Raw genomic sequence first — 57,671 nt, 5'->3', positions numbered from 1 at the left:
GTCAGCAAGAACGTGAACATACGAATAGGTGTCGAACACCAGGCTGGGTTGCTGTAAAGCTTTAAGCCTATAGCTGCTTTCTTTTAAAGTAACGGCTGAAGCAGAGTCGAAGTCTGAAACCATATTTACTCGATTGCTAGCGTTGAACTTGAAATAAAAACTAAAAGCGCCACCACCAGCCGGATAAATAACTGCCTTCCACCCATTTTCTGCACTTGTAAGCTGATTTTGATAATTTGTTAAAACCTCATTTAACCGTTCATCAGCAGACTTCTCGAAAGCAGGGGCATCATCCTTTCGACAAGATGATAGTATTACAGAGACCAACAATATGTAACCAAAAACATTTTTCATTTCGATATGATTAATAAATTAAGCGAAAAACAGAAGTTAACTAATAAATAAGTGCTTCGATTGCGGATCTGCTGCGTGCCTGTAAACTATAAAAATCTATACTCCAAACTTGCTTGAAATAGTTAACAACCATAGCTTCTTTGTCTCTTAAGCTTTTTTTAGCTTCTACATCGGTAGTACCAAGAGCACTTGTTCCTGCAGGAATCTTGTTTACTATTCTATCAAATCCAGCTTTTCCTTCAACTAACATGATAGCTATCATCTCTACAAAATCTTCATCAGGTCCCGACATTGAATAAGCGGTAACGAATCCATTTGAATTAGCTTCCGCATCATTTGTGTTAATCCAGTCGGACGTATATAACTTCTGGCCAATGCGTTTGAACTCAGGTGGATATAAAGTGTTTTGATGTAGTATGTGTCCAAACTCATGTTGAATAGTTTGGAACATCTGCTTTATCAAAAACGAGTCTGACCTTACATACCCAGGCATTCCTTTTGTTCTGAAATAATTTAGCTGGTACAATACCACTTTTCTACCTCCTTCTGCCGTTCCCAAAGTAGCTGAACCATCAGTATTATAGCTTGCACTTCCGACCAGGGAAAAAAACTTGGGTGTGTATTGCTTGAAAAATGGAATGCCGGCTTCTGCTATATATGTCTCGATCCAAACTTTTCGTATAGCATCCATTACCGGGATAACCTTCTCTTCTTTAGGCGGAACAAGTGTTTTATTCAATTCCAACTCGAACTGATCCCATTTGTACTTAACATCAATATTGTAGGGGATAGTTAAGTTATCGTAAATCCACTTGTCAAGAGGCCCCTTGACCCATACGTCTCCGCCAAGCCCTGGGATGTTTTCGGCGTCAGCGGAATTCAACGTTTCTTTCTTGCACGAAGTGGATAGTGAGATTGTACATACAACCAGTAAAAAATATATAAGCTTCATACTTCTCTTTTAAAATTGATTAACGTGGATTTTGAGCAACTCCGGACAATAGTGCAGATTGGGGTATTTGCAGTAACCTGCGTGGATCATTTGCTGCCAACGTATGTGTTTCACCTGTTTTTGTGGTATGTACGACCGGAATATTGTGCCGTAAAATATCAAACCATCGCATTCCTTCCTGGACGAATTCTGCCCTTTTGTAATTAAGAACCAACTTTAGCAATCCATCCCTAATGCTATTCGTGCCTGAATATGTAGCAAGCTTATCCTCCGTTAAAGTACGGTTTGCAGGTAAGGCACCAGGTGTGACACTAACCAACCTCGTAGACAAATACATGTTCAGATCAGCAATTGCTGGCGTGAATTGCCCTGTATATGCACTCGCCTCAGCTTTGTTGAACAAAACTTCTTCAACTGTAAATGCGGGGATCATCACATATCCACGACCAAAATTGGACGTTGGAGATTCATATGCAAAATGCTGGCTTAATTTAGTTACCGCAATATTTCCTGTGCCAACTGTACCAGTTCTAAAGCCCCACGTTCCACCTGAAACTGGAACCGAAGTAGGTAGAACTTGTGCTTGCACACTTGCATCCATTCCGTATCTATATCTTGCATATTCGTAACCATTTGCATACCACGATGTAGTACCAATTAAGAGGAGATTTGCCGGCTCAGAAGACTTCAAATAAACTTGCGGAACATCGTTCAAGCCAAGGTTTGCGTAAGTGGTGTTCCACGGCCGCAAGGAGGCAAGGTAATTGGGAACCGCAGTATTCGCATATTGGATAACTTTGCTATATTCCTTTTTGAATAAATAGAATCGGGTAGCAAAAGCATTCGCTGCGGCACGATTGAAGTGATATCGGGGAACAGTATAGCTTTTGTCATCTATAAGGGGCAATCCTTCTAAAAGATCTTTTTCGATCATCTCATATACATAAGCTACAGTCTTTCGCTCATACTGCTTAATTACCACTGTTTCGGGTTCTAGAACATAGGGGATACCTGGATCTGTAGCAGCGGTCGACGGATCGTAAACCTTTGAAAAAAAGGTTACCAGCATAAAATGAGCATAGGCTCTTGCCAATAAAGCTTCTCCTTTTTGAGCTTTATAATTCTCAGGGTCGGGGGCTTGGTTACAGGCCTGTAAAGCTTGGTTTGCAGCAGCTATCGCTTCATAACATCCAAACCAGTAGAACTCCGGAGTGTCCTGGGCATTGTCTCGTACATCCCTAAAAAAGTAAGAGTCTTCATTCACGTTTTTAATAACTCCGGCTCCTTTATCGTTAGCATTATCCGACATCGCTTCGGCAAAGGCCATATAATTAGCAGATGGATACGCCGTGCCGAGTAGTTGAGAGACCTTCTCGGGCGATGTTAACTTAGCCCGGTTATCAGGCTCTTTCTCAAGGTACTTTTTACAACTGGTTGCAGTTAACATAAAAGCAAATGCAACATATAAAGCGACTTTATTCATTTTTAGATTTTTAAAGACCAACTCTTAATGAAAGTGTGAATTGTTTTTGAATTGGCTGAGCCACACCACCTGAATTAAAGAACTCAGGATCCTGCCCTTTAAGCTTAGGATCAGCATAGATTAACCAGGGGTTTACGGCTGCTGCTGTAAGTGCTGCGTTTTTGAGAAAACCTCCACTTCGAAGCAGGGAAGCAGGAAGAGTATAGGTGAGCGATACTGTTTTCAACCTTACAAAACCTCCGTCAGCTACTCTTGCACTCGAATAATTGTAGTTGTTATACGGATAATCACCCCCGGTAAGTGAATTTTGATAGGCGTCCATTATAGATGGCACATTAGTACGGGCCTCGTCACCCGGCATTACCCAACGATCAAGAAACTCTTTCGGCGTTGCATCAAGCTCAGAATAAGTTGGTCTGAATGCGGTATAAAGCCGGATTTTATTACCTGCCTGGTAGGTTACAAATATGTTTAAAGAGAAGGCCTTATAATTAAAGGTATTTGAGAAACCCCCGGTTATCGTAGGGTCAACAGAGCCTTCATACTTTAAATAGTTAGTAGAGTCATCCTGAAGATATACCGCATGTGCCACTTTGCCTCTCTCGTCTATGAACTCCGGAACGCCGGTTGCATGGTTTAAACCCGCATATTGTATAGAGAATAAGCCGCTTACAGGATATCCCTCCTGGTTCCCGCCTTCGGCTTTGACAAGGTCAAAAATGATTGGTCGGTTTTCAACGTTAGTAATTTTTGTTTTGTTGTAACCGAAAGTAAGATTTGTCCTCCACCCCCAGTTTTTCTCTCGGATGATCTGACCTCCAATCAACAATTCCGCACCCCTTGAATGCATATCAGCATAGTTGGCGGCTTTATAGGACTCTCCACCGATGCCTGAGGTTTTAATAATGCTGATCAGATCAAAGCTTTTTCTCTCATAAGCATCTATACTTAAGTTTACCCGTCCCCCGAATAAGCCGGCATCTACTCCCAGGTTTGTGGTATAATTTTTTTCCCAGGTCAATTCTGAATTTTCCAGGTTAGCCAGGGTAATCACAGACTCTACTTCCGTAGGTGGCCGATTTGTATTAATGTTACGAAGCACGATATTTGAATTCGTCGCAGGGCCTAGGCTTGCTGTCAAGCCATAACTTGCCCGCAACTTCAGGTAATCAACTGCCCTTACATTTTGCATAAATCCTTCTTCATCAATGTTCCATGAACCTCCAAAGCTCCAGGTTGGAAGCCATCGGGCAGAAGGTGATGAACCGAGACGATTGGAACCATCATAGCGGACTGTTCCGTAGAAATTATATCGGCGATCATAAGTGTACTGTCCGTTAAGATAGAAAGCAGCAAAACGATCGAAATCCTTGCTCATCCCATAGTAAGGAAAATTTGCTTCAATAGTCTGTTTGAGTGCACGGTAATCAGCAAAAACAACACCCCCGTTATCATATTGATACCCGTAACCACGACTGTTAAAATTTTGCCGGTCGGCATATTTAAGCTGCTGACCCACAAGGATATTTACGTTATGCCTTGCTGCAAATGTATTTACGTAGTTCAAGCTGTTCCTCACATCAAAATTAACCAGTTGGTCTTCGGTCCGGTTATAAAAACCACCATATGGCAATACTACCGCTGGTTCTGCATCTGGATTATCCGGATCAGTATATAAGAATTGGTTATTAGCCCTTATAGTCGCCGTGCCTGCAGCGCGGTAAGCATTCGCCATGTTAGCATTTTCTGTTACCTGGTGTTCCCGCGACGATTTGACATACCTCAATGCTCCAATGAAATCATAGCGCAACGTCTTTGAAAATTTATAGCCTAACTCCCCCTGTAATTTCAGGTCAATAACATTCAGGTCAATGGTGTTGTATTTTAATTCGTCCAAAATATTAAAGGGTGCAAAATTGCGCCTGAAGTATTCCGGCTTACCATTCTCATCATAAGCTGTCATTGCACGACTGGAATTTAACGCAAAGCTGAACGGATTAATATCGAAATCTCTTTCAAACTGCCCGGAAACCGGGTTACTTACCCGCTGAACTGTGCCGGGAGCATGTTGTTGCCTTACGGAACCCTGAGTTAAAAATCCTGCTGATAACCTATCAGAAAAGTTGTAGTTGTTTCTAAAATTCAGCGTATAGCGCTTCACATCGTCAGCGATTGTCCAACCATTATCATTATAGAAGCTCGTGGAAAAAAATGATTGCGACCGTTCACCTCCAGACGATATACTCAACGAATGTTCCTGCGTAAGGGAATTTCTAAACAGGAGATCAAACCAGTCAGTGTTTACTAAAGCATATCTTTTCAGAAATTCATTTTTAGCTTCGGTAGTATTCTGGAGCAGAAAATTACCATTGGCATCCTGCTGGTTCAGCATGTCATACATTTTACCGTAAACCCCATAGTTCCCGCGGCTTAATATATTTGACGTCAAGAAGCCCTTGCGTTCAAGTTCTGCTAAAACAGACATCTGTTCAACAGAGTTCATAATGTTATAGCTATTATATGTCGGCTTGAGTTGACTGCTGAAATTGCCGGTATAGTTGATAACTGGTTTACCTGAACGCCCCTTTTTAGTGGTGATAACGACCACGCCATTCATTGCTCTTGCGCCGTACAGTGCTGTTGCTGCTGCGTCCTTCAGAATATCAAAGGTTTCGATATCGTTTGAGTTAATACCAGCTACAGACGATCCCAACAGCGTTGTAGGATCACCACTTGACAGCTGGTCGTTAGAGATATTGATAATATCTTCCTGAACTACTCCATCAATTACCCACAACGGTTTATTTTCCCCATTAATAGAAGTAGCACCCCTAATCCGGATTTTTGGTGCACTTCCAAATGTGCTGGATACGTTCTGGACGGAAACGCCGGCTGCCCGACCTTCAAGCATCCGGCTTACGTCTATTACTCCAGGTAATCTTACATCGTCTGCTTTAATCGTGGCAGCTGCACCGGTAAAATTCTTTTTACTAATCGTCTGAAATCCAGTAACTACTACTCCTTCCAGGCTACCCGCAGCTGAACGCAAAACGATTTGCACAGCGGCTTGTCCCGGTGTAAGTCGAATTTCCTGAGATGCATAACCTACATAAGTTAGTACAAGAGTGCCCGTTGAAGGAACTGCACTTAATCGAAAGTCCCCGGAAGCGTCCGTTGTAGTTCCGTTTTTCGTTCCTTTTACCGAAACAGATACACCAGCAATGGGATTGCCGGTGGTGTCTGCCACCTTACCCGTTACCGTAGTGCCCTGGGCGTGTAACTGAAAGGTAAACAGCATAAACAGGGCTGAAAGGAAACCGCTGTAGATTAACCTTAGCCACATGGGGTGCTTTACATTGGGATTCCCCAACGTTTTTTTAGTCATAGTTGATTTTTTTCTGTAAACGTGGATTGATGTAAACCTGAGTAGACAATTCTAAACGCAAATATGCTGTTTAAGCAGCAGCTTATTATTAGATTCTCGGTGGAAAAAACCCTGTTTGAAGGGGTGGAATTTGCTGAATATGTATGAGCGGCAAATATGACGTATGAACAGCAACAACATGATAAATAATGTTAATGCTTTCTTAACGCCACATTCAGCGCTGAGTTCAACAGCGCTATTCTCAAACATGTCACACCTTTCTGGAAGTTCGTCTCGTCACAAACCGCATTGCATAAAAAAACCCCGCTTTTCAGCAGGGTTCCTTTTATCTGATCAAATTAATTAATCTTCTACTTTCAACTTACCTTTTTGTTTAGCCATAACTTCTTCCGCTACGTTGTTCGGAGCAGGATTGTAATGACTGAACTCCATGGTTGAAGTTGCGCGACCTGATGACAATGAACGGAGCTGGGTTACATAACCAAACATCTCGCTTAAAGGCACTTTAGCCTTGATCACCTGTAAACCGGCACGGCTATCCATACCCTCAAGCATACCACGACGGCGATTAAGGTCACCCGTTACATCACCCATGTACTGGTCAGGAGTGGTAACCTCAACTTTCATGATTGGCTCAAGCAAAACAGGTTTTGCTTTTCTACCCGCCTCGCGGAAACCACCTTTTGCACAAAGTTCAAAACTCATCGCATCGGAGTCAACCGCGTGGAAGCTACCATCATAAACCCGCACTTTCATGCTTTCTACTGGGTAAGCAGCAAGTACACCAGTGTTCATAGAATTTTCAAAGCCTTTCTGAATGGCCGGAACAAATTCCCTTGGAATTGATCCACCAAAAAGGTCATTTACGAACTGGAAAGTGCCTTTGCCTTCTTTCAGGAATTCCTCATCCGCTGGTCCGATCTCGAACTGGATGTCGGCAAATTTACCACGACCACCGGTTTGCTTTTTCAGCGTTTCCCTGTGTTCAATTGTTTTGGTAAATGCCTCTTTATAAGCAACCTGGGGAGCACCCTGGTTAATTTCAACTTTAAACTCACGACGCATACGGTCAACGATGATCTCCAGGTGCAACTCACCCATTCCACTCAGGATGGTTTGGCCGGTCTCTTCATCAGTTTTAACCCTTAAAGTCGGATCTTCTTCAACCAGTTTAGCGATTGCCATACCCATCTTATCAACGTCGGCCTGTGTTTTAGGCTCGATTGCAACCGAGATTACCGGTTCAGGGAATGTCATGCTTTCCAGGGTAATCGGGTGCTTTTCGTCGCAAAGGGTATCACCGGTTTTAATGTCCTTAAAACCAACTGCTGCCCCAATATCACCTGCTTCGATATAATCAACCGGGTTTTGCTTGTTCGCATGCATCTGCATAATACGGCTGATACGCTCATTACGTCCGGTACGTACGTTCAGCACGTAAGAACCCGAGTCGAGACGACCACTATATGCCCGGAAGAACGCCAGACGACCTACAAATGGGTCAGTCATGATCTTAAATGCAAGTGCGCTAAATGGTTCTTTTGGATCAGCGTGACGAATAACTTCTTCACCCGTATCCGGATTTGTTCCTTTGATTGCCTCAATGTCCAGTGGACCTGGCAGGTAACGAACGATCGCATCCAATGCAGTTTGCACACCTTTATTCTTAAAAGATGAACCACACATCATCGGAATGATAGAAAGATCGATGGTTGCTTTGCGGATCGCTTCATGAACTTCGTCTTCGGTGATGGTTGAAGGATCGTCAAAGAACTTCTCGAGCAGCGCATCATCATATTCTGCAACTGCTTCAATCAATTCCTGGCGGTATTGGTCAACTTCCTCCTGCATATCTGCGGGAATGGCAACTTCTTTGAAAGTCATTCCGCGGCTTTCCTCGTCCCAGATAATACCTTTCATGGTAATCAGGTCAACAACACCTTTAAAGTTGTCTTCTGCACCTATTGGTAACTGAAGCGGAACTGCTTTTGCACCCAGCATTTCACGCACCTGCTTAACTACATTCAGGAAGTCAGCACCACTGCGATCCATTTTGTTTACAAAACCAATACGTGGAACTTTATAGCGGTTAGCCTGGCGCCAAACGGTTTCACTTTGTGGCTCTACTCCACTTACTGCACAAAACAGGGCAAGTAAGCCATCAAGTACACGTAATGAACGTTCTACCTCTACGGTAAAGTCAACGTGACCCGGAGTATCGATGATGTTAAATTTGTAAAGCTTTGTATCCGGAGTTTTTACACCCTGAACGGTTGGGAAGTTCCAGAAACAAGTAGTTGCAGCTGAAGTAATGGTAATACCCCTCTCCTGCTCCTGTGCCATCCAGTCCATAGTTGCAGCACCATCGTGTACTTCTCCTATTTTATGGTTCACACCTGTATAGTATAGGATACGCTCGGTAGTGGTTGTTTTACCCGCATCAATGTGCGCCGCTATCCCGAAATTTCTTTGATACCTTAAGTCCGCCATGACTTTTATGTTTGTTTGTTAATTACTTTGTTGGTCAACTGCAGAGCCGTGATGTGGCAGCCGTTGCGACGCTCCGTTCATCCTATTTTCCCTGTTGGAGCTTTTGTGCAGGGAAATCTAACTGGTCCATCGGTGTACAATCCTCAATTTGGAGCGCAAAGGTATGAAATTTAAGTATTCCCCGGTATTAAGAACAGGTTGCAAATACGGGCAAAAACATTATTAACAAACACTTGCATCCTAAAGGTTGAATTCCCTTCGTTTTGTCCGGCCATTGCCCTTGCTACCAGCGCCCAGGAGTGTATTCGCCTGCGAACCACCAACGCTAACGTTTTAACTCCAGATTTATTTTGCTGTTGCCGGCCCGAACCTGAAAAACTCAAGAAAAAGAGGTAGCAAATGTTTAATTATTATTTAAGCTGGCCGGGGCTCAAAAAAGCTCGTTCAGGGGGTTGTGCCTGAGTTGAGGAGGTTCTCACGCTAAAAAGTAACAGGGCGGCCAGATCGCATCCCTTGCTCCACATTGGGTTATATGATATCTTAAGGTTGGCTTTCTTGAAATGCCATATGTCGCGTTGTTCAAAGGTGGCTAGTTTACCTGGATCTATTCTAACCATTCGGGCGTGATTGCCCGCAACACTGCCCCAAACAAAAAAGCCGCCCAATGGGCGGCTAATATTTTCAAGATGCCTTTTATTAGATCTTAAAGTGGGAGAAAGCTTTATTTGCTTCTGCCATACGGTGTGTATCTTCTTTCTTTTTGAATGCACCACCTTCACCTTTACTTGCAGCAACGATTTCGTTAGCCAGCTTATCCGCCATGCTACGACCATTACGATCGCGACTGAACCTGATCAACCATTTAATGCTTAGTGAAACCTTTCTGTCAGCCCTTACTTCAGAAGGAATCTGAAAGGTAGCACCACCAATCCGACGGCTACGCACCTCAACAGCAGGGGTAACATTTGTAAGTGCTCTTCTCCAGATCTCATATCCATCTTCGTTTGTTTGCTTAGCAACTTTGTCTAATGCATCGTAGAAAATGGTGAGGGCAATGCTCTTTTTACCTTGCCACATCAGGTTGTTAACAAAACGGGTTACCAGTTTGTCGTTGAACTTTGGATCTGGTGCTAAAGGAATTTTCTTTGGTTGCGTCTTACGCATATCTAGTATTATTTATAGCAGCTGCGCTGCTGAAGATTGACAAATGTTGGATGAATGAAAGCCTATTTCTTAGCCTTTTCTCTTTTAGTTCCGTATTTAGAACGGCTTTGCTTACGGTCTTTAACACCTGCAGTATCAAGGCTACCACGAACAATATGATAACGCACACCTGGTAAGTCTTTAACCCTTCCACCACGTATCAGAACAATTGAGTGCTCCTGGAGATTATGTCCTTCTCCCGGAATATATGCAATAACCTCAATCTTGTTTGTAAGACGAACCTTGGCCACTTTACGTAGTGCAGAGTTTGGCTTTTTTGGGGTTGTTGTATAAACCCTTGTGCAAACACCACGACGTTGCGGGCATGCATCCAAAGCCCTGGACTTACTCTTGGCTTTAATTATTTCTCTACCTTTTCTAACTAATTGCTGTATTGTAGGCATCTGTAACCTTAATTTTTCGGACGGCAAAAGTAATCGCTAAACTTGTAATAACAAAAATGTTTCTGAAATAATTTGTTACACAACTCAAAAAATCATTGCCGCTGTTATAAATATATGTTTCTAAATGTTCCTTGTAATTTTTTACCGTCGCCTTAGTCGTTCACATTGAGCATGTTGAACTCATGTAAACAGGCTTCCAAAATCAGTCAAACGTTAACCGGTAAAAGTAAGTGCATTTTGGTTATGGCTGGTAAAGTCACGAAACCTTAACTGATCCGGTAAAGCCATCCATGCTCATCATTTGCGCTTCCATTTCTGATCGCGGCCAGCCGGCTCTTAACCTCCGGCGCAATGGTCCATTTTGATACATCGAATTCCATAACGTAATCTTTGTAACGCAACTCCCTGATAGAAGATATTACCGCGGCGGTTCCTGTTCCAAACACCTCTTTAAGCTGTCCCTCTGCATAGGCAGCCACAATCTCGTCGATGCTGATTTCCCGTTCAACAACTGATAATCCCATGTCGCCAAGCACTGTTATCACACTGTCACGGGTTATGCCGTCCAGGATGGTCCCCTGGCTTAAATCGGGAGTATAGGCGGTATCACCTATCACAAAAAAAACGTTCATGGTTCCAATCTCCTGAACATACCGGTGTTCAAAAGCATCGGTCCACAATACCTGGTCGTACCCAAGTTCCTTTGCTTTGGCTGTCGGCAACATGCTCGCGCCATAATTTGCCGCGGCTTTAGCGAAACCAATACCGCCTGGTGCCGCGCGGGTATAATTTTCTTCTACATAAATGCGCATTGGCTTGTCGTAGTAGGGACCTGTAGGACTTAAAATAATCAAAAACTTGTACTTCTCAGAGGGTTTAACCCCAATTACATCATCGGTGGCAATCATAAATGGCCTGATGTATAGGGAATGATCCTCCTGATCAGGTATCCATGCCTGGTCTAAGTTGATCAGTGCCCGCATTCCTTCTATAAAAATCTCCTCAGGTACCGCCGGCATCTGCATTCTTTCGGCAGACACATTGAAACGACGAAAGTTTTCAAAAGGTCTGAAAATGGCGATACTGCCATTTATATCTTTGTATGCTTTTATGCCCTCAAATATGGCCTGTCCATAATGGAGCGCCGCGGTTGCGGGGTCAAGTTGTAAAGGTGCATAGGGCTTAATTTCGACCGCCTTCCATTCACCATTTTCATAATCTGCTTCCAGCATATGGTCGGTAAAGTATTTACCGAACGGAACATTTTTTAGTGTCACCTGGCTGAGCCTGCTGCTCGCTGCTTTCTGCACAATTATCTCAGACGCTTCAATCATATTAGTACTTTTGTTTTTTGCAAAGAAACAAAAAATGCCCTTGACAGGCGGGAAATCATCATTGTATGGCCGGAGAACGAATTATTTTACCCCCCTTTCTTATTGCAGACCTGTATAAAAACGTGCTCGTCGACATTCCCGGGAACGTTGCCTCTGTAGCTGTCTCCTCGGTCGTTTCCATGCCCCCGACAACAAAAGAAGCCGGTAAAATCCGTTTTCTCGGACAGAATAACAAGCAAGTGGTTGTTTTGTTGAAGGATAGCCAGTCCCCTTTCATCAACGACAGCGAACTGGACTTTCTTACAAAAATTCTCAAGGCCTGCCAGTTAAACCTGAGCGACATTGCTGTAATAAACGTAGCAAACCAGGAAATAAGCGCCGCCGCGTTATGCGGGCAACTTTCACCAAAACACGTTTTAATGTTCGATGTTGACCCGGCGGCTGTAAAACTTCCGTTTACCATTCCCCATTTCCAGGTTCAAAACTTCGACGGCTGCAGCTACTTCACTTCTCCTGCGCTTAAGCTTATGATTGCAGCCTCGGCCGACAGCAGGTTGCTGAAAACAAAGTTGTGGGTAACGCTGCAGAAAGCTTTTAATCTTTCCTAAACAAGCCTGATGCGTACCATTGTTTTTGCTACAAATAATCCAAACAAGGTTGAAGAAGTAAGGGCAATAGTTGGGCGGGAGTACCACATCATCTCACTCAAGGATGCAGGCATTCATATCGATATACCCGAACCCCACGACACACTCGAAAAAAATGCCGCAGAAAAGTCGGGAACGATATACCGGCTCACCGGCTCCAATTGCTTTAGCGAAGATACCGGTCTCGAAGTTGAAGCTTTAAACGGGGTGCCCGGTGTAAAAAGCGCAAGGTATGCCGGCGAACATAGCAGTTCAACCGACAATGTTAATAAGCTGTTAGCCGAACTGGCGGATACTAACAACCGCAAAGCCCGTTTTCGAACCATCATCTCCCTAATCTTCGACGGCAAAGAGCATCAGTTTGAAGGTGTCTGCAACGGAACTATCACCTTGAAACCCAGTGGGGACGCGGGTTTTGGTTATGACCCGGTTTTTATTCCGGATGGCGCCAGCGCAACATTTGCAGAAATGACGCTTGACGAGAAAAACCGTTTTAGTCACCGCAAGAAAGCAATGCGGCAACTTCTCTCCTTCTTATCCCTTGCTGGGAAATAATTTTCTCTTTTTTAGAAAATACTGCAACCTTTCTTTACCTGCTAACATCTGTTATTGTACTGGTCTTCTGTATCTGAGACAATTACACGCTAATACTCTATATAATAAAGACACCCAATACAATAATTCATGAAAACAATCCAACTACCCACTACCATCTCTGCGCAAAAACGCGCCAGCTACTCAACCGAAAATCCCGCTTCATTTGCGTTTAAGGGGTTAATGCCTGCCGTCAACCGGAAACGTAAAGCAGTTACTCCTCCTGCTCATGTGTGGGACAGGATTGCGAGTGCACTGGATCAACAAGATCAGCATATCAATCGTTCAACCGGGCATCGCTGAGATTTATGCCAGCTTGTGCGTACTATTTAGGTATGGCAGCCAGGTTAAACTGCGCTGCTGTATCTTGCCATGACTAACAATCCTTATGGAACGCATCAAGTTAAATTTAGCCGACGAGTTCAGCTATACTACAGCATTGACAATCCGGATAACAGACCTTAATTATGGCGGACACGTTGGCAATGATACCTTTTTAGCGCTTATTCACGAAGCCCGGCAGCAGTTCCTGGCACACCATGGGTACGAAGAGTTAAGCTTTGAAGGAGCAGGCCTGATAATGGCTGACGTAGCCATCGAGTTTAAACATGAGCTTCATTACGCTGATCGTATTCGCATATCCGTTGCTGCAACAGGGTTCGACAAGTTCGGCTTCGACCTGCACTACCTGCTGGAGCTGGATAAGGACGGCGGCCTGGTGTCTGCTGCAAAGGCAAAAACAGGAATGTTGTGTTATGATTATGCAAGCAAGAAACTGATGAAATTACCGGAAGCTGCTGTACTTAAGCTAAACAACAGATAACACCTTAGGCGAGCCAGGCAATTTCATTTGAACAGGCCTATCCTAAAGCCGGCTATTTAACAGTTATAGACGATTACACTGACCTGCTATTTCGCTTACGCATCAGTTGAAAGCACGTGCTGTGACTTGCAATAAACCGATGCTTTTCTAACAGGCATTGCTTCCTGAATTTAGTGGGCGGCAAAGGGGAACTCAAAAACAGGGATTGCTCAACACGATGTGTTTTGCACATGGGTGGTTTAATGGCGTAGCGCTAACTTTTGCCTGGAAAAAACCTGTTGAATAAGGGTGACCGACTACTTCGTGGAAGCGAGTTCGCGCATCATATGTAGGATGCAAATCTTGTAATAAGACCCACTAGCTGAAAAGCCAAATTGAAAAGATGCCGATGAACGTAATGCGACGCAACGATGCTCAATCTGTGTTACCCAACTCTGTTCCCAAATAGATTACCAGGTAGGATTTATATCGTTTTGTCGTTCCAGATCTTCCAGCTTTCCTCTGCTTGGATGACCAGCATGTCGGCGCCATTTTTAGTGGTCGCTCCGCGCTCGACTCCTCTTTTTAGAAACAAGGTTTCGGCCGGGTTATACACCAGGTCGTACAGGTAATGCTCCGGAGTCAGGTATTCATAGGGAATGGGCGGAGCGCTATCTACATCAGGCGCCATTCCGAGGGGAGTGGTATTGATGATCACCAGATGATTTTTCATCAGTCGTTCGTTCAGCGAATCGTACGGGATACTGTTTGACTTACCGGCGGTACTTCTTGTTACCAACAAATAGGGGATTTGCAGTTTCTGAAGTACGTATTCAACCGCAGCTGCTGCACCACCGGTGCCAAGTACCAATGCGCTTTGGTGGTAATGTTTTCGGAGGGGAAGAAAGGATTGTTCAAAACCGGTTACATCGGTATTGTGTCCGTAGAGCCTGCCATCAACGATCCGGATACAATTACAGGCATTCATCTGTTGTACCGCGGCGGTCACTTCGTGCAGGTATGGCATAACCTGCACTTTGTAAGGAATGGTAACATTCAGCCCATGAAGATCCCGGGTATGTTCAAGCAGGGCGGGAAATTCGTTGATGTTTGCAAGCGGGTAATTATCGTATGCACACCCGGTAATCTGTTCCCGTTCGAACTTTTCAGCAAAGTATCGTTTGGAAAACGAACTGGTCAGCGGATAGCCGATGAGTCCAAACTGGCGCATTAAGCGTTGGTTTTATCGAGGTATAAATCAAACGTATCTCCACGAAGGCCGATGCGCATTGCTTCGAGCGGGATCACTTCTGTTGGTGCAATATTTCCGAGGTTTACGTTACAACCGATGAGCTCAAGAAAGTACAATTGCTGCGCTTTTTGTGGAGCCTCCCAGATAATCTTTTGTTCGGGTATCTGGGTTAGTATCTCTTGTACAAGTCCTTCTCTAACCTCTCCCGAGCCACGATAGATACCGACGTTTCCCGCTTCGCGGGCTTCGGCAATCACATAAGTTGAACCGGCTTCGAGCTCTGCCTTCATCAATTCGATCCATTTGTAGGGTGGAATAATGTGAGCGGCATCTTTGCTTCCCACCTCACTCAGTACGGTTCCGAAGCTGGTCAGTTTTTCAATATAGCCACATTTCTCCGCATGAGGTATGTTAATGGAGCCATCACTAACTTCCACGTGTTCTATTTTATAATCCCTCATCATGGTGATATAATCTTCGAACTGGTTCCGGATCAAAAAGGCTTCGAACAAGGTTCCGCCAAAGTATACCGGGATGCCGGCAGCCTGGTACAATTCAATTTTCTGGCGCAGGTTAGGGGTAACGTAAGCCGTCCCAAATCCGAGCTTAACAATATCGATGTGAGGATTTCCGACGCTTATCAAATTTTCAGCTTCATTCAAACTTAAGCCCTTATCCATGACCATGGTGATACCATGTTCGCGGGGTTTTTGGTTCCGATCGGGTATTTGAGAGAGGTTAAAATTCATGTACTGCAGTTAAGGGATAATATTAGAGAGCGCAAAAATAGGGATTGATCATGAAACGCTTATAAGGCAGTTGGCATGGCATCATTTGTGCTGGTTAAGCAACATGAAAAAATTTACGCTGGTGTTGTTGCTGTTGATTTTTACGGCTTCTGCTTTCTCCCAGGCACAAGACAGCCTTCCACCGTATAAACAGGTACCTATTATCCCGCCTTTCAGAATTTTACTGCCCGACAGCTCGTGGTATTCAAAAGCAAACCTGAATACAAAACAACCTACCTGGATCATCTACTTCAGCCCGGATTGTGGCCATTGCCAGATGGAAACTGAAGAGATACTTAAGAACATCGACAAGCTGAGAAAGATGCAAATCGTTCTGATCACCAGCCGGCCATTTGACGACATGAAACAGTTTGCGCGATATTATTCATTAGCTAAGTTCTCCAATATAAAAGTGGGCACCGACCCCACCCGCTTTATCACCAACTTCTATAAAGTAGAGACAACCCCATTTAGTGCGGTGTACGACAAAAAGGGCAACCTGATCAGGGCTTACGAAAAGGGTGGCAATATGCCTGAACTTTACAGTTTGGCACGTTAACCCAAGCGCGGCAATAATATATAGGGAGTGTTGTTATGACTTATTTAGCCTAAATGTTTAAATTGACGTTTAAACATTCAGCTATGAAAAAATTTCTACGGCTCAGTCTTTTCCTGGTATTAATTATTTCATGTCTTCCTCCTTCCATTGCTCAACCGGTAATCTCTTTTCAAACCATTGCAAGTGGCTTAACATCGCCTGTAGATGTTGTTAATGCTGGTGATGGATCAGGGAGGTTGTTTGTCGTGGAGAAACCGGGTACCATCAGGATCTGGAATGGAACGGCATTTCTACCCACACCTTTCCTTAGCATCTCTTCCATGGTGAGGTCAACCGGAAGTGAACAAGGGTTACTTAGCGTGGCTTTTCATCCCAATTATGCTACGAACGGTTACTTCTTTGTGTGGTACAATAATCTGGCGGGCAATGTTACGCTTGCGCGTTTTTCACGCCGCGATCTGAACACCGCCGACTCAACATCTGGGGTGGTACTGCTCACGATATTTAAGCCGTTTGCAAATCACAACGGTGCTAAATTGAATTTTGGACGTGATGGCTACCTATATTTCGGTACAGGTGATGGTGGCGGTGCCGGGGATCCGCTGCACCGGGCACAAAATGGCGACAGCCTTCATGGAAAGTTTATCCGGATTGATGTGAATAATCCAAATCCGCCGTACTACTCCATACCTCCAACGAATCCTTTTTTAAATGACCCTGCTATACGCGACGAAATAGTTGCGCTTGGGCTACGAAATCCATGGCGCTGGAGTTTCGACAGGCGGACTGGTGATCTATGGATCGCGGATGTTGGCCAAAATGCCCGTGAAGAGGTAAATTACGTACCTGCTGCAAACATCCTGAATAAGAATTATGGATGGCGATGCTTTGAAGGCACACTGGTGTTTAATCCGGATTGTAGTGGGCAGCCGAACAATGTGTTTCCAATTTTTGAATATCAGCGCGACAACGCTACTGGGGGTAGGTCAATTACTGGCGGCTATGTTTACCGGGGAACCGAGTTTCCCTCGCTGCAGGGCTACTATATTACTTCAGATTATGTTAGCAACAACGGATGGCTCATCAATAGGTCGGCAACAGGCGGTTGGAACGCCACGCTGCAGACCGGATGGGCTACCAATATCTCCAGCTATGGCGAAAGCGAAGACAGTGCTTTATACGCCGTTTCCCTGCAGAGCGGAACACTGTTCAAAGTGATCGCATCCGGTGCCTTGCCAGTTAAGTTACTTTCATTTGCAGGCAGCATCATCAATGCCTCCCATGAGCTGAAATGGGCAGTTGCGGGCGAAGAAAAAGGGACAGTGTACTCCCTGGAAAAACAAACAACTCCTGCTTCGCCTTTTAAAGAGGTTTACAGCCAAACCGCATCCGGCTCACCGGTATCAAACTCCTATCGCCAGGTACTTGCCGGTAACGAAGCTGCTTTTTACCGGTTAAAGACCAGTACTCCGGCGGGGCAAAGCATGTATTCCCCAATTGTTTACCTGAAGGCTTCAGGTGACAGGAACAATCCTAAGGCAACCATTATCGGCGACCAGCTGGTAATCAGCTTACCGGCTGAAGCCAGGAGTGTTAGTGTTTTTGATGCCGCAGGCAAGTTGATCAGCCGCCAGGTAAATACCTCCAGAACCGGGACAATGAATATAAACTTGTCGCAGGTTTCGAGAGGGGTGATCATGGTAAAGATTGATTTGGGCAAAGCATCTGTTCAATTGAAAACCATTTACTAAGCGTTGATTTTTGAATACCTGAGCACAAGATATTCAGAGAGACCAGACCAACATACAACAAAAAGCTGCCGGGGGTTCCGGCAGCTTTTTGTTGTAACGGGCTTGAACTTCCGGTTAATGGATAAAGCCCAAATGCATAACGCTTAACTCATCACTGAACACCCCTACCTTTGCGTCGAAAAATTCTTTCACATAAACCATAACTAAATTACAATGAAAATTACAGTAGTAGGCGCCGGGGCGGTTGGCGCAACCTCTGCCGACAACATTGCCCGGAAGGAACTCGCGGAAGAACTGGTTTTACTCGACATCAGGGAAGGTTTTGCAGAAGGTAAGGCACTCGATATTACTCAGACTGCTGCTTTGCTTGGTTTCGACACCCGTGTTTCCGGCAGCACTAATGACTATAGTAAAACGGCTGGTAGTGATGTGGTGGTGATTACTTCAGGGTTGCCACGCAAACCTGGTATGACCCGTGAGGAATTGATTGGAACAAATGCCGGTATCGTAAGTGGGGTTGCTGAAAACCTGCTTAAGCATTCACCCGATGCGATCGTTGTAGTGGTAAGTAATCCTATGGATACCATGACTTACCTGACGCTTCAAAGTACCGGTTTACCAAAAGAACGTATCATCGGTATGGGCGGAATCCTCGACAGTGCGCGCTTCAAGTGTTACCTGAGCGCAGCCCTCCAATGCAGCCCCAACGACCTTAATGCAGTTGTGGTTGGTGGTCACGGCGATACAACGATGATCCCTTTGATCAGGCTTGCTACATGGAACAGCATTCCTGTTACCCATTTTCTAAGTCCCGAACAGCAACAAAAGATCGTTTCGGATACGATGGTAGGTGGCGCAACGCTTACGAAGATGCTTGGCACAAGTGCATGGTATGCTCCAGGTGCTGCCGTAGCTGCTCTCGTAGAATCGATTGTGCGCGACGAAAAAAGATTATTTACCTGTAGCGTAGGTTTGAATGGCGAATACGGGCAAAGTGATATTTGCCTTGGTGTACCGGTCGTGATAGGTAAGACTGGCTGGGAAAAAATTGTTGATTTTAAACTTAACGAAGAAGAACAGGCTGCCTTTAGCAAAAGCGCCGATGCAGTAAGGAGTATGAACGATGTTCTTAAAACACTATAAAAATTATTATCGCACTGTACAAAGCCTTGACCCTTGTTGAGGCTTTTTTTTTGCTCCAAACTGTTGGTCCTTTAATCAAGATCGTTGCGCCGTACCCCCAACACGATATAGCGGGATGCGCTCTTGTACCGAACAACTTGTTTCAGCAAAGCGGCATTGGCGGCAAACATCAGGACTGAATTTATAGGTCAGACAAATTAAGCGTCGGTGATTACAGGATCTACAATTGGTTGCAGCCTTTTCTTTTCTACCACAAGTTTATACTTAACCATGTCGATTTCGTTTTCACTTTTCGCAATGATGACTGTTGCTATGGTGTTTCCAATGAAGTTGATGATCGCCCGTCCTTCGCTCATAAAGCGGTCGACCCCGATTAACAAGGCAAGCCCTTCGAGGGGAATAACATCAAGGGCCGTAAGGGTGGACGCAAGCACAATAAAGCCACTTCCCGCAACACCCGCTGCACCTTTGCTGGTGAGTAATAGTATGCCGATTATGGTTAATTGCTGAGCTACTGACAAGTCGATATGAAATACCTGCGCAAGAAATATAATACTCATGCTCAGGTAAATGGTTGTTCCATCAAGATTAAAGCTATAACCGGTTGGAATCACCAGCCCTACCACTTCTTTCTCACAACCGGCGGCGGTAAGCTTCTGCATTACCGAAGGCAGTACCGCCTCACTGCTGCTGGCTCCAAGTACAATCAGGATTTCCTCCTTAACATAGCCCAGTAACTTCCATAAGCTGATCCCGAAATACCTGCAAAGCAGATTCAAAACCACAAATATGAACAGGAAACCGGTAAGATAAAACGTAATCAGGAGCTTGCCCAACACGGCAAGGGTTGCAAAGCCGAACTTGCCAATGGTATAAGCCATGCCCCCGAATGCACCAAGCGGGCTAAGCTTCATGATAATTTTTAGCACGTTAAAAAGTACCTTATTGATCTTATCAAATGACAGCAGCAAGCTCTCTCCCGCCTGGCCCAACATCTTTAAACCTATTGCAAACAGGATACTAAAAAAGAGTACCTGCAGGATGTCTCCCTTTGCAAATGCGTCTACGATATTTGAAGGAACAATATGTGAAAAAAACTCTCCCCAATTTAATCCTTTCGCCTCCGCCCCTATACGATCAACCTGATTATTTGGGGTGCCGGTAAAAGGAACCCCTGCTCCGGGTTTTACGAGGTTTGCCGTAACAAGGCCAATAACCAGCGCGAGTGTGGTAACCACCTCGAAATAGATCAGCGCTTTCAGCCCCACCCTCCCGACTTTTTTCATATCGCCGGCGCCTGCAACACCCGATACAATGGTGAAAAATATAACCGGAGCAATTACCATCCGGATCATGTTAAGGAAGGTATCACTGATCAATTTTGCCGTAGGTGCAAAAGCCGGATATAGCCAGCCAACAATAACCCCGGCAATAATGCCAATGATTACCTGTACATATAAAACCCGTAAATATTTCATCTTATTGCATTATTATATATCGACTGTTCCCTTACCCGACGATTTGCACAACTTTAAAATGTGCAATAAATTTTGCTAACGTAAAGCAATGTGCTCAATTACCAATAACAATCAAGCACTGCAAGAACATTTCGGCGTTCTCAGGTTTTAATTTTGGTGCAAAGCCATTAGCTTGTAAGGAACAATGCCTGAAAAGTATACAATGTTGACAGGTTGAGGTTTAGTTATAATATTAGAGGTATAATCCAAACACTTTTGTAGATACATAGAAACTAAAATAATCAGCTCCAATGGTAATAATCGAAAGCGAACGACTGTGTTTACGCCAATTTACCGCTGCTGACGCGGATTTTATTATCGTATTGCTGAATTCTCCTGGCTGGCTTAAATACATAGGGGATCGAAATATCAGCACCCGGCAAGATGCGTTAGCATACCTGGATAAGGGGCCGCTCACGAGCTACAAGAAAAACGAATTGGGCCTGTGTTTAGTTCAACTAAAATCAACTGGCGAGCCTTTGGGCATGTGCGGCTTATTGCAAAGAGATTACCTCGACGGTCCTGATATTGGCTTTGCTTTTCTCCCACAATCTCAGGGCTACGGCTATGCATACGAAATAGCCACAAAAGTATTGGCGTATGGTTTCACCACACTTCGGCACAACAAGCTATTTGCTATAACGCTCCCTGCAAATCGACGTTCAATCAATCTTATTGAAAAACTTGGGATGCACTTCGAAAGCCGACATGCTGGCAAGGTTCCCGGGGAAGAATTATCCATATATGCAAGATCCGCTCAAGGTTAGCATGCGCATGTTCCGACTTACGATGTTGTAACCACAACCCATACCTACTGTTTCAGCACAGCGCCTTTTTTTACGCCCAAAAAGCGGAGGCAATAACTTTTAGCAGGTTGATAACGCCGGCGGCTAACGACGGGAAATGTGGTATCCGGCAGTTTTATTCCCGCAACTACATGGAAGTAGGGAATTTTGTAATCACAACTATGTTAACATCATATGGCTGTTTCCCAATTACAGGAGAGAACCGTTGAGGCACAAACATTGAATAAGCTATTCTTTTAATTTAAAATTTTATGCAATGGCGGATTTACATGTACAACCAAAAAAGAAATCAATTTTACCCTGGATACTATTAATCCTGGGTGTTCTCGCACTCCTTTTCTTCCTATTACGGGGATGCAATAACGACAACAATGCTGCTGCAACAGGCGACAGTACAGTAGCAGCTACAACAACTCCCGATAACGGAGCCAATGCTACAAATACATGGGGTGATGTTGACTTTAACGCTCCCGAAGCTACTTATCCTGAAATAACGGATAAAAACATCAGCGTTCGTGGAAATGACCGTTATAGCATTTATGGTCTTGGCGAAAACATCCTTTTTGATGAGGGTAAGGCAACCATCCGGAAAGATGCTGAACAAAATCTGCGTCAGATTACCGGTTCAATCAACCAACGTTACAAAGGATCACAATTAAGAATTTACGGCTATACCGATGCAGTGGGAAGCGCCGGTTATAACAAAGAGCTGTCTGAACAACGTGCCCGTGCTGTAAGCGAGTGGCTGAGTTCAAATGGGGAAATTACTAAAGACAACATCAGTTTAGAACCAGTAGGTGAAGCTCGCCCCGTAGCATCAAATGCCACAAGCGAAGGTCGCCAGCAAAATCGCCGGGTTGAAATCGTAGCCCGTGGAAACAACGGTGGAAATCAATAATCAACCACTGTAAACCAGCAATATTTTTAACCAGGGTGTAAGCCCTTTTAAAATCAACAATTATGTCAACAGAAAATAGTGCAAACAGGAACCTCCGCGAACTAAGCGGAAGCAATTACGAGATTGTAGACGGAGAACCAGACATCAGGGGATGGGAAGTAAGAGATGAGAGTGGCAAGAATATAGGCAAAGTAAAGGAACTACTATTTGATGAAAGTTCACGTAAGGTGCGATATATCATTATGAACTTCAAGGATAATGATTTCGACATCGATAAAGACACTGATCGCAAGGTCCTCGTTCCAATTGGAATTGCCAGGTTACATGAGAAAGATGATGATGTAGTTTTACCAGGTGTAACAATTGCGCAGTTGCAATCTTTACCTGAATATGATGAGGACAACCTGACTGCAGATAACGAACACAATATTCGTAACGTATTTGCAGGTGTCGGCGGTGCCGCCTTAGCCGGGGCAGGACTTACACATGGTGGAAACGACGACAGATCTGAAAGCCATAGTCATGAAACCTTCTACGACCACGATCATTTTAACGAAGACAACCTGCTGAAAAACCGTACAGGTTCCGGTGAAAGCAGCCAAACAATCCCTGTGATCCAGGAAGAACTACAGGTTGGCAAACGTGAAGTAGAAACCGGCCGTGTTCGCCTAAGATCACGTATTGTCGAAGACCAGGTACAGGAAGATGTTCAACTTCGGGAAGAGAAAGTCAGGGTAGTTACAACCCCCGTTGACCGTCCGGCAAATAGTGCAGATATCAAGGAAGAGTCAATTGAGTTAACGGAAAGAAGCGAAGTTCCGGTTGTGGAAAAAGAAGCCCGGGTTGTCGAGGAGGTAAGCCTGGACAAAGAAGTAACCGAGCGTGAAAAAACCATTACCGACACGGTAAGAAATACCGAAGTGGATATTGAGAAAACAGATGGCGAAGATACTACTCGTGATAACCGCTTGTAGGGTTTTGCAATCTTAACAAACCAGGGGGCTCACTAAGGTGGGCCCTTTTGTTTTGATGATATTTCCTGTTTATAGGGTTCAGGCGTATTTTACCTGACAAATGTTTGTTGTGTATAAAACTATGTTTGTCACAGAACGATTGGTATTGCGTTCGGTTATCCCGGAAGATCTTGAAAGCGTTTACAAAGGACTGTCCCACCCGGAAGTAATCAGGTATTATGGGGTGAGTTACGACAGCATGGAAAGCGCCAGGGACCAGATGAAGTTTTATGACGATCTTGAAAGCCAGCATACCGGTAAATGGTTTGCAATTTGCTCAAGCAATGAAGCAAAATTTTATGGCGCATGCGGACTGAACAACCTGAACCGGCAACATAAAAAAGCCGAGTTGGGATTCTGGTTGCTTCCTCAGTACTGGCATCAAGGAATCATCAGCGAAGCATTGCCGGAGATTATCAGATATGGCTTTAACGAACTGGATTTGCACAGGCTCGAAGCCTTTGTTGAGGTCGGAAATGGAAACAGTAAAAAAGCACTAACAAAACAGGGGTTTAATTTAGAGGGCACCATGATTGATTGCGAGCTAAAAGGAGACCGCTTCATCAGCCTTGAAATATATGCGCGTTTAAACCCTGCAAATGGGCCACTAACGGAACGTAAGTCTTAGTTAAGCCCCTGTTTTCAGGAGCATTAATACCAGCACCTTTAAGCTCACCGGACGTCATCGTTGTTATACATGGTCCGAAGCAATGGTTCGCAAATAAGAAACAAATGGCGCAGGCATCAGCTGTTGCCAGGGCCGCGAACTTTCGGCTTGATTTTTTGTAGTTTTATTTGCCCGGCTCACCATCAACAATACTATCCTCAAACGTTCACCCTGCTTTGCAGAATACCTATTTCGTATGCAAGAAAACCTGGAAAATGACTCACTTTCCAATGATGAAAAGCAGCTTTTAGACGAACTTTTGTCTGAAAGCAATGATGAGATTGCAGGCTATGGCGCACAGCGCAGGCTATTCCTGAAGCAAATGTCGGCGGCAGGAGCAGCAATTCTCTTTACCCAACTTATCGGGCCGCAGGAACTATTTGCCAACCCTGTATACGAGCCCCTGATTAGTGATCTTCCTGCTTCCAGTATGGAGAACTCAGTACGCGTCGGGTTCAAGGTAAACGGGGCATCCAGATCGCTTAATGTTGACTCGCGCATGACCTTGCTGGATACGTTGCGTGAGCGCCTAGAACTCACCGGCACTAAAAAGGGGTGTGATCATGGACAGTGTGGCGCATGTACCGTAATCGTCGACGGCAAACGGGTTCTATCATGCCTGACGCTTGCAGCCAGCTGCGAAAGCAAAACAGTTACTACAATTGAGGGGCTTGCCAAAGATGGAAAACTGCACCCGATGCAGGCAGCTTTTGTAAAACATGACGGCTTTCAATGTGGTTTTTGTACCCCGGGGCAAATATGTTCCGCCGTTGCTTTGATGGGTGAAGCTGCAGCTGGTGAAATCAGCTATGTGACTGCTGACGTTAGAAAAAAATCCACCTCGTTAAAACTGTCCGATGAAGAAATCAGGGAACGGATGTCGGGAAACCTTTGCCGCTGTGGCGCATATCCAAACATTGTTGCTGCTATCCGGGAAGTTCATACGGGAAAGAACACCGCAATTGCATGGCAGTTTGCGGCAGACGACAACGAAAAAGCAAGAAGTACGGGTGCCTAAACAAACTGTAACCAATTATGAGACCGTTTAAATATTCGACTATAAACGACATAAAATCGGCCACCAACCGGCTTGCCACCAACGACAATGCGCGTTATCTTGCTGGTGGCACCAACATCCTGGACCTGATGAAAGAAGATGTTGAGCGTCCGGATGAGTTGGTAGATATCAGCAGGTTAAAATTGGCAGCCGTTCAGCCCATCACCACTGGTGCAAACAAAGGTGGAATATCTATTGGCGCCCTGGGGAAAAACACCGAAACAGCCAACCATCCGCTCATTCGCCAGGCCTATCCCCTGCTGTCACAGGCAATTCTTGCCGGTGCTTCAGCCCAAATACGCAATATGGCTACGAATGGTGGCAACCTGAACCAACGTACCCGTTGCCCATATTTTTATGAGGTATCCATGCCTTGCAATAAGCGCGAACCCGGAAGCGGATGTGGGGCGTTAAAAGGGATCAACCGGATGCACGCCATTTTTGGCTGGAGTGAAAAGTGCGTTGCTGTGCACCCATCTGATATGTGTATTGCACTCGTGGCACTCGACGCGATAGTGAACGTACAAGGGCCAAACGGGCAGCAACGGAGCATTCCCTTTGAAGATTATCACCGTTTGCCAGGCGACAATCCCGAAAAAGATAACACCCTGAATCCGGGTGAATTAATTACCTCCATTCACATCCCAAGGAACAATTTTGCGGATAGGTCCTACTATCTCAAAGTTCGTGACAGGGCAAGCTACGCTTTTGCACTCGTGTCAGTAGGCGCGGCTCTTGAAATGAACGGCAGCAACATCCTGACGGCTCGGATTGCATTGGGCGGGGTTGCTCATAAACCCTGGCGTGCAAAAGAAGCAGAAAACTTCCTGGCGGGTAAACCGGCGACTGTTGAGAACTTCCGGCGGGCTGCTGAAATGGAGATGAAAAATGCAATGACACTTGAGCATAACGATTTCAAAGTAGAACTCGGAACCCGGGCAATCGTCCGCGCATTATCGCAGGCAATGAAAGGCGGAAAACATGAGGAATTACCTGCCTGAGGTAATCAGCAAGTTATTGATCTGCCAATTGGCATCACCATTATTCAATCAGTTTAACCATAAACATGAGTGAACCTATCAAAACAGTTGGCCAGGGAATCAACCGGGTAGATGGCTTCCTGAAAGTCACCGGTGCGGCCCGGTATGCAACCGACTACCCGGTGAAAAATCTCGCGCATGCGGTGATCTTTAAAAGCACGGTTGCCGCTGGTGAAATCCTGGCAATTGACACCATAGAAGCAGAGAAAGCACCAGGGGTGCTTTCGGTGATCACCCATCAAAATGCGCCGAAGCTCAATCCAAATGGCGGCCTTCGCGGTGGCGGCTTACTCCAGGAAACCAAAATTCATTTCCATGGGCAACATATTGGCGTAGTCGTAGCAGAAACGTTTGAGCAGGCCAGATATGCAAGCCGGCTCGTGAAAGTGGAGTACAGCAAACAAACGCCAAGAACCGATTTTGAAAAACTCGAAAAGGAAGCAAGCACGCCAAAAGATAAAGACAAAGCTGATATTGTAAGGGGCGATGTAGACACCGCTTTTAGCAGTGCCGAATTTAAGCTGGATGTAGTTTATGAAACGCCGATAGAACACCACCATCCCATGGAGCCACATTCAACCATTGCGGTATGGGAAGGTGAAAAACTAACTTTATACAACGGCTCCCAAATTGTAAATGGGGCCCAGTCTTCAGCTGCAAATACGTTGAACATACCTGCTGCAAATGTTCGTATCGTAACCCCTCATATCGGTGGTGGATTTGGTTCAAAAGGCGGACAATGGGCAAACCTGGTGCTCACCGCCATTGCGGCTAAGATGGTGAACCGGCCGGTGAAGCTTGCATTGACCCGGCAACAAATGGTGAATTCGGCAGGATTAAGGCAACGCAATTTGCAGCGTATACGACTTGCTGCAACAAAGGAGGGCAAACTGACGGTTCTTGCGCACGAGACCACTACGCATTGTGCAATGAATGGCGAATTTGTTGAGCCTTGTGGCGACTGTTCGAAAGTGATGTACGAAGTGCCCAATGCGAAAATCGCCTACAAGGTTGTACCAATGAACCTGATTTTGCCGACTTATACCCGGGGGCCCGGCAAAGCTACCGGCAGCTTTGCACTTGAATCTGCGATGGACGAACTGGCGCACCAGTTGAAGTTAGACCCGATTGAATTCAGGATAAAAAATGAACCCGCTAGAGATCCCTTAAACGGCAAGCCTTTTTCGTCGAGAACCACTGTTCAATGCCTGCAGGCGGGAGCAAAAGCTTTCGGTTGGGAAAAGCGAAAAATGGAACCGGGGACAAACCAACATGGAGACTATATGGTGGGCTATGGGGTTGCTGCCGGAACTTATCCGGCCCGACAACGCGACTCATCTGCCATGATACGGCTAAACCGAACAGGCAAGGATATTAAGGCAACCATTGAGCTCGCCGCATCCGACCTTGGCACGGGCACACATACCATTATAGCCCAAACAGCTGCAGATGGTTTAGGCATACCGGTGAGCAATATCGATGTTCGTATTGGCGACTCCGCATTACCGCCGGCCGCAGGTTCAGTTGGCTCAGTTGGAGCAGCAAGTTTTGCAAATGCCGTAAATGATGCCTGTATAAAAATCACAGATGAGCTTATATTAAAGTCCGGTAAGCAGTTCCCGGTTCGACCAATGGCGTCAGCGCTGATGGCATCCGAAAACCTAAAGGAATTCCAGACCCGGGTAGATGCAAAACCTTCACCGGAAGCCGACAATTACTCCTGTCACAGTTTCAACGCAAACTTTGCTGAGGTTTGGGTGAACGCTGCTACCGGGATGGTAAAGGTTCACCGGTTTCTTGCGGTCACAGGTGCAGGAAAAATATTGAACCCGAAAACCGCAAGGTCACAGATTATAGGTGGAAACATTTGGGGAATAGGTATGGCGCTAACCGAAGAGTCGGTGGTAGATCCAAGGTATGGCAACTTCGTAACACGCTCGTTTGCCGACTACCATATACCTGCAAACCTCGACATCGGAACCCTTGACACAATATTCATTGATGAAGATGACCCAATCACCAATAAGCTGGGGGTTAAAGGTATTGGTGAGGTTTCAATTGTTGGCGTAGCCGCAGCAGTAGCCAATGCCATCTACAATGCAACCGGTATTCGGGTAAGGGATCTTCCGATCACACCAGATAAGCTCATTCGTAAAGTGTAGAAGCCAACAGACGTGCTTCCCTTATCAGCAGACTAGCGCCAGGATGTGTATTTGACCACAACTGAACACAGGGGTGTTAACGTCAAATAGGCGGTGCTTTGCGGCAAATAGGTTGCCGGAGATACCTAGTTCAAAAATTTGTTTCGACATTTGAAAGGGGAAAAATGCTGCCAATGCATTGACCTGGATCGTTACATTCTAGGGCTTTAGTGCCGTTGGATTGTACACGATCGGGGGTGTTTGTGTGCAGCAGTTTTCTCCAGTTCACTTGATAGCAATTATAAAAAATCAGCTATGAAACAAACAGCAAGCGATGTAGATTCATATATCTCCGGGTTCCCCGAACTAACCCAACGCAAGTTAGAACAGGTCAGGACGACCATCCGCGGGGCCGCACCAGGGGCCGAAGAAATTATCAATTACGGTATACCCACTTTTGTTTTAAAAGGCAACCTTGTACATTACGCCGCTTATCAACATCACATCGGCTTCTACCCGACCCCATCCGGTATAAATTACTTCAAGGACGATCTATCCAAATATCGTGGCGCAAAAGGCACGGTACAATTTCCCTTAAGTGAGGAGCTTCCGCTGGAGCTGATCACCAGGATTGTCAGATTCAGGGTGAAAGAAAACCTCGAAAAAGAGGCTAAAAAGAAGAGTTTACGGACTTGTAAAAACGGACACAAATACTACAAGTCAAGTGACTGCAATACCTGCCCGGTTTGTGAAGCAGAACGTAAACCCGAAAATGGATTCTTGTCGTTGCTCTCCGCCCCCGCCCGGCGTGCACTTGAAAACAACGGCATCAACAACGTTAAAAAACTTGCAACCTTTAAAGAAAGGGACATCTTAAAACTACATGGAATGGGACCGGCATCGCTGCCTACGTTAAAGGCCGCCTTAGAGGAGAATGGTTTGGCGTTTAGCAAATAAGACCTTATTCTTAAGTTGAATGATTTATTTTAATCGGGTTAAAGCGTTAAGAATTACAAGTTAAGAATAGGATCTCGATCAGGAGAGACTCTGAGATGGTTAATCGTTATCCGTCCTTGATCGATTACGGCCCGAAAATTCAAACCAGAAACTATGTGTTTTCTAGGTTCTATAATCTTATGTGGTAGAAATTGGTTCCATAATAAGCATCGTCAACCAGGTAAGACTTCTTAATTAACCAAATAGACACATAGTTCACATAGGTAGGAACATATAGAAGAATGCGGTGGTAAATGCAGTGATGAGAATATGAATAATGAGATATGAGACGTGATGAGTGGTCGTGTGTCGTTTGAACTTATCAACATGTCAACTGATCAACTAATCAACTATACTGTCATTTGGAGACACGAGAAATCCCTTCGGGAGTGATGAGTTATGAGACGTGATGGTTGGTTGTGTTTGATTTCAACCTCTCAACTAATCAACCTTTTCTTTCGTAATGTAAGATGCTTGATGCATACAGAAGATTAGTATTATACCTTCAATCACCCTTTTCGTCCCACCTTCAAACGTACTGCAACCGCAAGATAATTAGCCCCAAAAGGGCTTCTATCTACCAGTGGTAAACGTTCCATCTTGAAATAAGCCGACGCATTTTTTGAACGCTTGAGGTTTTTTGTTGACGCTGCAACCAGCACGAGGCCGCCAACCACTGTAGCAGTACCCAATATATAAGGCACGGTATAGGATTTTCTCTTTTCAGATGGTCCATAAACTGAAATATTAAACGCGTTGTGGCGAAAGTCACCTATGGCCGCAACCAGCCATGTGACTCCGCCGATACTTGAGAGTATCATACCATTTGTTTTCTGCCGCTTACTTTTTTGTAAATAATACGCCCGCGTGTTTTTCTCCGGGGATACCGGCTCCTGCGCGGACAAGGTATTAACAAGCAAACAGGTAAGGATCGATAAAAAGATGTTTTTCAAGTTTAGCAATTTGTACCTAATGTAATCAAAAGCATTAACTCCTGCAAGACGGTTTGAGGATTCCTAAGCAAGCCAGACCTATCCTTTCTTTCGCGTAAAACTTCGAATCGCATAACGGCGTAATCCCATCTTTTCCGGTTGCCAAATAATGGCTAAGGGAAACAAGTATGACACTGCCCTCGACAAGCTTGCACGACACCAAATTAAGATCTGAGTCACCGCGTTACCAACGAAGCTATCCGTTGCTTTGTTGTCGTGTTTGCCCCGCATAATGCCGTCATCACACCCTAAACATGCTAATTTCCAAAACTATCTTTGAGTGGAAACGATATAAACCTCTTCTACTATCACTCATCATTAAATTTTAAAACGATGGCAAGCGTTAGCACCTACCTGAATTTCTCTCGTAATACCGAGGAAGCATTCAACTTTTACAAAAGCGTTTTTGGAGGCGAGTTTTTTGGCGATGGTATCATGCGTTATGGCGATATTCCGCCAATGGACGGTGCACCGCCGATGGCAGAAGAAGATAAAAACCTGGTGATGCATGTTGAGCTGCGTATCCTCGGCAGTCATACGTTGATGGGCACAGATGCCCCTGAGTCGATGGGTTTTAAACTTAATTTTGGCAACAACACTTATATCAATCTTCAGCCTGATACGAAAGCAGAAACAAAACAATTGTTTGATAAGTTGGCGGAAGGCGGAACGGTAACCATGGAACTACAAGACATGTTCTGGGGAGATTATTTTGGCAGTTGTACAGACAAGTTTGGTGTTCAATGGATGTTTAATTGTAATGAAAAACAGCCATCATAAGGACAGGAGGTCTAATTCAGCCGATCATAAATCAATTATAGCTAAAGCGAGTGAGCCATTATCAACTACCAGACGACGTATTGATTGACAGCATAAAGGATTGCAGCCTCGATCCTGCAGTCTTTACACATGAGGCTCATCTGCGACTGGCATGGCTTCAAATTCAACATCATGGTATAGATCAGGCAATCGTAAACGTGTGTTTAGGGTTGAAGCAATTTGTTTTGGCGCTTGGGGCAGAAGATAAGTATAACGAAACACTTACCGTTTCTGCAGTCAGGGCAGTTTATCACTTTATGCTCAAATCACCTGCAACCGATTTTCGACAATTCATCACCGAGAACAACAGGCTAAAGCAAAACTTCCCGGAACTGATGGGCAAGCATTACAGCGAAAACATTTTCGTTGCTGAACGTGCAAAGAAGGTGTATCTCGAACCAGACCTGCTGCCATTCGACTAAACGCGGGCACTACAACTTATTGATATCACGGCTCAGAATTACCCTATTAACCAGCTCATATGAGAAAACTCATCGTCCAGGAATGGCTCTCACTTGATGGTTTTGTCGCAGACAAAAACGGCAACCTCGATTTTTTTACGACGACTGAATACAGTGAGAAAAACAAATACTCCGATTATGATTTACGCGAATTTATGATAGGTATCGACACCATTCTGCTTGGTCGTATCACGTATGAACTTTTTGTTGACTTCTGGCCAACAGCTGATGTTAAAACCGAGGTAATTGCCGATGTTTTGAATACAACACAAAAAGTTGTTTGTTCCAATTCGATCACCAAAGCGCCATGGGGTAAGTGGCCCGACGCACAAATTTTAAATGGTGACGTGGTAACGTCGGTACAGGAACTGAAATCCCGTGAAGGCAAAAACATCGTCATGTGGGGCAGCATTATGCTTGCGCAAACCCTTATTAAAGCCGGGCTAGTCGATGCCTACCACCTGAGAATTTGCCCTACCGTTACCGGAGGTGGGCGGCCCTTTTTCCCAGGCATGAGTGCTTATGTAAACTTAAACCTGGTAGAATGTAAAAAGTATCCCTCGGGCACGATCCTGCTGCAATACGAACCCCTGAAGCCATAAACCTACCACAAGCCACACCAACATAGGGAAGCCCAAGGCTGCTTTGCACTTCCGGGCGTTATAGCTTCAAGCTGCTGCAAGCTATGTTACTCCCAATTGTTTCAGTTGAGCCGAAGTGTGTTTATCCGATCACAAGTTTATACATTGTGGCATGAAATTCATTGTCGTTGCACTGCTCCTTTTTTCTTCCATTTGCCTGCAGGCACAAACACTACCCCTGGTTTCAAAGATTGCATTCGGTTCATGTGCAAGCGAAAACAAACCGCAGCCGATCCTCGACCTGGTGGTAAAACATAAGCCGGATATTTTCGTATACCTCGGCGATAATATTTACGGCGATACGCGCGACATGAAAGTGCTGCAGGCTAAGTACGATTCACTTGCTGCAAAGCCCGAGTTTCAGCGGCTCAAAAAGTCAATCCCCCTATTTGCAACCTGGGACGATCACGACTTTGGCGAAAATGATGCAGGTAAGCACTACCCTTTCAAAAAGGAATCAAAAGAACTGTTTTTAAAGTTTTTTGATGAACCTGCACAGTCGGAAAGGCGAAAACACGAGGGAATTTATACATCGTACCTGTTTGAGGGAAATGGCAGGAAATTACAATTGATCCTGCTTGATAACCGCACCTTCCGCAGCGACCTCCGCCTATACCGTGGCGAACTAAACCGGCAGGCAAAGTACTTTTATCCCTTAGATTATTACCCACATCAAATCAAAGATTCCATACTGCTTGGAGAAGCGCAATGGGCATGGTTGGAGGGAGAGTTAAAGAAACCCGCAGACATCAGGATCATTGGTTCGGGCAGCCAGTTTAGCATTGCTTTTAACGGTTATGAGGCCTGGGCCAATTTTCCACATGAACAAACGCGACTTATCGAACTATTAAAAAAGACCCGTGCAAACGGTACGTTCTTCATCACCGGCCACGTGCATTATGCCGAGATATCGAAGTTGAAACAACCCGGCTGCTATCCCATTTACGATGTTACTTCAAGTGGTATTACTTCCACCTGGTTGTTTGCTACACCCAACGAAAACCGCATTGAAGGACCGGTTATGGATAACCATTTTGGCATGGTATCAATTGACTGGACACAAAAGGATCCACGAATCAAAATGGAAGTATGGGATATCAACGATAACCAAAGAATAGAGCACACGATCAGCCTTAGTGAAATTAGTTTCAAGTGAAACAATGGCGCGATCTATGAACCCAATTCAGTGCGCTCAAATGGTTAGTTTTTTGGGACCAGCAGGTGATCATTAAGCAACATCCTTGCTACGCTCAGTTCGTCGGGATACCCCTGATTAAGCGTGGTGGAGTACTGGAATCTTGATGCATTTTTTGCAATCACCAGTGTTGCCACATTGTACATATCTAATTGCCGGAGTAACAACCTAATTCATGCGCGTACAACAATACCAGATATGAGCAGCCGCTAAGCAACGCAAAATCACCATTCTATAGCAGCCATGCTGATGACCATTGGGTTGCTGTTAAACTGAGCGTAGCAACGATGTCGCCCAAAGCCAAAAAGCCTGTCAACAAAAAAAGAAACTCAACACCGGGTAGGAGCATATCGATTGCAGCAGCATGACACCGCTCAGTTAAGCGTTGTTACGATCTTTGACCGGAGCAAAGCACTGAACGGAACGAAGACTATCGGGTGCTTAGCGGTAAAGCAGCCGTTGCAAACAATTGTTTTTAGGCAGCGAACCGGCGAAAGCATTTGTCCAATGTTTAATAAACCAACTATGCTATACAGACAACTTTTGTTAATGCTTTGCGCAGGAATAATCCTCGCGGGCTGTTCTAAAAAGCGGCTTGACACGAATGATTGTGAACAGCTGAAAACAGCGCTTGCTACTGAAAACCTGTCGATGGTTAAAAAAGAGTTGAATGGTCAGCTTACCGCTTATTCCAAAGAAAACCTTACAAAGCTCACGGCTACACTTTTGGAAAAGTGCAACATTAATGCAGCGCCATTTTGTTACGACTGCATCAAAACGAACCCTGCACAAACAGAGATCCAGTTTTCATTTGCTTACCAGGGTACTGTTGTTCATTGTAATGTTGACTTTTCGAAAACATCCAACAACAGGATGGAAGTTGTTGGCGTTCACCGGTAGCTGGTTTTCTTAGGTTGACTGGTTGATTAGTTGAGAGGTTGACTGGTTGATAGGTTGATCAGTTGATAGGTTGATAGGTTGACTGGTTGATTAGTTGACTGGTTGAGAAGTTGATATGTTGAAAGAAACACGACTAAACAATACGTCTCCTCTCTCATCGCTCCTCTCTCATCTCTCCCGAAGGCATCCCTCCTGCGTCGGGCTGACAGTCCAGAAAGCGAACACGACCAACCATCACGTCTCATCTCTCATCGTTCATCTCTCATCGCTCATTTCTCATCTCTCCTCTCTCATCGTTCCCGAAGGGAACAACATTCATCATTCAACATCCAACATAAGTTTGCAGCCTACGCCTTCTCTCCCAGGGTCCAACCTTCACGCTCGTCAGGGGTTGTTGGTGGTCCATCAATTAAGGTATCGGCAACAGCGCCGGTAACAAATGCATAGATCCCTTTGTGGAGGAGATCAATAGCCTGTTCGTCTTTTGGCCAGGTCCAGGGTAGCGCGCCAACACCGGTTGCATTTTCCAGGGTTTGATCGTTCAACAACCGAAGGTTCATAAACAGGAACGATCCTACCGGACCCCTGATCCCCTTTTCTGCCATGATGCCCCTGACGGCACCCATCAGGATTCCTTGTCCCCAATGCATCGCCCAGTTGCGTGCGTCATTATCGGGTTTTTCTTCAAGACCAAGTAAATGTTCCAAAGTATGCTGTGGCACATAGGAATTTGGCCGCTTTGTGATCATTTGTTCCACTTTCTCCGCCAAGGTCATAGCCGCCACGCCGGCGACACCCGCCAAAAGGCCCTGTAATAAAGCTTCGCTTTTCATAGATGTTTTTTACAGTAATATGGGATGAATAAATATATATAAGATTTTCGCTATAATTATTATACCACGCAACGGAATAACACTGGAAAAGCCCTTTAAAGTTTAGTCGTACGAGCTACTTTGACCACACCATAGTAAACCCGAAGGCGTGCTTGTGTCGAAGATCCATGCGCCGGATCCAACCCCGGGGTAAAAAAAAAGCCGGACCTTCTACAGTCCGGCTATTGCTTGCTAGTTTATGTTGGTTATAACAACGCGTGCGATTGCTAAAGTTTAACCACCTTAATAAAGGTTTTGGCACCATCTGTTCTAATGACCCTGAGGTGATAAACCCCGGCAGGTAAATGTGCTGCATCCATATGCATCGTAAGCTGTCCGGCAAGTGATCTGGTTAGCACTACCCGTCCCGATACATCAAGCATGTCCAACCTTTTTACACCCTGCAGGTTGCTGATGTTTAAGCCTGTTTTGAATGGATTTGGTCCCAGCACGATACCATTACCCTTAGGCTGGTACACTACGCTTCTTACCATCGAATAAATTGCCAGGCCATCTGCATCAAGGCTCTTTACCCGGTAATAATAAGTGCCTGCCGCGGGCAGGAAGTCAGACAGGTTGTAATCCCGTTTGCCTGTGCTATACCCGGCTGCCCAAACGGTACCTACATAAGTATAGGCCGTGCCATCAATGCTCCTTTCAATATCAAACCGTTTGGTGTTGACCTCTGCAAGGGTGCTCCAGTTTAGCACTGCGGTATTGCCATTTAACTTAGCCTGGAAGGTGAAACCGGTAATGGGCAATACGACTCCTGTACCCGGTGTGCTTTCGTTGTTGTTGTCGTCTAGTGCAGTTACAACAAAGTAGGGGTTGCCCGCTATTGCTGCTGCATCAAGTGCAAGGTTGGGTGTCGGAACGATCGCGTATATTTTTGTTCCATCATTTTTATGCGTTAAGGCTTCGGTTGAATTGGCAAAGCGATACACTACGTATTTTCTCGCGCCGTCGCCATCCACTGCCGGAGCAGGTGCATTCCAAAGCAGGGAGTCCTGCTGGCGGCGCACATTAACCGGTGCATTCGGACATACCCCGTCTTTCCATGGCATAGCTGCCGGGAACGATTTGTAGCGAAACTGGTTATTCTGCAGCGAGGTTCTAATGCCCTTTACATTCGTCATGAGGTGCCGGGTACTGAAGAGAATCTGCCCTTGTACCTGTTGGCGATTTTGGTCCCGGTTTAACGTAATCTGCCCTTCGATATCTGCAGCTTCCCAATTGCTCGCATCGGCCATCCGGTAAACAGCAAGGCCGGGGTAGATATACCTGTTGTTGTCTTCAGCCTGGTCGTTCCACCATTTTGAAAGCGCATTATAATCCTGCGGACCGCCGATTTTCCAGTAGAGTTGCGGGGCCACATAGTCAACCTTGCCAGCCTGCATCCACGCGATGGGATCGGCATACATGGCACTATAAGAAGAGTTGCCCGTAATGCCCGGAGGCGTGCCGCTTTTCCAGATACCAAACGGACTGACACCGAAGATGATGTTGCGGTTTTTCGCCTCGTTGATCGCGGCTATGGTGTCGTAAACTTTTGCAATGAGCTGGTTTACATTATCACGTCGCCAGTCGCCGATGTTCGTGATGCCATTTGGGTTGTTATTTACATAAGTCAGGCTATCCTGGTTGGTAAAGCTTGCCGTGGGATAGAAGTAATCATCAAAATGGATTCCGTCGACGTCGTACCGGGTAGCAATATCAGCTATAACATTTGTCAGGTGACTGCGTACAGCCGGTAACCCAGGGTTAAGCATAGTTAAGGTGCCGGCAGCAAAGGTCCATTCAGGATGTAAGCTGGCCACGTGATTCGGCGCCAATACCGGGGTGCTTTGTTTTGCGCGATAGGGGTTTAGCCAGGCATGCAGTTCCATACCCCGGGCGTGTGCCGCTTCAATTGCAAATGCGAGTGGATCCCATAAAGGACTTGGCGCGGTACCCTGCGCGTTTGTGAGCCAGTACGACCACGGTTCAAGAGCTGATGCATACAGGGCGTCGGACTCTGGCCGAACCTGGAGGTATACAGTGTTGATGTTGGTACGGGCAAGGGTATCCAGTATCCTGATCAGTTCAGCCTGCTGCTGGGCAGTAGTAAGGGTACGTGACGAGGGCCAGTCGATGTTCGAGACCGTTGACACCCATGCACCCCTTAGATCACGTTTTGGAAATTGATCCTCTACTTCCGGCGGGGTTGGATCGCAATCACCAGCTGCTACCACGGTAATGATCATCGTAGCAGGATTTGAAACCTGGCCGGTGGTGTTGCGGATGGTGTAGGTAATGGTATCGCTGCCGATATAACCCGGGTTTGCAGTATAGGTTATGTTACCCCCATTATCTTTAGCTACGGTACCATTTGATGGGCCCCGAACAATGGTAAGTGTTGTGAGGTCGAAAGGGATACCGTTGTTGTAATCATTGGTGAGTACGTTGATGCGTTTTGCAGTACTGGTTTGCGCCGTTGCCACATCTTCATTCGCCGTTGGTGTGGTTACTACAGGAATGTCGAAATAAGCAAGCGCTTTACCCATAAAAGCCGTGATGGAGCTGTCTGCTGCAGTCTCCAGGGTAAAAGAAAGGAAGATCACTCCGCCAGGGGTAGTCCCCGAACCAAATGTGCCTTTGTAGGCAATACCACCCCTGTTCGGACTAACGCTGTAGTTGAGGATGGCTATAGATCCGTTTGCAGGCGCAATAGCATCGGGGAAGTCTTCGGGATAAGTTATGCCGAAAGGTATGTTGAGTCCTTCGAAAGGCGTACCTGCTATACCGGTAGCGGGTGTGTAGGCTACTGCGCCGTCACCCACATAAGTCGACTTCAGGTAGTTATTCATGAAGTTGGCGTCGTAGGTGGTTGAAGCTGTGCGGCCAACGTTGTAAGCAACTTCAGAACCGGAGACGATGAGTTTACCCCCGCCATTCAGGTAACCGATTATGGCTGCTTTTTCAGCGGCAGAGAAAACCACGTTCGCGCTCGACTCGTCGCCGACAAACCACACAACCATATCATAACCGGTTAGCGGAAACGATCCGTCTTCAACCCTTTCATTGGCAACACTGCTGATTTGCAGTGCCGCTTTATTCCTAAGAGATTTGAAATAACTGGTTACAAACGGATGGGTCGAGTTCTGGTATGACCCGCTGCCGCCGAAGCGGTCGAAGCCATCGACGATCAGGACTTTTGGTCCTGTTGTATTGGATGACCTTGAGTAGATATCGCTGGATGTACTTTCTACCCGGTTGGCGCCATCTGCTACAACGGCCGTCAGCTTGAAGTGGTATACATCACCCGAAGGTGGCACCAGGAATTGTGCTGCGTCAAGCGTAACAGATGTGGTTGTTGCAGTTAATGTTGTTTCATCAGCCGCTAGAGACCAGCTTGTCATTGCATCGCTGTTGGCATAGTACAGGCGGTAACCAGCTAGCGCAGGCTCTATGTTTGCTTTCCAGCTTACGCTTAAGCCTGTACCGTTTCCGGGATTGGCAACACTATATAAGATTGGAGCAGCAACGTTTACCGAGTTTACACGGGTAAGGAAGGCGGCCCAGCGGGCGGGGGTTAAATTCGGGCACTCGGTGGCGCGAACATCACTATGGCCATAGATACCAGGATCGCCATTGTTTACCCGGCGGACCTTAGGGATAGCTCTTCGGTTACAAACATTACCACACAGGTTTGCTGCAGATGCGAGCATGGGCTCGCTGTCCCACATCGACAGGTTGGTTGCAATGACTTCGTGTTCTACGCCAATGCCCATGTCGTTATAAGTGGCAACCCCCTGCGACCATGCGCGATCGTTTTCTGCTACCACCTGGCTTACCTCTCCATCATTATTCCGAACCACGTAATGGGCACTTACATTAGAGGAGCAGTCTTTAAACCAGCTGATCGCACCCTGGTAGGTTCCGGTTCCGACATAGTGTACAAAATAGTATTTGATCGCACTTCCGGCCGGACGGCTATTGAAGTTGCAGGTGGTGAAGTTGGCAACTGCATTGGGGTAGTCGACCGCTGTGGTGCGTTGGGTTGCGGGCTTTATTTCCGGTTCAGTTATCGTTCGCGCAAGGGATACATCGATTGGATCAATTGCAATGATCTCACCCCAGAGGCTAACGGTTCTGCTACCCGATTTTAGCAGGTCATAAATGCGAACAGCAAGCTCATTGGCCATGGCTGCATCGGTAAGGCCAGTCAGGGAGCTCATCGACTCAAACCAGTTTTCAAGGGTAATAGACGGCTTGCCTTTTTGATAATGGGCAAGTAAGGCAGCAGCTGCGCGGATGTTGGTTTGCGCATCGTTTTGGATTGCTGCCGGCTTAACGTTCAGCAGTTTTGCAGCAAGACTGATTTGTTGAACGTAAGGGTTTTCGATGATCCCCATGACACCCCAGGAACCGTACATGGACGCTGATACCTGTGCCCAGTTGCTTTGCACCTGTGCAGTGGCCTTTAACAGCTGCACGGGTACGCTAAATTCGGCAGCAGCCTGTTGAAAGTATTTGTTCATGGTGCCCATGCTTGGGTGCGGGCGGTTCAGGAACTCGCGGAGCATATCGTCTTTATGGTCGTGCCCTTTGTCGATTTCCGATGGACCTACCTCGGGCGCTTTAAACACGTTTGCGTGCAGGTATTGGCTCATGTCGCGCTGGAGGAAAACGTCGCCATTCGGGGCGGTTGTTTTGGTAACCGGTGTTTGCACGTATTTGTTGACGAGTGCATACAGTTCTGCATCGGATTGCGGCGCCTTTTGTTTGTTTACCTGTGCATAGGTTGTCGTATGAATTGCGGCGACAACGAGGAATAAAAAGGTGCAGGAAAGGTTTCGTAAAAGTTTTTGCATAAAAAGATTTGGGGTGTCAGGTGGAGCTTATCAATTGGGCATTAAATATATTATAATCAGGGGTAATAACGATGAACTATGAATGATGAACTATGAATGGATCGTCATTGCAAGGCACGAAGCAATCCTTTGTTTTGGCATCGATAGCATCTGCCTGGCACAACCGTCATTGCGCGCGCAGCAAAGCAATCCCAGGTTTTGGCATCGTTACCATCTGCCTGGCACTGCACCTTCCCTGCGCGCAGCAAGCTGACCGTCATTGCGAGCGCAGCGAAGCAATCCCCTGTTTTAGCATCGATAGCATCTGCCTGGCACTGACCGTCATTGCGAGCGCAGCGAAGCAATCCATTGGTAATGATGAATGAAATACCCTGCATCCTTCGTCATTGCGAGCGCAGCAAGCTGACCGTCATTGCGAGCGCAGCGAAGCAATCCCTTGTCTTGGCATCGTTAGTATCTGCCTGGCACTGCACCGTCATTGCGCGCAGCATCCTGTTCGTCATTGCGAGCGCAGCGAAGCAATCCCATGTTTTGGCATCGTTAGCATCTGCCTGGCACTGCACCTTCCTTGCGCGCAGCATCCTGTTCGTCATTGCGAGCGCAGCGAAGCAATCCCATGTTTTGGCATTGTTAGCATCTGCCTGGCACTGCACCTTCCCTGCGCGCAGCAAGCTGACCGTCATTGCGAGCGCAGCGAAGCAATCCCTTGTTTTGGCATCGTTAGTATCTGCCTGGCACTGACCGTCATTGCGAGCGCAGCGAAGCAATCCCTTGGTAATGATGAATGAAATACCCTGCATCCTTCGTCATTGCGCGAGCAGCATACTACACCGTCATTGCGAGCGCAGCGAAGCAATCCCCTGTTTTAGCATCGATAGCATCTGCCTGGCACTGCACCTTCCTTGCGAGCCCAGCATGCTGCACCGTCATTGCGAGCGCAGCGAAGCAATCCCCTGTTTTAGCATCGATAGCATCTGCCTGGCACTGCACCTTCCCTACTAGCAAAACAACCCCTCGTTTTGGCATCGGAATTCCCCAGTCAACTTATCAACTTCTCAAACTATCAACTTATCAACCAATCAACTGATCAACCTATCAACGATCACTGATCAACCATTTTCCCTAATATTGGAAGACGCAGGTGATGCGATAAAACAGATGCATATGAACGATGTCAACGAGCAAATGCTTTATGATGAAATCAGGTCCATTATTGAGCAGGCCCGGACAACGGCCTACCGTGCGGTAAACTTTTCCATGGTGGTTGCCTATTGGAACATCGGGCGGCGTATTGTAGAACACGAGCAGTCAGGCGACGTGAAAGCGACATATGGAACAGGTACACTAAAACAGTTGTCGAAAAAACTTACCGCTGAATTCGGGAAAGGGTTCACCGAAACGAACCTGAAATACTGCCGGCAGTTTTACCTGGTGTTTCCGCCAGTGGAGAAAAGTCACGCAGCGCGTGACGGATCCGGGCACGGCCTGGAAAAAGGTCACGCGCTGCGTGACGAATTATCGTGGACGCACTATCGCCTGCTGTTGAAGGTTGAAAATGAATCCGCCCGTAAGTACTACATGCGGGAAGCAATAGCACAAAACTGGAGCACCCGTGCGCTTGAAAGACAGATCAACACCTTTTATTACGAACGGATCGTTTCTTCTAAAAACAGCAAGGGGGTGAGCGACGAGGCCCATAACGTCACGGGTGAACTTGCGGCCGTTCCCGAAGACTTTATCAAGGATCCGTATGTGCTGGAGTTTCTTGACCTGCCATCCGGAAGCGGGTTCCTGGAGAAAGACCTCGAAAATGCAGTCATCTTAAAGCTCCAACACTTCCTGCTTGAGCTCGGTAAAGGCTTCTCTTTTGTCGCCCAACAAAAGCGTATCTCCGCCGGAGACGACCACTTTTATGTCGACCTGGTATTTTACAACTATATCCTGAAGTGCTTCATCCTGATCGACCTGAAACTGGGAAAGCTCAGCCACCAGGACATCGGGCAGATGGACCTTTATGTGCGCTGGTTCGAAGAACACATTAAGGGAGAAACGGACAACCCTACCATTGGGATTATCCTTTGCTCGGAGAAAAATGAAACTGTGGTAAAATACTCCGTGCTAAAAGACAGCAAGCAATTGTTTGCGTCCAAATACAAACTGTACCTGCCTTCGGAGAAAGAGCTGAAAGCAGAAGTGGAGCGGGAGTTGTTGCACTTTCGGCTGGAGCGGGAGGGGTAGGAATTATGTTGAATGTTGAATGGAGTTATGAGTTGAGAATTATGAATTATGAGTGTATTTGTGGGTCGGGAGAGCGTAATCGAACCATGGGAGGTGAGGAAAAGTTATGGGTTAAGAATTATGAGTTATGAGTGGGTTCGATGAGAGGAAAGAGAGAGTTCTGAGTTAAAAGTTAGGAGTTATGAGTGGGTTCGATGAGAGGTGAGGAAAGTTATGAGTTAAGCATTAGGAGTTATGAGTGGGTTGGTGATTCAGGAAAGCGTAATCGAACGATCTAAACTACGTTATTGCCGATGCTTCCTGTGTCGGGTTAAGCAATAGCGAATGACCATCTTATACAAGGGAAGACGACCAACCAATCAAGTTTCATTAATCATTATCTTTTCTGATCACTGCAATTAACATCGCTGCTATGTGTTCCTACTATTTGGACGATGTGTCTATGTGGTACACAAAGACGTTTTACGGGTTGGCAGTGCTTTTTGATGTTAACGATCACCACCGCATAGGATCATAGAAACATAGGAAATACACATAGCATCTACAGACAAGTTGATGCCGCTCTAACTTTACCTATCCTTCTTTAAATGGGTGATTTCAAAAAATAGAAGACACGATCAATCGCATTTTTTGAACAAAACAACGATCATAGCAACCAAAAAAGAAAACCTTTTTATCTCTCCTGACACCAGAACCCACTCTTAAGTCATAACTCATAATTTTTAACTCCGGCTTTACCTGCAATGCAACCGGTTTCGGCTACCAGTCACGATGATGTTTGCCCCACAGCAGTTGCCATCCTCAAAAGGCTGGAATGGCTATCTCCTGCCACGATAAAGCGTATTAACCAGTATTCAGGTCTGTAGTCAACGTTTCCAAGCTCTTAATATCCAGGAGTATTGTTTTCAAGAAAGCTAAATGTTGCCGGGCATTTTCGCGGCGGATTAGCCGACTGATGCAGTAAAATCAACTAATCAACCCGAAAAGAAATTTTTCTGCAATCGGTTGCAATATTCGCATTTTGGTTTAATTTACTCACTCAAACGAAAACGACTGCTATGCTTTTATTCCAAATACCACAAAGACGCCGACGGCAAAACCCGCCGGAAATCTATGTTCTTGGTTGTTTATTTGACAAGCGTAATCGTCAGAAATCTCTCCCAAACCCCTTCTAAATTTTGTTGGCTTTACCAGGTTGATGCGCCGTAATGGTCAGCACCGATTATTTAGCTGTGCAGGAACGATTGCGTAAGGGATAGGAACGTCCGCCCGGCTGAAGCCATTCGGACGGGGAAAGCCCGACCCCTTGCCCAGCCCCGGCTTCAACGGGGCAGGCTTGGGGATACGCCCAAATAATCCAATCCATCCTTCCTGCGATAACCCAGTATCGGGCAGTTTACGGTTTCCAATATTTTTTTAAAACATCATCCATTAACCATTGCATATGAAATCGAAATTTACGCTTGCTACGCTCCTGCTTGGCTGCATTTGCACCGGCCTGAGTGCACAGATTCCACTCGTTTACGGGGTAGAAAATACGGGCTCGTCGTGCGCACCCCCACCTTTACCGCACATCAGCCAGTTGCCGGTGATCCAACCCCTGCCCGACCCGTTTATGTGGTCGAACGGCAGCGGGCGCTCTACCCGTTTCACCGATTGGGAGTGCCGCCGCAACGAAATCATGAAGGAGATTGAACATTACGAAATCGGAACCAAACCGCCAAAGCCGGAGAGCGTTACCGCCAGCTATACTACCGGTGCAACTGGTGCCCCCGATACGCTGCGGGTAGTGGTGACCCGGAACGGACAATCGCTTACCTTAATGTCGCAGGTACTTCGGCCTGCAGGGAATGGCCGCTTTCCTGCCCTAATTGGAATGAATACCCAGTCTGGTAGTGTTCCCGACTCCGTTTTTGCGCGTCGCGGCATTGCCAGGATCCGATTCAACGCAAACAATGTTACCACCTATGGCAACCCCCAGATAACCGACCCGTTTTTCCGTTTATACCCTGAATACAACCTTTCTAACTCCGGCCAATATGCCGCATGGTCGTGGGGGGTTAGCCGTATTATCGACGGACTGGAACTGGTGCAGGCAGCTTTTCCTGTGAACATGCAGCGGATTGGCGTTACCGGCTGTTCTTATGCGGGCAAAATGGCCCTGTTTGCAGGAGCATTCGACGAACGTATTGCACTCACCATTGCCCAGGAGTCGGGCGGCGGGGGCGCACCATCATGGCGGGTGTCGCATGAGGTTGAGCCAAATGGAACCGTAGAAAAAATTGACAATACCGATTATCGCTGGTTCAGGGATAGTATGGCCTTGTTCTCCGGCGACAATGTTTACAAACTGCCGCACGACCATCATGAGCTGATGGCCATGATTGCCCCGCGCGCCCTATTGGTGACCGCAAATACCGACTTTACCTGGCTGTCGAACCAGGCGGCATATATTACCGCACGTGCCGCCAGGCAGATCTACGATACGCTTGGCATTGGCGACCGCTTTGGTTTTTACGTGGATGGCGGGCATGGCCATTGTCAGATACCCGGAACCCAGATACCAGCTGTGCAGGCGTTTGTTGACAAATTTATGGCGGGTATCAGCGGGGTGAATACTGATAGTATACTGGTGCATCCTTTCCCAGCGGTAGATTACCGCCGCTGGACACAGTGGTGGGGAACCGGCAACCCGGTATTACCTCCTCCCCCCGGCAGAAAGATCTGGCTGGAGGCCGAGTGTGCAACCATCGGTTCCAGCTGGAATTTGGTTTCCGACACGGCAGCATCCAACGGCAGATACGTTGGGGTGAAAAGCGGGCGCAGTAGTACGGCTACACCGCCCCAGGGGGACTCCGCCTACCTGACCATGCCCTTCAGCATCGATAGTGCGGCCTCCTACAACCTGCTTACGCGCATCTATGCACCGGCAGGCGAGGAATATAGCTACTGGATGAAACTGGATACGGGCGCTTATCAGATGGTGAGCAGCCTGTTGTTGCCGAATGGCGGATTTGATAATGGACTTACGGGGTGGGCCACGGCGAACGCACAGGGTGGTGCTACTGTAACGGCCACGATGGTTGCAGATGAAGTTCGCACCGGCACCGGGGCCATGAAGGTGGTGAACCCAACGGCACAGCCGGGCAACCAATGGCGGGTGCAGGTGTCGAGCGTAGCGTTCCCGACGACCATCGGTAAACAATACCAGGTGAGCTATTGGGTGAAGGCGCTGAACCCCGGGGGTTCCATCCGGCTTTCTACCGGTCCCACCAGTGCTCAATACCAGGGCGATCAAACGATTGGCACCACTTGGCAGCAGGTTACGTGGACCTTTACGGCGTCTATAACGTCCACGACCTTTTTATTCGATATGGGGCAAGTGGCCAATACCTACTATATCGACGACGCTAGTGTACGCGAAGTGGGCGGCACCGGTGGCTGGCAATGGGTTACCTTAAGGAGTGTACCGCTGAGCGTGGGGAATCATACCCTGGCTTTTGGCTTCCGGGAAGGAAACGTACAACTGGACAAAGTGCTGATCACCACTTTTAGTACCCCGGTAAGTGGTAAGGGCGACAATGCCGCCAATTGTCTTGCGTTGCCGGTAAACCTGGTGAGTTACCAAGCGACTGTAACCCCGGCGAAAGCCGTCCGGATCAGTTGGAGTACGACATCAGAAATTAAGAATAAGCAATACCGGCTCGAAAGAAGTACTGATGGCATAACCTACAGCACCATCGCTACACTGGCAGGCAATGGTAATTCGAGTGTTCGATTACACTATGCTTATACCGACCTGAAGCCGGTGGAGGGGATAAACTATTATCGCCTTATACAGGTGGATGCGGATGGGATGGAAAGGTCTTTGGGTATCCGTTCTGTTACCGTGAGTGGTCGTAAGGCGGCGATAAGGGTGTTTCCCAATCCTGTTCGTTCGGAGCTCAACATTGACCTGGGGCGTTCGGACGTGCGGCAGCAGCAAATAACCATGTACAATGCTGCAGGGGTGGTTGTACTCAGTAAGTTGATGAATGTTCAAAACGGGCTTGTTCGCCTCAAATTAGATAAGCAGCTGGGTGCGGGTGTTTATATGCTGAAAGCTGGAGGTGAGCAGGTGCAGGTTGTGGTGCAGTAAGATTACCGATATCCTGTTTTATATAGTAACGGTCCGCAGAATGCTGCGGGCCGTTTTTGTTTTATTTGAAAGCTTACGAATACGCACGTACGAGCCGTTAAAAGAACTTTAATGGATATGAATCAACACTCTGAATTACATGTCGTTTTGTAATTGATTCTTATGGACCCGGCTTGGGTATTTCAATTGTAAATCGTTGCGCCGTGCCCCCAACAGAGTTGGCGGGTCGCACTCTTGTACTGGGGTGCGTGCCGCAATTAATATACTTGCACCTCAATTCGTACTCGTAAAACGCTTCCGAGCTAAGAACATTCTCTCTTCCTTTTTGCTTGTCCCCCGCCAGCTAACCTCAACGCCCAAGGCGGGGCAGGCAACAGGAAGGCAAAAAAGATCCCCAACATCGTTTGGGAGAATGATAACAGCTCATTCCTGGCAGGGTTCTCTGATTTGACTTCTGTGGTACTGTGGTGAAGAGCAGTGGTTCATTGAAGGATTTACGACCGGGACAATGTTTGGAGACAAAGCACGGCAAAACATAGCTATTGGAAGACCATCGTCATGAGAAGCAAAGAATCGTCATCCTGAATTCAGTTCAGGATCCGCTGGCATAACATCCCGTTCTGAAAGAAAGAACATCCTCCCAACTCCGCACCGTCGGCCTGTCCCCAACTACGTAGGGGATCAGGATTCCGTGGCAAAAATTGCTATTGGAGGGTGATCGCGATGTGAAACAACGAACCGTCATCCTGATCCCCAAACTGTGTGGGTTCAGGATCCCCGGGCAGCACATTGATTTGGAGGGTGTTAAAAGTGTTCAAGTTGCCGTTAATCCTGAACCCGTTTCAGGCTCTTCCGGTCAGCAATTTCGATCAAACTAATCGGGGCTATTTCAGCCGGCTATACACCTCAGTATGTACCTCATTATCTGAAACATTAAAGCTTTGTATATAGCTGTCGGTGCCATTCATTTTGATATCAATTGCTACTGTTTGTCCGTTTAAGACGGAATAGGTGGAGGCAAAGACAGTCTCTCTCAATTTCTGCTGTCCATTCATTTCAAACGATCCGAAGCCAACTGCCGTTTCATTTTTACCCGCGTCGTTCAGCGCGGTGCGACCCCATATAAAATGACCGGCATAATAGGTCTTGTATTGTGTGACCTTACTGTCGGTGGTGTCCTTTCCACTAACCGAATACACCTTCACGAGTTTCCATGTACCATCGACAGGTGATTTTTGTGCTGAACCAATCTGTTCATAGGTCTCTGTCAATTTCAACTTCTGTCCATTTGAGGTTCCAATAGCGTCGATCACCTGTTTATATCCTTTAGCGGATTTGGTAATGTCAAGGGTGTACGACCTGGTAGTACTGTTGACACTTGTATCCGAGCCGCTGTAGAAGATGTCTTCAATAACTTTCCCATCCTTTATCGAATAGCGTCCCACGCCAAAAGAGGAAAAGGTGTCAGCCCCTCCGGGCAAGATGTTCGCGTACATCATATGCTGCGGCGTATAGATTTTCAATTGCTTTGCGGCATCATACGAGGTGTCTTGCTCCCCACGGGTAAACACCTGGGTCAACATACGGTAAGCACCCGCCATTTGAAGATCAGGTTTCCCGGCTGGAATAGTATAGCTGCATGCAGCCACTATTATTAGAAGGCAGAAAGCTCTGGCCATAGCATTTTCTCTTTAAGATACGGCTATTGGCTGGCAAATGCAAGCAACTGTAAGTCGGCTAGTCGGGGGAATAGCACAATCGTTAACATGCAGCAACCCTTGTTCCTTTCCTTATGAAAAAAACCGGTTTCACTAAACTGAAATCAAAGCGATTTTTTTTTGATGTACTCCATGATCATTAGGGCGGCAGAGCGTTCCCTCAGTGAGCTTTTCTGGTGCTGTGGTGAAGGGCAGGTGTTCCCTGAAGGCATTTTGCTCGCAAATAGAATCGTTCTTGTATCACGTCTCTGAACAAATCATATTTTCTCTTCCTTTTTGGCCGTCTGAACCGGATTCATCCGGCCAGGCGCCGCTCGGCTGCGCAGTCGGAGGGTCCTGTCCCTCCGCCATCTAACCTCCACCTCATGGCGGGCAGGCAACCTTTGCTCGCAAATAAATTCGTACTCGGATCACGTTTCAGATCTAATGATATTTTCTCTTCCTTTTTGCCCGCCCGGCTGCGCCAGTCGGACGCCCGCCCGGATGAACCCGGGTTCGGACGGGGGCTTGTCCCCCGCCGGCTAACCTCTACCCTCGTGGCGGGGCAGGCAATCAGGAAGGCAAAAAAGATCCCCAAAGCGTTGGGGAAGAACAATAACAGCCTCCGCCTGCTGCGCAGTCGGACGGGCCCGTCCGAACGGAGTCATCCGGACGGGTGTTCTCGGCGAGGTTCCCTGATTAAGCTTTTGTAGTACTGTGGTGAAGTGCGGCGGTTCCCTGAAGGATTCACGAACAGAATGAGGGTTCAGGAACAAATCCAAAGCAGAGATTGAATTTTGTTCGGGGTGTTCCGCAGGGCACCCCGAACACGGATAGATCGGGTTCTTAGAACCACTTCAAGTCGGAAACAAGAGCAATCATTTTCTATTTCGCGACCTCTTGTGCGTCCTAAAATTCCAATTAGTGCTTCTAGCATGATCCCGCTGTGGATGGCATTTCTTGTACCAATTATGTTTTCTCTTCCTTTTTGCCCGCCTGCTGCGCACTCGGGCGGGCCCGTCAGACCGGAGTCATCCGGGCGGGCCGTTGCGGCGGTGTTCCTTGGGTTGGCATTTGGATTAATGTGGTGAAGAGCGGTAGATCCCTGATGGGGTTACCGGGCTAGATGAGATTCGGAAACAAATTCTTATAGCTGTGCCCCTAAATACTTTTACGTGATCCTGATTCGCAACTCGTGGGTGACAGATCCCTTGGCAAAACATTGGCCTTGAGGTTCGGGAACGCAAAACAATGCAAGCTTCTTGCGATCCCAAAACAACATTACGGCTGCGCATCGATAGCGACTCTTCTTCTTTTTTTACCCGCCCACCTATTCCGACGCAGCAGGGTATGAAGAAAAGCCAAACATCATCTTCGAACCAAGTGACCCCCCGGGGCTTGTACGTGTAATTCTAAAACATACGTAACTTGTAGTAAATTTATTATCATGACTACCAAACTTACTTTAAGTATTAATAAGGAAGTTGTAAAAAAAGCAAAACGGATTGCTCAAACCAGAGGCAAAAGTGTAAGTAAGATGATTGAAGAATTTATCGGTTCATTACCTGAAAAAGATGCGGCTGACAAAACAGCGGTTGACAAGATTAAAAACATCATCAATGGAAAAATTACCCATCCTAAGATAGACTGGAAAAAAACAAAAGAAGAACGCCTAACCGATAAATATGGCATATAAAGTGTTCATTGACACCAATGTTTTCCTGGATGCATATCTTGAACGAACAGCAGATTGGAAAGATGCAGAAGCCGTATTACAATCAGCCGCACTTGAACAGATCACCCTGTTTACGTCAGCAAATAATCTGGTAAATACGATTTACGCATTACAAAAGCAAAATCTTACAGCAGGTGAAATAATTGACTTGATGGAGCTTACGCTTACCTATACCCAACTGGTGAATACTTCAAATGCTGCTTTCCGTCAGGCCTTACGTGCCGGATTTAAGGACCTGGAGGATGCTGTTCAATATCACACGGCTCTCGAAGTAAAAGGCATTGATTATTTTATTACGGCTAACATCAAAGACTATATAAAGGCTACTGTTCAGCTACCGGTGTTAACACCAAAGCAATTTATATTGAGGCACAAGGGAAAAGGCGCTTAGTATTGTGCCAACGCTGAAATGTGGTGTGCGTGAGGTCCGCCCGGATGATCTGTCGGACGGGGATTAGAGCGCCCGCACGGCTGACGCCAGTCTGACGGGAATACCCCGCAGCCCGTCCCCTTCCCGTCCGCAGGCGGGATGGCGACACGCCCCGACAATACCAGTCTGACACCACACTGCCTCATATTACACAAGAACTTACTTTAGCCATCATTTTGTTGGATTTACCAAGCACCCGCACGAAATCATGGATAATTATTCTCCCGAACAAATACAACTGTTTAAGTCACTTTTCCGCGGCCGGAAAGATGTATTTGCCATCAGGTGGGAGAAGAATGGAAAGAGCGGCTATATGCCAGCGTACGACATGGATTGGAACCAGTTTGCCACACACAAAGCCTCGGGAGGTTCGCTGAAAACTTTCGCGATAAACGATATGCAGCACTAACCGACACCAGGATTGTCAATCATCTCATTGGTAAAGAAACCATCGGGGTCTATCCCCTGCTAACAGACAATACTTCCTGGTTTATCGTTGCTGACTTTGATGAAACAAGCGCGGCAAAAAAATCCTGGGAGGACGAATGCCGTACATTCCTCGACGCCTGTTCTGCTCACGACTTACCGGCATACCTCGAGCGCTCAAGGAGCGGAAAAGGTGGCCATGTATGGGTATTTTTTGATCAGCCCTATCCCGCACGGAAAAGCCGTAAACTTTTACTACACCTGCTCGAAATATCAGGTATCATCTCGCCGTTCGACAAAAACTCCAATTACGACAGGCTATTTCCCAACCAGGACGCGCATTCAGGCAAGGGCCTCGGTAACCTCATAGCGTTGCCATTGCAGCACAAAGCACTGGCTGTAGGGAATACAGGTTTTATTGATCCGGCTACCATGGTCATGTATCCCGATCAATGGAATGTAGTAGCGTCGATCAAACGCGTACCAATCGAACATTTAGAAAAGTTATTCCATGCAATGCTCCCAGACCCGGATGCTGATGTAAAGCAAAGTTCCGCTGTAACTAATACCCTTGAGATCGACCTGTCGAATGAGATCAAATTACGGCGCCGCCAGTTAACTCCATCCATCGTGCAGTTCGTTCGGGAAAGCCTGAACTTCGTTAACGCTGAATATGTCATTAAGAAGCGGCTTGGCAAAAGCACGTGGGGCATAGCACCTTACCATAAAAATATTGAATGAACAACGCGATTGGATCATGCTGCCAAGAGGTTTTATTGGCAGGTTGCTCAGTTACTGTAGAGACCATAACATAAGCTACCGGTTAAATGACCAACGTATTAAATCATCCGAAATCCGGTTTTCTTTTAAGGGCACCCTATACGATTACCAGCAGCATGCGGTGGAAGTAACGGCTAAAAAAGACATGGGTGTTATTGTAGCACCCCCAGGCTCAGGTAAGACCATCATAGCCCTCGCCATAGTGGCGCAGCGGCAACAACCGGCATTGATTATTGTACATCGTAAACAGTTGTTTGAGCAATGGATTGAACGTATTCAATCGTTTCTGGGTATAGCGGAGGCCCACATTGGAAAAATAGCCGGCTGCGAACAAAAGATCGGAACACAGGTTACGGTGGCAATGATCCAAACGCTCGCAGCCTCGAGTTCGGACGCACTTTACAAGTCCTTCGGCACCATCATCGTGGATGAATGCCATCATGTGCCCGCGAAAACTTTCCGGCAGGTGATCAACCGTTTTCATTGCTATTACTTTTACGGTTTAACCGCTACGCCGATACGTAAAAACAACGATGAACGATTGATCTTTACGTTTATTGGCGAAGTTTTACACCAGGTGAGGCCAACATTGCCGGGCACACACAATGCGCAGCAACTCGTTGTGGTAATCAGGGAAACCAACCTGTTTGTTCCATTCGATTACAAAACCGACCAACCAGAGCTGCTTTCACAGGTTCTTGTGCACGACAGCGCACGAAACGGGTTGATTGTTGACGATATCAAAACCGAAGTTCGCGCAGGCAGGAAAGTGCTGGTGTTGACAGAACGTAAGGCACATATCGGGGTACTTTATCAATACTTAAAAACCAGCTTCGAAGTCATTTGCATTTCAGGGGAGGATAACGAAGCTTCAAGAAAGCTCTTGTTGCAACAGGTAACCAGTGGCAATTTTCAGGTCATCATCACCACCGGGCAATTCATTGGCGAAGGCGCCGACATCGCAGATCTGGACTGCCTCGTGCTGGCCTACCCTTTTGCTTTTGAAGACAAGCTGATCCAATACCTTGGCCGGGTACAACGCGGTGCGACCTGCCCGGTTCTTTATGACTATCGTGATATATATATCGACTATTTGGAAGACTTATTTAAGCAACGGAACCGGCATTACCAAACGTTGCTCGGGACCGGACAACTGAAACGCTTCGATGAGTTAACCTTAACTTTCAACGACGACAAAGTATACATCAACTCCGGGTCTTATCCCCTGCCGATAGCTTGAATTGACCTGCCAATTGAAGCGGAACGATTTAAAGAAGATGTTGCCTGGAGAGTTCGGGTACTGGACTACGCCGAAGACAATGGAATCGTTGTTTGTGAAGTGCTGAATTATCATGTACAGCCGCAAACGGCTTCAACAGAACAAGCCTTACTTCAATTTATGGATATCAAATCCATACGGTTCAGAACCCTTGATACCATCCAATTGTTGAAAGGTATCGAACTGAAGAAACAACCCGCGTATACCGTTCGGGAACAACCTGCCCGGTACAGTCCGGCAATTAACCGTAAAGCGGAGTTAGCACCTCCTGAAGTGATAACAACACTACCGAAGGTTGAACGGGTGCTGATAAAAACAATGAAAGTACCGTTTGATGCGCTTTCCTTTCAAAGTGCCCAGGTATCGTTCGCGATCTTTATCGAAGAATTGCAAAAGGAGGTAAAGTTTACCATAGCGAATCCAAACGTGCGCGAGGAGTTCGAAGCGATCAAACAATATTTTGCCAATGTCTTTAAAAAGAAACTTGTTACCGTTACGATAAACATACGCTACCATGAAACGGAAATCATATCCACCCGAGCCTCTTCCGACGATATCGACAAAATAGATCAAAGCTTAATCGAAAGTGTACGCTTCGAGTTTGTTAAACGCGAGGTATTTTCGCCCAAAGTGCGCCAGGATTTACCTCTTTTATATACTGCCGGGAACATCATTGGCAGGCACGCCGTTGACGCCGCCGGCCTCTATCCTTCCGACCAGGCGTTGATCAATGACTTACTCAGTATCAAAGGCTCAAAGCACTACGATCACCTACAATACCTCTCGTCTCAACACCTGTCCTCCATCCTTAAAGTCCGCTTTATACTTGAGCCATTTTCGTTTTTATTCCTGCTGCAGGGCGATACCCAATACCATATGGTTTGGGAAACGCTGAACACAGCAGAAGCTACCTACATCTGGCATTTCGAAAAAAGCATCGGCGCTTTACGAAACGGCTTAACCGAAATTGAGGCAATACTGCAGGAAATAAAAAGAACGGGCAAACAGGACTACCTCCGCAAAGAACAGCTCAACCTGAGCCGGGTTATCCACGACTATAACGATCCGAAAAAAGGCTTTGTGCAATGGAAAGCGGCTTTGGAGCAGAAATTAGTTTAGCATTTTTGGGGACCAGCGGAAGTGGTACTATGAGGCAGCCGTTGCGCCGTGCCCCCAACAGAGTTGGCGGGTCGCACTCGTGTACTGGGGTGCGCGCCGCAACCTATTTCGTAATATTATGAAACGGTATCCGAGTGCTAAGAACCAAGGTTGTTCGGGGTGTTTGAAGGGTACCCGAACGGGAATGGAATCGATAGAATTAATTAGGCATAAAGCATTGTTTTGGGTTAACACTAAACTGTGGTAAACAAACGTTGTTTCCTGAACCCGTTTTGCTCGCAAATAGCATCGTTCTTGTATCACGTCTCTGAACAAATCATATTTTCTCTTCCTTTTTGCGCGCCCGGCTGCGCCAGTCGGAGGGTCCTGTCCCTCCGCCATCTAACCTCCACCTCATGGCGGGCAGGCAACCTTTGCTCGCAAATAAATTCGTTGTTCCATTACGTTTCCGATCTCATGATATTCTCTCTTCCTTTTTGCCCGCCCGGCTGCGCCAGTCGGACGGGCTTGTCCCCCGCCAGCTAACCTCTACCCTTCTGGCGGGGCAGGCAATCAGGAGGGCAAAAAAGATCCCCAAAGCGTTGGGGAAGAACAATAACAGCCTCCGCCTGCTGCGCAGTCGGACAGGCCCGTCCGAACGGAGTCATCCGGGCGGATGTTCTCGGCGGAGTTCTTCGATTAAGCTTTTGTAGTACTGTGGTGAATGGCAGTTGTTCCTTGAAGGGTTTGCGACCGGCTTCATGTTCGCATACGCATGAAGCTAACTAACGAATGACGACTATTACATGTTGATTTACTCGCTTATCATCGTGTCTAAAAAGTCTTTTTAGTAAGTATCCAATGGCGTATCGTGTTGATGAATCGCCCTGACCCCTACGACTATATGAGAACGTTTTGCATCTCGTGCGTTATCCGGCTCGAAGGTGTTTAGGTAAAGACTCCCTTCCCCACAACAACAACATCGAGGTTTGCAAATTTCCTTCGTGATCATCCTTATTTCAACCAGGCATTCTCCTGCAACGTTGGAGCACTCAAAGGTTATGTCGTGTCAAAATATTCAGCAGCAATGCCTTGAATGAGACGCAAATTGGAAGCAATAAAAAGTCCGGCATTTGCTTTTAATCTTCAATCAGACCAGCTATCTTAACAAAGCAATCTCCCCGATTGAGTAAGTTTTTATCCAGCGTCTCTCCTGTTACATTAAGCCTTGTCATTTCTCCTAAACCACCATAATCCAACCTTTATGAAACTCATTTCAACCTTCATCTTGTGCTTTTTGACCTTGCTTTCTTTTAGTCAGCCCGGCAGCTTACTAACATCATTTGGAAATGGCGGGAAAGTCGTCACCAATATGGGGCAAAGTGGCAATGTCTTAGATAACGCAATGGTTATTCAAAAGGATGGAAAGATCCTCTTGGCCGGCAATGTACTTGCCGGAACAACGGAAGACTTTGCAGTAGCCCGCTACAACCCCGATGGAACCCTCGACAGCAGCTTTGATGGAGATGGAAAGGTATATACGGCAATTGGGCCGGGTTCGGATATACCGCACGATATAACCGTTCAGCCTGATGGCAAAATCGTTGTCGTTGGTCGATCCAGTATCGGTCAGGGTCGAACTGATATTTCGATGGTTCGCTATAATCCGGATGGCTCGCTTGATAATACGTTTGACGGCGACGGCAAGGTGCTGACCAGCATCGCTCCTTCAGGACTACAGGTTGCTTTAGGATGGGGGGTGCATATTCTCAATGGCGGGAAAATTCTTGTCGGAGGATACTCTACCATGCCCGGCACCGTTTGGGACTTTGCCGTTGTGCGATACAACCCAAATGGTTCACTTGACTCATCTTTCAGCGAAGACGGAATAGTAACCACCCATATTGGCTCAACCGATATGGCATTTGCGATGGCCGTCCAGGCTGACGGCAAGTTTATGCTTGCTGGAAGAAGCGCAGATCCTTTTATGGAAGGGTTCGCCCTGGTTCGTTACAAGCCAGACGGCACGCTTGACAGTTCCTGGAATGGAACCGGGATCGTTAAAACTACTTTTAATAATCGCGAAGACATAGCAGAGGCTGTTGCTATTCAGCCAGACGGAAAGGTTGTAGCGGTAGGATACACCATTTACCCGAACGTTACTTTCCAGGATTTTGCCATTGCACGCTACAATGTCGATGGTTCCCCCGACAGCACCTTTGATGGTGATGGCAAAGTGGTGACCAATCACCTGAATTTTTCAGATAAAGCGTCCTCGGTAGCTGTTCAGCAAGATGGAAAGCTACTCGTAGGTGGTTTTATCAGTACCGGGGGAAACCTGGATTTCGCGCTGTTCCGTTATAAACCGGATGGCAGCCTCGACAGCACATTTGACGGAGACGGCAAAGCCACTACCCCTATCGGTACGGGACACGAGGAAAGTTTTACCATGGCACTCAGCGGGAACACGATCTACCTGGGCGGATACTCGGCTGTCGGCACCAACAACAATTTCGCGCTTGTTGCTTATCAAAATGATGCAAGTGTTTTGTCCCTTTCCTTTCTTCAATTTACTGCTGCTGAAGTGACCACCGGGGTGCAGTTGCAGTGGAGGACAGCGCACGACGAAAACTACAGCCATTATGAAGTGGAGCAAAGCACTGATAACAGGAACTATACTACAATCGGGAAAGTGCCGGCTCATGCCAACCCAAGTAGTAACCCCGTGTACAATTATACTACGGGAGAGCAAAATGCAAGTGTCACCTATTACCGGGTTAAAGCGGTAGACAAGAGCGGTAAACCTGTTTACAGTAAAACGATCAGCGTGCGGAAAAACTGGGGAACAGTCCAGTTGAAAGTTTTTCCAAACCCCGCAACCAGCACCTTACAAGTTCAAACCGGTCTTCAGGGTTCCCTGCAGGTCGAGCTGCGTGACCAGGCCGGACGATTGGTGAAACAAATAAAACTCTCTGCTAATGGAAGAACAACATTTCTGCCCATCGACATCGAGGCTTTCAGTAGTGGGGTGTACTCCATAAAAGTGTCGTCTGGTAGAGAGACGCAAACGACAACGTTCGTGAGGCAATAAGATCATTCCATCTCTACAGCATTAACTATTCAGATCTTAGCCATTGTAAGTCGTACTTCTAAGAGCAGATTGCAGTTACGCTACCAACCCCGGCAGGTAGCATGAACTCCAATTTCGGTAAAATCTTTTTTGCGCTGCTCCTATAAGTTCAGCTCGTTGGAGGGTGAAGTTTTTTATAGACCCGGCAATGGAACTTTGGTCAAAATTCTTGCGTCGCACACTTGTACGGCAACCCTTTACGCGGCTGAATAAGTACGCCGGGAGAGGAGCCACAACAGCAACACTAAGCAAGGATGTACTCACGTATAAGACCCGGAGAAATGCTCAATAATTTAGTGACGCCTCGACCATCCTGAACCGGGTTCAGGATTTCCTCGCAAATGAAGATATTTTCGGTTTCCCAAAGGGCACCCCGAAGAAGGGCTGGTATGTGTTCTTAAGACAATAGGAGATTAGAAACTGTAAGTGGTTGCGCAGTACTCCCAATTCGTTGGAGGGTCGCGCTCCCCCGTCCGAACCGGGTTCATCCGGGCGGACATCCGAACCGGTTCATCCGGGCCGGCTTGTACCCCAAAGTATTAGCGGGCAGATTAATTGAATAAACGGTTCAACGGAACGATATTGAATGTTCAATGCTCAATGTTCAACTGATTTCACGCATAAAGGTTATATTTCTCTTGTGCCTTCCCCTTTTCGTGGCTATCGTTCTTCAGGCACCTTTGCGCCATGGTTGCCCTTATTCCTCGTGCC

46 protein-coding genes (1 of these 46 only partly in view) are annotated in these 57,671 nt (G+C 46.6%); 31 read left to right on the top strand and 15 right to left on the bottom strand.

Features of this window, described 5'->3' with window-relative positions; all coding sequences use genetic code 11:
- The 8 genes from EXU57_RS08465 to EXU57_RS08430 all read right to left on the bottom strand — a co-directional run.
- Positions 1 to 354: the start of a DUF4302 domain-containing protein gene (locus EXU57_RS08465; RefSeq protein ID WP_133267763.1), read on the bottom strand. The gene continues 993 nt to the left of window position 1, outside the view; 354 of the gene's 1,347 nt are visible here — the first part of the coding sequence; the start codon lies at positions 352 to 354; its stop codon lies off the left edge, out of view.
- A 40-nt stretch (positions 355 to 394) separates the two neighbouring features.
- On the bottom strand, positions 395 to 1,306 hold the full coding sequence (locus EXU57_RS08460) for a putative zinc-binding metallopeptidase (protein WP_133267762.1): 912 nt from the start codon (positions 1,304 to 1,306) through the stop codon (positions 395 to 397).
- A gap of 19 nt (positions 1,307 to 1,325) precedes the next feature.
- Positions 1,326 to 2,789, bottom strand: a complete 1,464-nt coding sequence (locus EXU57_RS08455) for a RagB/SusD family nutrient uptake outer membrane protein (protein WP_133267761.1) — start codon at positions 2,787 to 2,789, stop codon at positions 1,326 to 1,328.
- A 10-nt stretch (positions 2,790 to 2,799) separates the two neighbouring features.
- Complete coding sequence (locus EXU57_RS08450; protein ID WP_133267760.1) at positions 2,800 to 6,174, bottom strand: SusC/RagA family TonB-linked outer membrane protein; 3,375 nt, start codon at positions 6,172 to 6,174, stop codon at positions 2,800 to 2,802.
- A 342-nt stretch (positions 6,175 to 6,516) separates the two neighbouring features.
- The gene (fusA, locus tag EXU57_RS08445) at positions 6,517 to 8,664 is read right to left on the bottom strand and encodes an elongation factor G (protein WP_133267759.1); all 2,148 of its coding nucleotides are present in this window, start codon (positions 8,662 to 8,664) and stop codon (positions 6,517 to 6,519) included.
- Positions 8,665 to 9,360: 696 nt separating this feature from the next.
- On the bottom strand, positions 9,361 to 9,828 hold the full coding sequence (rpsG, locus tag EXU57_RS08440) for a 30S ribosomal protein S7 (protein ID WP_133267758.1): 468 nt from the start codon (positions 9,826 to 9,828) through the stop codon (positions 9,361 to 9,363).
- Between the two features lie 62 nt (positions 9,829 to 9,890).
- The gene (gene rpsL / locus EXU57_RS08435; protein ID WP_133267757.1) at positions 9,891 to 10,271 is read right to left on the bottom strand and encodes a 30S ribosomal protein S12; all 381 of its coding nucleotides are present in this window, start codon (positions 10,269 to 10,271) and stop codon (positions 9,891 to 9,893) included.
- A 266-nt stretch (positions 10,272 to 10,537) separates the two neighbouring features.
- On the bottom strand, positions 10,538 to 11,605 hold the full coding sequence (locus tag EXU57_RS08430; protein ID WP_133267756.1) for a branched-chain amino acid aminotransferase: 1,068 nt from the start codon (positions 11,603 to 11,605) through the stop codon (positions 10,538 to 10,540).
- A 65-nt stretch (positions 11,606 to 11,670) separates the two neighbouring features.
- Between EXU57_RS08430 and EXU57_RS08425 the strand changes: the two genes are divergently transcribed.
- The 4 genes from EXU57_RS08425 to EXU57_RS08410 all read left to right on the top strand — a co-directional run bounded on the left by EXU57_RS08425 (position 11,671) and on the right by EXU57_RS08410 (position 13,669).
- Positions 11,671 to 12,213 (top strand): hypothetical protein, encoded by a 543-nt coding sequence (locus EXU57_RS08425; RefSeq protein ID WP_133267755.1) that lies wholly within the window; start codon positions 11,671 to 11,673, stop codon positions 12,211 to 12,213.
- Between the two features lie 9 nt (positions 12,214 to 12,222).
- Positions 12,223 to 12,807 carry an RdgB/HAM1 family non-canonical purine NTP pyrophosphatase gene (gene rdgB, locus EXU57_RS08420; protein ID WP_207955434.1) on the top strand — a complete coding sequence of 195 codons (585 nt, stop codon included), beginning with the start codon at positions 12,223 to 12,225 and terminating at the stop codon, positions 12,805 to 12,807.
- 129 nt (positions 12,808 to 12,936) lie between these two features.
- Positions 12,937 to 13,149 (top strand): hypothetical protein, encoded by a 213-nt coding sequence (locus EXU57_RS08415; RefSeq protein WP_133267753.1) that lies wholly within the window; start codon positions 12,937 to 12,939, stop codon positions 13,147 to 13,149.
- 85 nt (positions 13,150 to 13,234) lie between these two features.
- Positions 13,235 to 13,669, top strand: coding sequence for an acyl-CoA thioesterase (locus tag EXU57_RS08410; RefSeq protein WP_133267752.1), 435 nt, complete (start codon positions 13,235 to 13,237; stop codon positions 13,667 to 13,669).
- A 463-nt stretch (positions 13,670 to 14,132) separates the two neighbouring features.
- Here the strand turns inward: EXU57_RS08410 and EXU57_RS08405 are convergent, their stop codons facing one another.
- Positions 14,133 to 14,879 (bottom strand): shikimate dehydrogenase family protein, encoded by a 747-nt coding sequence (locus tag EXU57_RS08405; protein ID WP_133267751.1) that lies wholly within the window; start codon positions 14,877 to 14,879, stop codon positions 14,133 to 14,135.
- On the bottom strand, positions 14,879 to 15,649 hold the full coding sequence (locus tag EXU57_RS08400; RefSeq protein ID WP_133267750.1) for a phosphosulfolactate synthase: 771 nt from the start codon (positions 15,647 to 15,649) through the stop codon (positions 14,879 to 14,881). Before EXU57_RS08400 ends, EXU57_RS08405 begins: the two co-directional genes overlap by 1 nt.
- 103 nt (positions 15,650 to 15,752) lie before the next feature.
- On the opposite strand from EXU57_RS08400, the gene EXU57_RS08395 reads away from it, so the two are divergent.
- The 3 genes from EXU57_RS08395 to mdh all read left to right on the top strand — a co-directional run bounded on the left by EXU57_RS08395 (position 15,753) and on the right by mdh (position 19,141).
- Positions 15,753 to 16,247 carry a TlpA family protein disulfide reductase gene (locus EXU57_RS08395; RefSeq protein WP_133267749.1) on the top strand — a complete coding sequence of 165 codons (495 nt, stop codon included), beginning with the start codon at positions 15,753 to 15,755 and terminating at the stop codon, positions 16,245 to 16,247.
- 83 nt (positions 16,248 to 16,330) lie between these two features.
- The gene (locus EXU57_RS08390) at positions 16,331 to 17,998 is read left to right on the top strand and encodes a PQQ-dependent sugar dehydrogenase (protein WP_165958077.1); all 1,668 of its coding nucleotides are present in this window, start codon (positions 16,331 to 16,333) and stop codon (positions 17,996 to 17,998) included.
- A gap of 213 nt (positions 17,999 to 18,211) precedes the next feature.
- Entirely contained in the window at positions 18,212 to 19,141 is a 930-nt protein-coding gene (gene mdh, locus EXU57_RS08385) for a malate dehydrogenase (protein WP_133267747.1), read from the top strand.
- Between the two features lie 197 nt (positions 19,142 to 19,338).
- Here the strand turns inward: mdh and dctA are convergent, their stop codons facing one another.
- Entirely contained in the window at positions 19,339 to 20,619 is a 1,281-nt protein-coding gene (gene dctA / locus EXU57_RS08380; protein WP_133267746.1) for a C4-dicarboxylate transporter DctA, read from the bottom strand.
- 290 nt (positions 20,620 to 20,909) lie between these two features.
- On the opposite strand from dctA, the gene EXU57_RS08375 reads away from it, so the two are divergent.
- The 8 genes from EXU57_RS08375 (at position 20,910) to EXU57_RS08340 (ending at position 29,237) form a co-directional block, all read left to right on the top strand.
- Positions 20,910 to 21,425 (top strand): GNAT family N-acetyltransferase, encoded by a 516-nt coding sequence (locus EXU57_RS08375; protein ID WP_133267745.1) that lies wholly within the window; start codon positions 20,910 to 20,912, stop codon positions 21,423 to 21,425.
- Positions 21,426 to 21,720: 295 nt separating this feature from the next.
- Positions 21,721 to 22,362, top strand: coding sequence for an OmpA family protein (locus EXU57_RS08370; RefSeq protein ID WP_133267744.1), 642 nt, complete (start codon positions 21,721 to 21,723; stop codon positions 22,360 to 22,362).
- Positions 22,363 to 22,424: 62 nt separating this feature from the next.
- Complete coding sequence (locus tag EXU57_RS08365; protein WP_243745549.1) at positions 22,425 to 23,336, top strand: DUF2382 domain-containing protein; 912 nt, start codon at positions 22,425 to 22,427, stop codon at positions 23,334 to 23,336.
- Between the two features lie 121 nt (positions 23,337 to 23,457).
- Positions 23,458 to 24,003 (top strand): GNAT family N-acetyltransferase, encoded by a 546-nt coding sequence (locus EXU57_RS08360; protein WP_207955433.1) that lies wholly within the window; start codon positions 23,458 to 23,460, stop codon positions 24,001 to 24,003.
- A 235-nt stretch (positions 24,004 to 24,238) separates the two neighbouring features.
- Positions 24,239 to 25,060 (top strand): 2Fe-2S iron-sulfur cluster-binding protein, encoded by an 822-nt coding sequence (locus EXU57_RS08355; protein ID WP_133267742.1) that lies wholly within the window; start codon positions 24,239 to 24,241, stop codon positions 25,058 to 25,060.
- A gap of 17 nt (positions 25,061 to 25,077) precedes the next feature.
- Positions 25,078 to 26,100: an FAD binding domain-containing protein gene (locus tag EXU57_RS08350; RefSeq protein ID WP_133267741.1), complete on the top strand. Its 1,023-nt coding sequence runs from the start codon at positions 25,078 to 25,080 to the stop codon at positions 26,098 to 26,100.
- A 65-nt stretch (positions 26,101 to 26,165) separates the two neighbouring features.
- On the top strand, positions 26,166 to 28,301 hold the full coding sequence (locus EXU57_RS08345) for a xanthine dehydrogenase family protein molybdopterin-binding subunit (protein WP_133267740.1): 2,136 nt from the start codon (positions 26,166 to 26,168) through the stop codon (positions 28,299 to 28,301).
- 294 nt (positions 28,302 to 28,595) lie between these two features.
- Positions 28,596 to 29,237, top strand: coding sequence for a DUF1801 domain-containing protein (locus EXU57_RS08340; RefSeq protein ID WP_133267739.1), 642 nt, complete (start codon positions 28,596 to 28,598; stop codon positions 29,235 to 29,237).
- 548 nt (positions 29,238 to 29,785) lie between these two features.
- On the opposite strand, the gene EXU57_RS08335 is transcribed toward EXU57_RS08340, so the two are convergent.
- On the bottom strand, positions 29,786 to 30,097 hold the full coding sequence (locus EXU57_RS08335) for a hypothetical protein (RefSeq protein ID WP_133267738.1): 312 nt from the start codon (positions 30,095 to 30,097) through the stop codon (positions 29,786 to 29,788).
- Positions 30,098 to 30,544: 447 nt separating this feature from the next.
- On the opposite strand from EXU57_RS08335, the gene EXU57_RS08330 reads away from it, so the two are divergent.
- The 5 genes from EXU57_RS08330 to EXU57_RS08310 all read left to right on the top strand — a co-directional run bounded on the left by EXU57_RS08330 (position 30,545) and on the right by EXU57_RS08310 (position 34,284).
- Complete coding sequence (locus tag EXU57_RS08330) at positions 30,545 to 31,048, top strand: VOC family protein (RefSeq protein ID WP_243745548.1); 504 nt, start codon at positions 30,545 to 30,547, stop codon at positions 31,046 to 31,048.
- 50 nt (positions 31,049 to 31,098) lie between these two features.
- Complete coding sequence (locus tag EXU57_RS08325) at positions 31,099 to 31,509, top strand: hypothetical protein (RefSeq protein WP_133267736.1); 411 nt, start codon at positions 31,099 to 31,101, stop codon at positions 31,507 to 31,509.
- Positions 31,510 to 31,568: 59 nt separating this feature from the next.
- Positions 31,569 to 32,150: a dihydrofolate reductase family protein gene (locus EXU57_RS08320; RefSeq protein ID WP_133267735.1), complete on the top strand. Its 582-nt coding sequence runs from the start codon at positions 31,569 to 31,571 to the stop codon at positions 32,148 to 32,150.
- Between the two features lie 151 nt (positions 32,151 to 32,301).
- Positions 32,302 to 33,345 carry an alkaline phosphatase D family protein gene (locus EXU57_RS08315; RefSeq protein WP_133267734.1) on the top strand — a complete coding sequence of 348 codons (1,044 nt, stop codon included), beginning with the start codon at positions 32,302 to 32,304 and terminating at the stop codon, positions 33,343 to 33,345.
- Positions 33,346 to 33,909: 564 nt separating this feature from the next.
- Positions 33,910 to 34,284 (top strand): hypothetical protein, encoded by a 375-nt coding sequence (locus EXU57_RS08310; protein ID WP_133267733.1) that lies wholly within the window; start codon positions 33,910 to 33,912, stop codon positions 34,282 to 34,284.
- A gap of 347 nt (positions 34,285 to 34,631) precedes the next feature.
- Here EXU57_RS08310 and EXU57_RS08305 read toward each other — a convergent pair whose 3' ends face one another.
- Both EXU57_RS08305 and EXU57_RS08300 read right to left on the bottom strand, forming a co-directional pair.
- A complete protein-coding gene (locus EXU57_RS08305; protein WP_207955432.1) occupies positions 34,632 to 35,117 on the bottom strand; it encodes a hypothetical protein in 486 nt (161 codons plus the stop codon).
- A 266-nt stretch (positions 35,118 to 35,383) separates the two neighbouring features.
- Entirely contained in the window at positions 35,384 to 40,009 is a 4,626-nt protein-coding gene (locus EXU57_RS08300) for a family 10 glycosylhydrolase (protein WP_133267732.1), read from the bottom strand.
- Between the two features lie 92 nt (positions 40,010 to 40,101).
- On the opposite strand from EXU57_RS08300, the gene EXU57_RS08295 reads away from it, so the two are divergent.
- The 4 genes from EXU57_RS08295 (at position 40,102) to EXU57_RS08280 (ending at position 46,385) form a co-directional block, all read left to right on the top strand.
- Positions 40,102 to 40,374: a hypothetical protein gene (locus EXU57_RS08295; protein WP_133267731.1), complete on the top strand. Its 273-nt coding sequence runs from the start codon at positions 40,102 to 40,104 to the stop codon at positions 40,372 to 40,374.
- Positions 40,364 to 40,750: a hypothetical protein gene (locus EXU57_RS08290; RefSeq protein WP_133267730.1), complete on the top strand. Its 387-nt coding sequence runs from the start codon at positions 40,364 to 40,366 to the stop codon at positions 40,748 to 40,750. The genes EXU57_RS08295 and EXU57_RS08290 overlap by 11 nt, the downstream gene beginning before the upstream one ends.
- 423 nt (positions 40,751 to 41,173) lie before the next feature.
- Positions 41,174 to 42,247, top strand: a complete 1,074-nt coding sequence (locus tag EXU57_RS08285; RefSeq protein ID WP_133267729.1) for a YhcG family protein — start codon at positions 41,174 to 41,176, stop codon at positions 42,245 to 42,247.
- Positions 42,248 to 43,691: 1,444 nt separating this feature from the next.
- Positions 43,692 to 46,385 (top strand): carbohydrate binding domain-containing protein, encoded by a 2,694-nt coding sequence (locus tag EXU57_RS08280; RefSeq protein WP_133267728.1) that lies wholly within the window; start codon positions 43,692 to 43,694, stop codon positions 46,383 to 46,385.
- Positions 46,386 to 47,269: 884 nt separating this feature from the next.
- Here EXU57_RS08280 and EXU57_RS08275 read toward each other — a convergent pair.
- Entirely contained in the window at positions 47,270 to 48,064 is a 795-nt protein-coding gene (locus EXU57_RS08275) for a hypothetical protein (protein WP_133267727.1), read from the bottom strand.
- 1,465 nt (positions 48,065 to 49,529) lie between these two features.
- On the opposite strand from EXU57_RS08275, the gene EXU57_RS08270 reads away from it, so the two are divergent.
- The 7 genes from EXU57_RS08270 (at position 49,530) to EXU57_RS08245 (ending at position 56,921) form a co-directional block, all read left to right on the top strand.
- A complete protein-coding gene (locus tag EXU57_RS08270) occupies positions 49,530 to 49,778 on the top strand; it encodes a DUF6364 family protein (RefSeq protein WP_133267726.1) in 249 nt (82 codons plus the stop codon).
- Entirely contained in the window at positions 49,768 to 50,208 is a 441-nt protein-coding gene (locus EXU57_RS08265) for a type II toxin-antitoxin system VapC family toxin (RefSeq protein WP_133267725.1), read from the top strand. The genes EXU57_RS08270 and EXU57_RS08265 overlap by 11 nt, the downstream gene beginning before the upstream one ends.
- Positions 50,209 to 50,455: 247 nt before the next feature.
- Positions 50,456 to 50,656, top strand: a complete 201-nt coding sequence (locus tag EXU57_RS25875; protein WP_410528411.1) for a TOTE conflict system archaeo-eukaryotic primase domain-containing protein — start codon at positions 50,456 to 50,458, stop codon at positions 50,654 to 50,656.
- Positions 50,581 to 51,414, top strand: coding sequence for a TOTE conflict system archaeo-eukaryotic primase domain-containing protein (locus EXU57_RS08260; protein WP_410528410.1), 834 nt, complete (start codon positions 50,581 to 50,583; stop codon positions 51,412 to 51,414). The genes EXU57_RS25875 and EXU57_RS08260 overlap by 76 nt, the downstream gene beginning before the upstream one ends.
- Positions 51,407 to 52,693, top strand: a complete 1,287-nt coding sequence (locus EXU57_RS08255; RefSeq protein WP_133267723.1) for a DEAD/DEAH box helicase — start codon at positions 51,407 to 51,409, stop codon at positions 52,691 to 52,693. Before EXU57_RS08260 ends, EXU57_RS08255 begins: the two co-directional genes overlap by 8 nt.
- Positions 52,694 to 52,852: 159 nt before the next feature.
- The gene (locus tag EXU57_RS08250; protein WP_133267722.1) at positions 52,853 to 53,851 is read left to right on the top strand and encodes a hypothetical protein; all 999 of its coding nucleotides are present in this window, start codon (positions 52,853 to 52,855) and stop codon (positions 53,849 to 53,851) included.
- Between the two features lie 1,243 nt (positions 53,852 to 55,094).
- Positions 55,095 to 56,921: a T9SS type A sorting domain-containing protein gene (locus EXU57_RS08245; protein ID WP_133267721.1), complete on the top strand. Its 1,827-nt coding sequence runs from the start codon at positions 55,095 to 55,097 to the stop codon at positions 56,919 to 56,921.
- The last annotated feature ends 750 nt before the right edge of the window (positions 56,922 to 57,671 follow it).

The organism is Segetibacter sp. 3557_3, assembly GCF_004354985.1.
In the GTDB taxonomy this organism is placed as follows: Bacteria; Bacteroidota; Bacteroidia; order Chitinophagales; family Chitinophagaceae; genus Segetibacter.
This window is presented reverse-complemented; position numbering and strand designations above follow the sequence as displayed.

Excerpts from the sequence above, each read along its gene's own strand:
- EXU57_RS08460 (WP_133267762.1), bottom strand. The coding sequence starts at position 1,306 with ATGAAGCTTATATATTTTTTACTGGTTGTATGTACAATCTCACTATCC.
- EXU57_RS08455 (WP_133267761.1), bottom strand. The coding sequence starts at position 2,789 with ATGAATAAAGTCGCTTTATATGTTGCATTTGCTTTTATGTTAACTGCA.
- EXU57_RS08450 (WP_133267760.1), bottom strand. The coding sequence starts at position 6,174 with ATGACTAAAAAAACGTTGGGGAATCCCAATGTAAAGCACCCCATGTGG.
- fusA (WP_133267759.1), bottom strand. The coding sequence starts at position 8,664 with ATGGCGGACTTAAGGTATCAAAGAAATTTCGGGATAGCGGCGCACATT.
- rpsG (WP_133267758.1), bottom strand. The coding sequence starts at position 9,828 with ATGCGTAAGACGCAACCAAAGAAAATTCCTTTAGCACCAGATCCAAAG.
- rpsL (WP_133267757.1), bottom strand. The coding sequence starts at position 10,271 with ATGCCTACAATACAGCAATTAGTTAGAAAAGGTAGAGAAATAATTAAA.
- EXU57_RS08430 (WP_133267756.1), bottom strand. The coding sequence starts at position 11,605 with ATGATTGAAGCGTCTGAGATAATTGTGCAGAAAGCAGCGAGCAGCAGG.
- EXU57_RS08425 (WP_133267755.1), top strand. The coding sequence starts at position 11,671 with ATGGCCGGAGAACGAATTATTTTACCCCCCTTTCTTATTGCAGACCTG.
- rdgB (WP_207955434.1), top strand. The coding sequence starts at position 12,223 with ATGCGTACCATTGTTTTTGCTACAAATAATCCAAACAAGGTTGAAGAA.
- EXU57_RS08415 (WP_133267753.1), top strand. The coding sequence starts at position 12,937 with ATGAAAACAATCCAACTACCCACTACCATCTCTGCGCAAAAACGCGCC.
- EXU57_RS08410 (WP_133267752.1), top strand. The coding sequence starts at position 13,235 with ATGGAACGCATCAAGTTAAATTTAGCCGACGAGTTCAGCTATACTACA.
- EXU57_RS08405 (WP_133267751.1), bottom strand. The coding sequence starts at position 14,879 with ATGCGCCAGTTTGGACTCATCGGCTATCCGCTGACCAGTTCGTTTTCC.
- EXU57_RS08400 (WP_133267750.1), bottom strand. The coding sequence starts at position 15,649 with ATGAATTTTAACCTCTCTCAAATACCCGATCGGAACCAAAAACCCCGC.
- EXU57_RS08395 (WP_133267749.1), top strand. The coding sequence starts at position 15,753 with ATGAAAAAATTTACGCTGGTGTTGTTGCTGTTGATTTTTACGGCTTCT.
- EXU57_RS08390 (WP_165958077.1), top strand. The coding sequence starts at position 16,331 with ATGAAAAAATTTCTACGGCTCAGTCTTTTCCTGGTATTAATTATTTCA.
- mdh (WP_133267747.1), top strand. The coding sequence starts at position 18,212 with ATGAAAATTACAGTAGTAGGCGCCGGGGCGGTTGGCGCAACCTCTGCC.
- dctA (WP_133267746.1), bottom strand. The coding sequence starts at position 20,619 with ATGAAATATTTACGGGTTTTATATGTACAGGTAATCATTGGCATTATT.
- EXU57_RS08375 (WP_133267745.1), top strand. The coding sequence starts at position 20,910 with ATGGTAATAATCGAAAGCGAACGACTGTGTTTACGCCAATTTACCGCT.
- EXU57_RS08370 (WP_133267744.1), top strand. The coding sequence starts at position 21,721 with ATGGCGGATTTACATGTACAACCAAAAAAGAAATCAATTTTACCCTGG.
- EXU57_RS08365 (WP_243745549.1), top strand. The coding sequence starts at position 22,425 with ATGTCAACAGAAAATAGTGCAAACAGGAACCTCCGCGAACTAAGCGGA.
- EXU57_RS08360 (WP_207955433.1), top strand. The coding sequence starts at position 23,458 with ATGTTTGTCACAGAACGATTGGTATTGCGTTCGGTTATCCCGGAAGAT.
- EXU57_RS08355 (WP_133267742.1), top strand. The coding sequence starts at position 24,239 with ATGCAAGAAAACCTGGAAAATGACTCACTTTCCAATGATGAAAAGCAG.
- EXU57_RS08350 (WP_133267741.1), top strand. The coding sequence starts at position 25,078 with ATGAGACCGTTTAAATATTCGACTATAAACGACATAAAATCGGCCACC.
- EXU57_RS08345 (WP_133267740.1), top strand. The coding sequence starts at position 26,166 with ATGAGTGAACCTATCAAAACAGTTGGCCAGGGAATCAACCGGGTAGAT.
- EXU57_RS08340 (WP_133267739.1), top strand. The coding sequence starts at position 28,596 with ATGAAACAAACAGCAAGCGATGTAGATTCATATATCTCCGGGTTCCCC.
- EXU57_RS08335 (WP_133267738.1), bottom strand. The coding sequence starts at position 30,097 with ATGATACTCTCAAGTATCGGCGGAGTCACATGGCTGGTTGCGGCCATA.
- EXU57_RS08320 (WP_133267735.1), top strand. The coding sequence starts at position 31,569 with ATGAGAAAACTCATCGTCCAGGAATGGCTCTCACTTGATGGTTTTGTC.
- EXU57_RS08315 (WP_133267734.1), top strand. The coding sequence starts at position 32,302 with ATGAAATTCATTGTCGTTGCACTGCTCCTTTTTTCTTCCATTTGCCTG.
- EXU57_RS08310 (WP_133267733.1), top strand. The coding sequence starts at position 33,910 with ATGCTATACAGACAACTTTTGTTAATGCTTTGCGCAGGAATAATCCTC.
- EXU57_RS08305 (WP_207955432.1), bottom strand. The coding sequence starts at position 35,117 with ATGAAAAGCGAAGCTTTATTACAGGGCCTTTTGGCGGGTGTCGCCGGC.
- EXU57_RS08300 (WP_133267732.1), bottom strand. The coding sequence starts at position 40,009 with ATGCAAAAACTTTTACGAAACCTTTCCTGCACCTTTTTATTCCTCGTT.
- EXU57_RS08295 (WP_133267731.1), top strand. The coding sequence starts at position 40,102 with ATGAATGGATCGTCATTGCAAGGCACGAAGCAATCCTTTGTTTTGGCA.
- EXU57_RS08290 (WP_133267730.1), top strand. The coding sequence starts at position 40,364 with ATGATGAATGAAATACCCTGCATCCTTCGTCATTGCGAGCGCAGCAAG.
- EXU57_RS08285 (WP_133267729.1), top strand. The coding sequence starts at position 41,174 with ATGAACGATGTCAACGAGCAAATGCTTTATGATGAAATCAGGTCCATT.
- EXU57_RS08280 (WP_133267728.1), top strand. The coding sequence starts at position 43,692 with ATGAAATCGAAATTTACGCTTGCTACGCTCCTGCTTGGCTGCATTTGC.
- EXU57_RS08275 (WP_133267727.1), bottom strand. The coding sequence starts at position 48,064 with ATGGCCAGAGCTTTCTGCCTTCTAATAATAGTGGCTGCATGCAGCTAT.
- EXU57_RS08270 (WP_133267726.1), top strand. The coding sequence starts at position 49,530 with ATGACTACCAAACTTACTTTAAGTATTAATAAGGAAGTTGTAAAAAAA.
- EXU57_RS08265 (WP_133267725.1), top strand. The coding sequence starts at position 49,768 with ATGGCATATAAAGTGTTCATTGACACCAATGTTTTCCTGGATGCATAT.
- EXU57_RS25875 (WP_410528411.1), top strand. The coding sequence starts at position 50,456 with ATGGATAATTATTCTCCCGAACAAATACAACTGTTTAAGTCACTTTTC.
- EXU57_RS08250 (WP_133267722.1), top strand. The coding sequence starts at position 52,853 with ATGGATATCAAATCCATACGGTTCAGAACCCTTGATACCATCCAATTG.
- EXU57_RS08245 (WP_133267721.1), top strand. The coding sequence starts at position 55,095 with ATGAAACTCATTTCAACCTTCATCTTGTGCTTTTTGACCTTGCTTTCT.